The 57,159-nt window shown below is 60.6% G+C and carries 48 protein-coding genes and 1 pseudogene (1 of these 49 only partly in view); 22 read left to right on the top strand and 27 right to left on the bottom strand.

Annotated elements, in window-relative coordinates; translation table 11 throughout:
• From ccoG to AC3WKX_RS11110, 3 genes are all read right to left on the bottom strand, one after another.
• Nucleotides 1-1,001, bottom strand: partial view of a cytochrome c oxidase accessory protein CcoG gene (ccoG, locus tag AC3WKX_RS11120; RefSeq protein WP_003219028.1) — the 5' portion only. It extends 415 nt beyond the left edge of the window; the window shows 1,001 of its 1,416 coding nt (coding positions 1-1,001); the start codon lies at nt 999-1,001; the stop codon falls past the left edge of the window.
• A 207-nt stretch (nt 1,002-1,208) separates the two neighbouring features.
• A complete protein-coding gene (locus AC3WKX_RS11115; protein ID WP_087694843.1) occupies nt 1,209-1,619 on the bottom strand; it encodes a type II toxin-antitoxin system VapC family toxin in 411 nt (136 codons plus the stop codon).
• Complete coding sequence (locus tag AC3WKX_RS11110) at nt 1,619-1,873, bottom strand: type II toxin-antitoxin system Phd/YefM family antitoxin (protein WP_003219024.1); 255 nt, start codon at nt 1,871-1,873, stop codon at nt 1,619-1,621. The genes AC3WKX_RS11115 and AC3WKX_RS11110 overlap by 1 nt, the downstream gene beginning before the upstream one ends.
• A gap of 633 nt (nt 1,874-2,506) precedes the next feature.
• Here AC3WKX_RS11110 and AC3WKX_RS11105 point away from each other — a divergent pair.
• Nucleotides 2,507-3,187: a hypothetical protein gene (locus AC3WKX_RS11105; RefSeq protein WP_023659084.1), complete on the top strand. Its 681-nt coding sequence runs from the start codon at nt 2,507-2,509 to the stop codon at nt 3,185-3,187.
• A 93-nt stretch (nt 3,188-3,280) separates the two neighbouring features.
• On the opposite strand, the gene ccoP (AC3WKX_RS11100) is transcribed toward AC3WKX_RS11105, so the two are convergent.
• From ccoP (AC3WKX_RS11100) to ccoN (AC3WKX_RS11065), 8 genes are all read right to left on the bottom strand, one after another.
• Nucleotides 3,281-4,258 carry a cytochrome-c oxidase, cbb3-type subunit III gene (gene ccoP / locus AC3WKX_RS11100; protein WP_003219020.1) on the bottom strand — a complete coding sequence of 326 codons (978 nt, stop codon included), beginning with the start codon at nt 4,256-4,258 and terminating at the stop codon, nt 3,281-3,283.
• Nucleotides 4,255-4,440, bottom strand: a complete 186-nt coding sequence (locus tag AC3WKX_RS11095; protein ID WP_008437575.1) for a CcoQ/FixQ family Cbb3-type cytochrome c oxidase assembly chaperone — start codon at nt 4,438-4,440, stop codon at nt 4,255-4,257. Before AC3WKX_RS11095 ends, ccoP (AC3WKX_RS11100) begins: the two co-directional genes overlap by 4 nt.
• A gap of 5 nt (nt 4,441-4,445) precedes the next feature.
• On the bottom strand, nt 4,446-5,054 hold the full coding sequence (ccoO, locus tag AC3WKX_RS11090) for a cytochrome-c oxidase, cbb3-type subunit II (RefSeq protein ID WP_003193167.1): 609 nt from the start codon (nt 5,052-5,054) through the stop codon (nt 4,446-4,448).
• A complete protein-coding gene (gene ccoN, locus AC3WKX_RS11085) occupies nt 5,054-6,496 on the bottom strand; it encodes a cytochrome-c oxidase, cbb3-type subunit I (protein WP_003219015.1) in 1,443 nt (480 codons plus the stop codon). Before ccoN (AC3WKX_RS11085) ends, ccoO (AC3WKX_RS11090) begins: the two co-directional genes overlap by 1 nt.
• A 472-nt stretch (nt 6,497-6,968) precedes the next feature.
• A complete protein-coding gene (gene ccoP / locus AC3WKX_RS11080; RefSeq protein WP_003219014.1) occupies nt 6,969-7,916 on the bottom strand; it encodes a cytochrome-c oxidase, cbb3-type subunit III in 948 nt (315 codons plus the stop codon).
• Nucleotides 7,913-8,119: a cbb3-type cytochrome oxidase subunit 3 gene (locus tag AC3WKX_RS11075; RefSeq protein WP_003219012.1), complete on the bottom strand. Its 207-nt coding sequence runs from the start codon at nt 8,117-8,119 to the stop codon at nt 7,913-7,915. The genes ccoP (AC3WKX_RS11080) and AC3WKX_RS11075 overlap by 4 nt, the downstream gene beginning before the upstream one ends.
• Nucleotides 8,120-8,122: 3 nt before the next feature.
• Nucleotides 8,123-8,731, bottom strand: coding sequence for a cytochrome-c oxidase, cbb3-type subunit II (gene ccoO / locus AC3WKX_RS11070; protein ID WP_003219010.1), 609 nt, complete (start codon nt 8,729-8,731; stop codon nt 8,123-8,125).
• A gap of 10 nt (nt 8,732-8,741) precedes the next feature.
• Nucleotides 8,742-10,166: a cytochrome-c oxidase, cbb3-type subunit I gene (gene ccoN / locus AC3WKX_RS11065; RefSeq protein WP_003219009.1), complete on the bottom strand. Its 1,425-nt coding sequence runs from the start codon at nt 10,164-10,166 to the stop codon at nt 8,742-8,744.
• A gap of 79 nt (nt 10,167-10,245) precedes the next feature.
• Between ccoN (AC3WKX_RS11065) and AC3WKX_RS11060 the strand changes: the two genes are divergently transcribed.
• The gene (locus tag AC3WKX_RS11060) at nt 10,246-10,935 is read left to right on the top strand and encodes an alpha/beta family hydrolase (RefSeq protein ID WP_102605039.1); all 690 of its coding nucleotides are present in this window, start codon (nt 10,246-10,248) and stop codon (nt 10,933-10,935) included.
• 81 nt (nt 10,936-11,016) lie between these two features.
• Here AC3WKX_RS11060 and AC3WKX_RS11055 read toward each other — a convergent pair whose 3' ends face one another.
• The 3 genes from AC3WKX_RS11055 to acnA form a co-directional block, all read right to left on the bottom strand.
• A complete protein-coding gene (locus AC3WKX_RS11055; protein WP_003219005.1) occupies nt 11,017-12,582 on the bottom strand; it encodes a methyl-accepting chemotaxis protein in 1,566 nt (521 codons plus the stop codon).
• Between the two features lie 85 nt (nt 12,583-12,667).
• Nucleotides 12,668-13,459 carry a CPBP family intramembrane glutamic endopeptidase gene (locus AC3WKX_RS11050; protein WP_003219003.1) on the bottom strand — a complete coding sequence of 264 codons (792 nt, stop codon included), beginning with the start codon at nt 13,457-13,459 and terminating at the stop codon, nt 12,668-12,670.
• Nucleotides 13,460-13,570: 111 nt separating this feature from the next.
• Nucleotides 13,571-16,312, bottom strand: coding sequence for an aconitate hydratase AcnA (gene acnA / locus AC3WKX_RS11045; RefSeq protein ID WP_102605714.1), 2,742 nt, complete (start codon nt 16,310-16,312; stop codon nt 13,571-13,573).
• Between the two features lie 191 nt (nt 16,313-16,503).
• On the opposite strand from acnA, the gene rlmM reads away from it, so the two are divergent.
• Complete coding sequence (rlmM, locus tag AC3WKX_RS11040) at nt 16,504-17,577, top strand: 23S rRNA (cytidine(2498)-2'-O)-methyltransferase RlmM (protein ID WP_003219000.1); 1,074 nt, start codon at nt 16,504-16,506, stop codon at nt 17,575-17,577.
• 108 nt (nt 17,578-17,685) lie between these two features.
• Nucleotides 17,686-17,937 (top strand): sulfurtransferase TusA, encoded by a 252-nt coding sequence (gene tusA, locus AC3WKX_RS11035; protein ID WP_003218998.1) that lies wholly within the window; start codon nt 17,686-17,688, stop codon nt 17,935-17,937.
• Here the strand turns inward: tusA and AC3WKX_RS11030 are convergent.
• The gene (locus tag AC3WKX_RS11030; RefSeq protein ID WP_032899660.1) at nt 17,934-19,322 is read right to left on the bottom strand and encodes an MATE family efflux transporter; all 1,389 of its coding nucleotides are present in this window, start codon (nt 19,320-19,322) and stop codon (nt 17,934-17,936) included. The two genes, tusA and AC3WKX_RS11030, sit on opposite strands and share 4 nt — an antisense overlap.
• A 309-nt stretch (nt 19,323-19,631) precedes the next feature.
• Here AC3WKX_RS11030 and pdxB point away from each other — a divergent pair, with 309 nt between their 5' ends.
• On the top strand, nt 19,632-20,774 hold the full coding sequence (pdxB, locus tag AC3WKX_RS11025; protein WP_102605712.1) for a 4-phosphoerythronate dehydrogenase PdxB: 1,143 nt from the start codon (nt 19,632-19,634) through the stop codon (nt 20,772-20,774).
• A 51-nt stretch (nt 20,775-20,825) separates the two neighbouring features.
• Here pdxB and AC3WKX_RS11020 read toward each other — a convergent pair whose 3' ends face one another.
• Nucleotides 20,826-20,999, bottom strand: coding sequence for a PA1571 family protein (locus tag AC3WKX_RS11020; protein ID WP_003218992.1), 174 nt, complete (start codon nt 20,997-20,999; stop codon nt 20,826-20,828).
• A gap of 216 nt (nt 21,000-21,215) precedes the next feature.
• On the opposite strand from AC3WKX_RS11020, the gene AC3WKX_RS11015 reads away from it, so the two are divergent.
• A complete protein-coding gene (locus AC3WKX_RS11015; RefSeq protein WP_173883013.1) occupies nt 21,216-23,024 on the top strand; it encodes an ABC transporter transmembrane domain-containing protein in 1,809 nt (602 codons plus the stop codon).
• A 63-nt stretch (nt 23,025-23,087) separates the two neighbouring features.
• Here the strand turns inward: AC3WKX_RS11015 and AC3WKX_RS11010 are convergent, their stop codons facing one another.
• Complete coding sequence (locus AC3WKX_RS11010) at nt 23,088-25,016, bottom strand: transglycosylase SLT domain-containing protein (RefSeq protein ID WP_008437594.1); 1,929 nt, start codon at nt 25,014-25,016, stop codon at nt 23,088-23,090.
• A gap of 212 nt (nt 25,017-25,228) precedes the next feature.
• On the opposite strand from AC3WKX_RS11010, the gene AC3WKX_RS11005 reads away from it, so the two are divergent.
• Entirely contained in the window at nt 25,229-27,148 is a 1,920-nt protein-coding gene (locus tag AC3WKX_RS11005; RefSeq protein ID WP_003218986.1) for an ATP-binding cassette domain-containing protein, read from the top strand.
• Between the two features lie 198 nt (nt 27,149-27,346).
• Here AC3WKX_RS11005 and AC3WKX_RS11000 read toward each other — a convergent pair whose 3' ends face one another.
• Nucleotides 27,347-27,784: a universal stress protein gene (locus tag AC3WKX_RS11000; RefSeq protein ID WP_003218985.1), complete on the bottom strand. Its 438-nt coding sequence runs from the start codon at nt 27,782-27,784 to the stop codon at nt 27,347-27,349.
• 104 nt (nt 27,785-27,888) lie between these two features.
• Here AC3WKX_RS11000 and AC3WKX_RS10995 point away from each other — a divergent pair, with 104 nt between their 5' ends.
• The 8 genes and pseudogenes from AC3WKX_RS10995 to AC3WKX_RS10960 all read left to right on the top strand — a co-directional run bounded on the left by AC3WKX_RS10995 (nt 27,889) and on the right by AC3WKX_RS10960 (nt 36,310).
• Complete coding sequence (locus tag AC3WKX_RS10995) at nt 27,889-28,326, top strand: hypothetical protein (RefSeq protein WP_003218981.1); 438 nt, start codon at nt 27,889-27,891, stop codon at nt 28,324-28,326.
• Nucleotides 28,327-28,778: 452 nt separating this feature from the next.
• Entirely contained in the window at nt 28,779-30,926 is a 2,148-nt protein-coding gene (gene fadB, locus AC3WKX_RS10990) for a fatty acid oxidation complex subunit alpha FadB (protein ID WP_003218979.1), read from the top strand.
• Nucleotides 30,927-30,955: 29 nt separating this feature from the next.
• Nucleotides 30,956-32,131, top strand: a complete 1,176-nt coding sequence (gene fadA / locus AC3WKX_RS10985; protein WP_102605710.1) for an acetyl-CoA C-acyltransferase FadA — start codon at nt 30,956-30,958, stop codon at nt 32,129-32,131.
• A 97-nt stretch (nt 32,132-32,228) separates the two neighbouring features.
• A complete protein-coding gene (locus AC3WKX_RS10980; RefSeq protein ID WP_008437597.1) occupies nt 32,229-32,465 on the top strand; it encodes a DUF1653 domain-containing protein in 237 nt (78 codons plus the stop codon).
• Nucleotides 32,466-32,579: 114 nt separating this feature from the next.
• Nucleotides 32,580-35,201, top strand: a complete 2,622-nt coding sequence (topA, locus tag AC3WKX_RS10975) for a type I DNA topoisomerase (RefSeq protein WP_003218973.1) — start codon at nt 32,580-32,582, stop codon at nt 35,199-35,201.
• Nucleotides 35,202-35,248: 47 nt separating this feature from the next.
• Nucleotides 35,249-35,326 (top strand): annotated as a pseudogene (locus AC3WKX_RS10970) (outer membrane lipoprotein carrier protein LolA); the annotation flags it as partial.
• Nucleotides 35,327-35,366: 40 nt separating this feature from the next.
• A complete protein-coding gene (locus AC3WKX_RS10965) occupies nt 35,367-35,888 on the top strand; it encodes a DUF6586 family protein (RefSeq protein WP_003218971.1) in 522 nt (173 codons plus the stop codon).
• 188 nt (nt 35,889-36,076) lie between these two features.
• Nucleotides 36,077-36,310, top strand: coding sequence for a hypothetical protein (locus AC3WKX_RS10960; protein WP_003218969.1), 234 nt, complete (start codon nt 36,077-36,079; stop codon nt 36,308-36,310).
• A gap of 112 nt (nt 36,311-36,422) precedes the next feature.
• Here the strand turns inward: AC3WKX_RS10960 and sulA are convergent, their stop codons facing one another.
• Nucleotides 36,423-36,896 carry an SOS-induced cell division inhibitor SulA gene (gene sulA, locus AC3WKX_RS10955; RefSeq protein ID WP_003218967.1) on the bottom strand — a complete coding sequence of 158 codons (474 nt, stop codon included), beginning with the start codon at nt 36,894-36,896 and terminating at the stop codon, nt 36,423-36,425.
• Between the two features lie 10 nt (nt 36,897-36,906).
• A complete protein-coding gene (lexA, locus tag AC3WKX_RS10950; protein WP_003172575.1) occupies nt 36,907-37,515 on the bottom strand; it encodes a transcriptional repressor LexA in 609 nt (202 codons plus the stop codon).
• A gap of 262 nt (nt 37,516-37,777) precedes the next feature.
• On the opposite strand from lexA, the gene psrA reads away from it, so the two are divergent.
• Together psrA and nagZ are read left to right on the top strand one after the other, a co-directional pair.
• The gene (psrA, locus tag AC3WKX_RS10945) at nt 37,778-38,485 is read left to right on the top strand and encodes a transcriptional regulator PsrA (protein ID WP_003218964.1); all 708 of its coding nucleotides are present in this window, start codon (nt 37,778-37,780) and stop codon (nt 38,483-38,485) included.
• A 170-nt stretch (nt 38,486-38,655) separates the two neighbouring features.
• Entirely contained in the window at nt 38,656-39,666 is a 1,011-nt protein-coding gene (nagZ, locus tag AC3WKX_RS10940; protein WP_102605709.1) for a beta-N-acetylhexosaminidase, read from the top strand.
• Between the two features lie 112 nt (nt 39,667-39,778).
• Here the strand turns inward: nagZ and AC3WKX_RS10935 are convergent, their stop codons facing one another.
• The 3 genes from AC3WKX_RS10935 to mfd are packed head-to-tail and all read right to left on the bottom strand — an operon-like array spanning nt 39,779 to nt 46,509.
• Nucleotides 39,779-42,469, bottom strand: coding sequence for a DEAD/DEAH box helicase (locus tag AC3WKX_RS10935; protein WP_102605708.1), 2,691 nt, complete (start codon nt 42,467-42,469; stop codon nt 39,779-39,781).
• Nucleotides 42,470-42,478: 9 nt separating this feature from the next.
• Entirely contained in the window at nt 42,479-43,048 is a 570-nt protein-coding gene (locus AC3WKX_RS10930) for a CsiV family protein (protein WP_003218957.1), read from the bottom strand.
• 11 nt (nt 43,049-43,059) lie between these two features.
• Nucleotides 43,060-46,509: a transcription-repair coupling factor gene (gene mfd, locus AC3WKX_RS10925; protein WP_003218956.1), complete on the bottom strand. Its 3,450-nt coding sequence runs from the start codon at nt 46,507-46,509 to the stop codon at nt 43,060-43,062.
• Nucleotides 46,510-46,848: 339 nt separating this feature from the next.
• Between mfd and AC3WKX_RS10920 the strand changes: the two genes are divergently transcribed.
• Entirely contained in the window at nt 46,849-48,312 is a 1,464-nt protein-coding gene (locus tag AC3WKX_RS10920) for a glyceraldehyde-3-phosphate dehydrogenase (RefSeq protein WP_023659083.1), read from the top strand.
• Nucleotides 48,313-48,475: 163 nt separating this feature from the next.
• Here the strand turns inward: AC3WKX_RS10920 and AC3WKX_RS10915 are convergent, their stop codons facing one another.
• Together AC3WKX_RS10915 and AC3WKX_RS10910 are read right to left on the bottom strand one after the other, a co-directional pair.
• On the bottom strand, nt 48,476-49,774 hold the full coding sequence (locus tag AC3WKX_RS10915; protein WP_003218952.1) for an MFS transporter: 1,299 nt from the start codon (nt 49,772-49,774) through the stop codon (nt 48,476-48,478).
• Nucleotides 49,775-50,060: 286 nt separating this feature from the next.
• Nucleotides 50,061-50,603 carry a chalcone isomerase family protein gene (locus AC3WKX_RS10910; protein WP_102605707.1) on the bottom strand — a complete coding sequence of 181 codons (543 nt, stop codon included), beginning with the start codon at nt 50,601-50,603 and terminating at the stop codon, nt 50,061-50,063.
• A gap of 236 nt (nt 50,604-50,839) precedes the next feature.
• Between AC3WKX_RS10910 and sthA the strand changes: the two genes are divergently transcribed.
• Entirely contained in the window at nt 50,840-52,234 is a 1,395-nt protein-coding gene (gene sthA / locus AC3WKX_RS10905; RefSeq protein WP_003218947.1) for a Si-specific NAD(P)(+) transhydrogenase, read from the top strand.
• 42 nt (nt 52,235-52,276) lie between these two features.
• Here sthA and AC3WKX_RS10900 read toward each other — a convergent pair whose 3' ends face one another.
• Nucleotides 52,277-52,999 (bottom strand): glycerophosphodiester phosphodiesterase, encoded by a 723-nt coding sequence (locus AC3WKX_RS10900; RefSeq protein ID WP_003218946.1) that lies wholly within the window; start codon nt 52,997-52,999, stop codon nt 52,277-52,279.
• A gap of 66 nt (nt 53,000-53,065) precedes the next feature.
• On the bottom strand, nt 53,066-53,650 hold the full coding sequence (locus AC3WKX_RS10895; protein ID WP_003218944.1) for a PilZ domain-containing protein: 585 nt from the start codon (nt 53,648-53,650) through the stop codon (nt 53,066-53,068).
• A 94-nt stretch (nt 53,651-53,744) separates the two neighbouring features.
• On the opposite strand from AC3WKX_RS10895, the gene AC3WKX_RS10890 reads away from it, so the two are divergent.
• The 3 genes from AC3WKX_RS10890 to AC3WKX_RS10880 are packed head-to-tail and all read left to right on the top strand — an operon-like array spanning nt 53,745 to nt 56,989.
• Nucleotides 53,745-54,995, top strand: coding sequence for a lipoprotein-releasing ABC transporter permease subunit (locus AC3WKX_RS10890; protein ID WP_102605706.1), 1,251 nt, complete (start codon nt 53,745-53,747; stop codon nt 54,993-54,995).
• Between the two features lie 7 nt (nt 54,996-55,002).
• The gene (lolD, locus tag AC3WKX_RS10885) at nt 55,003-55,686 is read left to right on the top strand and encodes a lipoprotein-releasing ABC transporter ATP-binding protein LolD (RefSeq protein WP_003218941.1); all 684 of its coding nucleotides are present in this window, start codon (nt 55,003-55,005) and stop codon (nt 55,684-55,686) included.
• A 58-nt stretch (nt 55,687-55,744) separates the two neighbouring features.
• Nucleotides 55,745-56,989 (top strand): lipoprotein-releasing ABC transporter permease subunit, encoded by a 1,245-nt coding sequence (locus AC3WKX_RS10880; RefSeq protein ID WP_003218940.1) that lies wholly within the window; start codon nt 55,745-55,747, stop codon nt 56,987-56,989.
• Nucleotides 56,990-57,159 lie beyond the last annotated feature (170 nt).

The following is a 57,159-nucleotide window of genomic DNA, read 5'->3' as shown; positions in this document are numbered from 1 at the left end:
AGCTTATGGGTTTTCTGCCCGGACAGGTTGTGCTCGGTGGTGTAGCTGATCAGCCCGCGCGGGTATTCCATCTTGTCCATGATGTTGTCGCAGGCGTCGATGCAGGCCGCGCAGCCGATGCATTCAATCTGCAGGCCGTCACGGATGTCGATGCCGGTAGGGCACACCTGCACGCACATCGTGCAATCGATGCAGTCCCCCAAGCCCTGGGCCTTGTAGTCGATACCTTTTTTGCGCGGCCCACGGACTTCGCCACGGCGCGGGTCGTAGGAAACGATCATCGTGTCCTTGTCGAACATCACGCTCTGGAAACGCGCATACGGGCACATGTAGATGCACACCTGCTCGCGCAGCCAGCCGGCGTTGCCGTAGGTGGCGAGGGTGAAGAAGCCGACCCAGAAATACGACCAGCCATCCGCCTGGCCGGTGAAGAAATCGAACACCAGTTCACGGATCGGCGAGAAGTAGCCGACAAAGGTCATGCCGGTGACGAAGCCGATGATCAGCCACAGGCTGTGCTTGCCGAACTTGCGCAGGAACTTGTTGGCGCTCATCGGCGCCTTGTCCAGCTTGATGCGCTGGTTGCGGTCGCCTTCGGTGACCTTTTCGCACCACATGAAGATCCAGGTCCACACGCTTTGCGGGCAGGTGTAGCCGCACCAGACGCGGCCGGCATACACGGTGATGAAGAACAGGCCAAACGCCGCCACGATCAGGATGCCCGACAGCAGGATGAAATCCTGGGGCCAGAAAGTCGCGCCAAAAATGAAGAATTTACGCTCCGGCAGGTTCCACCAGACTGCCTGGTGGCCACCCCAGTTCAGCCACACGGTGCCGAAGTAGAGCAGGAACAAACCGGCCCCCCCGAGCATCCGCAGATTGCGGAACAAGCCGGTGAAGGCACGGGTGTAGATTTTCTCCCGCGATGCGTAGAGATCGACGGTGTTATTCGAATTTTTGGCAGGCGGAGTAACGTCATGTACCGGAATCTGGTTGCTCATCATTGCATCCCACGGCAGTGGAGATTTGCCTCGGCCAGTACGTGCCAGCCGGGGTCAAAATAGGGGTGTTGCAGTGGCCTAATGATACGCCCCTGATACCCTTCGACGGGTGCGACCTTTGGTCGCGTTGGGGGAAATCAATTGATGGTGTACGTGATCTGGGTCAATTGACTTGTGAAGTATGGACGGTTTTCGCAGCCTTACCGGTCATTCGTCCCATGGATTGATCAGCGCGACGCCGCTGGATTGAAAGTCGCCAGTGTTGCGCGTGACCACTGTCAGACCATGAACCAGCGCGGTTGCAGCGATCAGCGCGTCACTTTCGTTGGCCTGGTCTGGCACATGCAAGCTGGCACAGCGCAGGGCAACTGCTGCATCAATCGGCAGGATTCTGGCATCAAACGCCGGCATGACATGGCGCTTGAGCCATGTGCGCAAAACCTTCCCCTGGGCGGGATCACGCCGCTCCATTCGCAGGACTCCTGTTTCCAGTTCCTTCAAGGTAATGGCTGAAATATACATCCGTGGCGCGATGACACTTTTGGCCCAGGCGACGACCTTGGCATCGGCCTGGGGTTTGCGCAGTTCAGAGATGACGTTGGTGTCGAGTAGATACATCAAGTGAAGTCCACGGGTCGATGAGTGATCACGGCGCGTTCGGTTTCGAACTCGATATCTGCCGCTTCTGGCATCACCAACAGGTCAACGATGTCGGCATTGAGGCCTGTCAGTTTTTGGTAGTCCTCAATACTTAGCAGTACATGGGCAGGCTTGCCCCGGTCAGTGATAAAAACCGGGCCTTGGCGGGCGGCTTTTTTGGCACCGCTTGTGTCTTGATTGAATTCACGGCTGGAAATGGTGGTGATGGTCATGGGGGCTAACCTCCGTATGGAGTACGAATGTAGTCACGTTACTACCTGCGGTTTTCTTGATCAATCTCAAATGTAGATGCGTTGCTGGCGGTGACGACTTTTTCGACTTGAAAACAAAACGGCCCCGCCAATCTCCACTGGCGGGGCCGTTTTTTTCATCGCTTTTCCTCACACGGCGTCTGGCGGCTTGTTCCCATGGGACAGTCCGAAACATACGCCGCCAGCAAGTGCACCTTGCCGTTTCCCTTGCGACTTCCTGGTGGTGAGTAAGTAAATCAGGAGAGGTCTACGGGCCGGTGTGGTGGCGTTTTTATAACTGCTTTTTGCGCTGTTAAATAACCTACAACGATTGGTTAGGAAGCTGACGCTTCTGCGATAACAGTTCTTAGGCCCAAACGAGCCTTTGTTTACACAGAATGAAACGTTTGTTGTAGGAACGCTGATCGCGTTATTGCCACGCAGGAAATGCCGACGTTGAGATCAAGTCTGGATCAGTGTTCGGCAATGTTTTGTAGCAGCGCGCAGCGTTACCACGATGAAACCTTTGATGAGCAATTGTTGAACGTTATGCCTAGGTCTCTTGCGCAACGATAAATTTATTTTGTTTTGACGTTATTCAAATCGAGGAAACCAATGACCATTCAACGTGCTAATGACACGCATAATGTTGGAGCCGTTCCACCATCGGCTTCGACGCTGCCAGTATCCTCTGGCATCAGCGTAGAGCAATTCAGTAGTTGGAATGATTATCGGGTGGCCGACCGTCTACTCAGAAACTTTGATAAGTATGCCGACCCTGCGCAACCAGACTACATCACCCGCGACTCTCTACGACAGGTTGCGTATGCCTCTGCGCAGAGTGGCTACAGCAGTGACGACATGAATTTTGCCCGTTCGCTGCTGGAAAATCCTGTACTCATGGAGAAACTCGATGGGTACGGAAAGCATAAGCACGATGGCAAAATCGATCGTGAAAGTATCATAACCGTGGGTCAGAATATGGGGTTTCCCCTGGCCACGATGAGTGATAAAGAACTGGCGCAAAAGCTCCTGAATGAATATGACACCTATTACCCGGAGCGCGGTTGGGGTGGGATTGATCGCAGGGAGGGTGTGACTTACGCTTCACTGAAGAACATCGCGGATGGGACGCGTCATGATCGCGGCCCAGATGAAGCGATGGTCGCGCGGGAAATCTTGAGTCGTCCTGAGTTAGTGGCACAGTTAGGACTGACGGATTGGTCTAAATCGGCTGATCGGGGGGCGATCAACGCTGCTATTAAAAGAATGGACCAAGTGCATGAAGAACGGTAACGCCTCGTCCTCGGGGTAAGTTGAGTTCCACCAATGCCCCATTACCAAAGCCCCGCGCAGCATTGGCTGCGCGGGGCTTTTTGGTTTTAATGCTTACTGCTCCTCAGCTGCCTTGTCTCCATGGGACAGGCTGTAAACATAGGCCGCCAGCAAGTGCACCTTGTCATTGCCCTGCAACTGCTCCTGCGCAGGCATCTGGCCTTGACGGCCATAACGGATGGTCTGCTGCAGTTGCGCGAAGCTCGAACCGTAGATGAACGCGCCAGGGTGGGTCAGGTCAGGCGCGCCCATGGCGGGTGTACCTTTACCGGCGGGACCGTGGCACGCCACGCAGTTGGCGGCGAAGAGTTTCTCGCCGTTGGCCACGTCTGCCTTCGCGCCTTCCGGCAATTTGCGGCCATCGAGGTTGGTCACCACAAAGCCGGCCACATCGGCCACGCCTTGCTCGCCAATGACTTCGGCCCACGCCGGCATCACCGCGTGGCGGCCCTTCATGATGGTTTCCTTGATGGTGGCCGGGTCGCCGCCCCAGCGCCAGTCGGCGTCGGTCAGGTTGGGGAAGCCGTAGGCACCCTTGGCGTCGGAACCGTGGCACACCGAGCAGTTGGAGGCGAACAGGCGGCCACCCATCTTCAAGGCTTGCGGGTCCTTGGCCACTTCTTCGATCGGCATGGCGGCGAACTTGGCGAAGATCGGCCCGAACCGGGCGTCCGACTTGGCCATTTCCTTTTCCCATTCGTGCACGCCGGTCCAGCCGGTCTGGCCATTGGCAAACGGGGTTTGCTTGTCGTTGTCGAGGTAGTTGTAGCCCGGCAGCAGGCCTTTCCAGTTGCCCAGGCCAGGGTACAGCGCCAGGTAACCGAGGGCGAAGATGATGGTGCCGACGAACAGCATGAACCACCATTTGGGCAGCGGGTTGTCGTACTCCTCGATGCCGTCGAACGAGTGGCCGACGGTTTCATCGGTTTGCTCGGCGCGCTGGCCCTTGCGGGTCGACAGCAGCAGCCAGGTCAGGGCGAAAATGGTACCCAGACTGAGGACTGTGACGTACAGACTCCAGAACGTAGTCATTCTTTGTTACTCCTAGACGCTTCCACGACGTGCTTGATGGCTTCGGGATCATCCGCGAAGGGCAGCAACGTCGCGTCTTCAAACTCCGACTTGCGCTTGGGGCTGAACACCCACAAGGCCAGGCCGATAAAGGCCACCATCACGACAACGGTGCCCAGGCCTCGAATCATCCCGATATCCATCCAGATCACCGTTTGCTTTTGATGATGGTGCCAAGGCCTTGCAAGTAGGCCACCAGTGCGTCCATTTCGGTCTTGCCCTTCACGGCCGCTGCCGCGCCGGCGATGTCTTCGTCGGTGTAGGGCACGCCCAGGGTGCGCAAGACTTCCATCTTCTTGGCGGTGTCCTTGCCGTCGAGTTTGTTTTCGACCAGGAACGGGTACGCCGGCATTTTCGATTCGGGCACCACGTTGCGCGGGTTGTACAAGTGCGCACGCTGCCAGTCATCGGAGTAACGACCGCCGACCCGGGCCAGGTCCGGGCCGGTACGCTTGGAACCCCACAGGAATGGGTGGTCCCACACGCTTTCACCGGCGACCGAGTAGTGGCCGTAGCGTTCGGTTTCGGCGCGGAACGGGCGGATCATCTGCGAGTGGCAGCCGACACAACCGTTGGCGATGTAGACGTCGCGGCCTTCCAGTTCAAGGGCGGTGCGCGGCTTCATGCCTTCCACCGGCTTGTTGGTCACGTCCTGGAAAAACAGCGGAACGATCTGGGTCAGGCCGCCGATACTCACGGCGATGACCATGAAGAAGGCCAGCAGGCCGATATTCTTCTCGACTACTTCATGCTTCATCAGTGAGCTCCCACAACGGCGATCTTGGTAGCGGCTTCGGCTTCTACAGGGTCGGAGGCACGCACGGTGCGCCACACGTTGTAGGCCATGAACAGCATGCCGCTGGCAAAGATCGCACCGCCCAGGGCGCGCACGATGTAACCCGGATGGCTGGCTTGCAGCCCTTCGACGAAGGAGTAGGTGAGGGTGCCGTCATCGTTGATTGCACGCCACATCAGGCCCTGGGTGATGCCGTTGACCCACATCGAGGCGATGTAGAGCACGGTACCGATGGTGGCCAGCCAGAAGTGGGTGTTGATCAGGCTGACGCTGTGCATCTGCGCACGGCCGAACAGTTTCGGGATCATGTGGTACAGCGCGCCGATGGAAATCATCGCTACCCAACCGAGGGCGCCGGCGTGTACGTGGCCGATGGTCCAGTCGGTGTAGTGGGACAGCGAGTTGACCGTCTTGATGGCCATCATCGGGCCTTCGAAGGTCGACATGCCGTAGAACGCCAGGGAGACCACGAGGAACCGCAGGATCGGGTCGGTGCGCAATTTATGCCAGGCGCCCGACAGGGTCATCATGCCGTTGATCATGCCGCCCCAGCTTGGCGCGAGCAGGATGATCGACATCGCCATGCCCAGGGACTGGGCCCAGTCCGGCAATGCGGTGTAGTGCAGGTGGTGCGGACCGGCCCAGATGTACAGGGTGATCAGGGCCCAGAAGTGCACGATGGACAGGCGATAGGAGTAGATCGGACGCTCGGCCTGTTTCGGCACGAAGTAGTACATCATCCCCAGGAAGCCGGTGGTGAGGAAGAAACCTACGGCGTTGTGGCCGTACCACCACTGGATCATTGCGTCCGTCGCACCGGCGTAGGCCGAGTAGGACTTGAAGAAGCTGACCGGCAAGGACGCATGGTTGACGATATGCAGCATCGCCGTCACCAGGATAAATGCCCCGTAGAACCAGTTGCCGACATAGATGTGCTTGGTCTTGCGCTTGACGATGGTGCCGAAGAACACCACTGCGTAGGTCACCCAGACAATCGCCAGCAAAATGGCGATCGGCCATTCCAGCTCGGCGTATTCCTTGGTGGTGGTGTAGCCCAGCGGCAGGGTGACGATCGCGCCCACGATGACCGCTTGCCAACCCCAGAAGGTAAAGGCCGCCAGTGCATCGGAAATCAGTCGCGTTTGGCAGGTTCGCTGCACGACGTAGTAAGAAGTGGCAAACAGTGCACATCCACCGAAGGCGAAAATCACCAGGTTGGTGTGCAACGGGCGCAGGCGTCCAAATGTCGTCCATGGCAGGCCAAAATTCAACTCTGGCCAAACCAGTTGCGAGGCAATGAAAACGCCGAGCCCCATGCCAAGGATCCCCCAGACCACCGTCATGATGGCGAACTGGCGGACTACCTTATAGTTATAAGCAGTCGGACTGATTGCTGTGCTCATTCTAAGGTTCCACGGTTTAGTTTTTTTATAGGGTAAAAATCGGTCGCAAGTATGGAGAAAGCAAGATTCCATTGCAACGCAAGGTGACCTGCATCAATGCGTTCCAAACCAGATTCTGCGCCCTTTCCATGTTTGGCGTAAGGACAAAATTCAGGGTTAAAAGCTGACGACTTGGACAGGATTTTAAACGGGTCGAAGGTACTTGTAACTGAGTGTGTGTAAACAAGCAGCTCGGGTGACGAATGGCCAGTGGCACGACAGCCGGTAGGTACCAGCCTTTGCGCCTGTCATCGAGCAGAAATGTTTCAACCCATCGAGTGCAAGTCGGCCGTCGACCGGCCAATGCCAGTCCACTGTGCAAACAAGCGTAGACCCGAATGGCAGGAGGGGAAAGTCAGCGATCGGAAGGGTGCGACAATGGGTCGCAAAAAAGCCGCGCCTGAATCAGGCGCGGCTTTTGGGTGGTGCAGGATTACTCGGGTTGGCTGTCAGGCGTTGCGCCATCAGCATTGTGGGACAGGCTGTAAACATAGGCGGCCAGCAGGTGCACCTTGTCATTGCCTTGCAGTACTTCCTGCGCAGGCATCTGGCCTTGGCGGCCGTGGCGAATGGTCTGCTGCAACTGCGCCAGGCTGGTGCCGTAGATAAAGCCGCCTGGCTGCGTCAGGTTCGGCGCGCCCATGGCTTCCACGCCATGGCCTTCCGGCCCGTGGCAGGCGACACAGGTGGTGCTGAATGCCACTTGGCCCGCGGCGACATCCGCAGTGCTGTCCGCCGGCAGCGGCAGCCCCGCCAATTCATGGCGCACGTAGGCTGCGACGTTCTTCACACCGTCCTCACCCAGCACTTCACCCCAGGCCGGCATCGCGGCATGACGGCCATTCATGATGGTCATCTTGATTGCATCCGCCGAACCGCCCCAGCGCCAGATGTTGTCTGCCAGGTTCGGGAAGCCGTAGGCGCCCTTGGCGTCCGAGCCATGGCACACCGCGCAGTTGGAGGCGAACAGGCGGCCGCCCATTTTCAGCGCCTGCGGGTCCTTGGCGACTTCTTCCACCGGCATGGCCGCGAATTTGGCGAAGATCGGCCCGAATTTGGCGTCGGCCTTGGCCATCTCCTTGTCCCATTCCTTGGTCTGGGTCCAGCCATCTTCATAGCCCGGCAATACGCCTTTCCAGTTGCCCAGGCCCGGGTAGAGGATCAGGTAGCCGACGGCAAACACCAGGGTGCCGGCGAACAGCATGAACCACCATTGCGGCAGCGGGTTGTCGTACTCCTCGATCCCGTCGAAGGCGTGGCCCATGGTCTGGTCCACGCTGCCCTTGGTCTCGCCCTTGCGGGTGCCGATCAACAGCCAGGTCAGGCCGATCAGGCTGCCGAGGGTCAGTACACAGATCCATGTACTCCAGAAGGTAGTCATGGCCGGTTGCTCCTTGTTGCAGGCTCTTCTTGAGCGTCGGGGGTTGGCGGTAGCGGTTCATCGGCAAACGGCAGCAGGCACGCCTCGGCGAACTCTGCGTTGCGCCGGGAGTTGAACACCCACAGCGACAGGCCGATGAAGGCGATGGCCACGACCAGCGTGCCAAGCCCGCGGATGGTTCCAGCATCGAATTCAAATCCCATGGCTCACCTCTTGCTCTTGATGGCAGTGCCGAGCACTTGCAGGTACGAAACCAGCGCGTCCATCTCGGTCTTGCCCTTGAGGGAGGCCACGGCCCCGGCGATGTCGTCGTCGGTGTACGGCACGCCGAGGGTGCGCATCACCTTGAGCTTGGTCTCGGTGTGGCTGCTGTCGACCGGGGCGGTGACCAGCCATGGGTACGCCGGCATCTTTGATTCCGGTACCACGTTGCGCGGGTTGTACAAGTGCGCGCGGTGCCAGTCGTCCGAGTAGCGCGCGCCGACGCGGGCCAGGTCCGGCCCGGTGCGCTTGGAGCCCCACAGGAACGGGTGATCCCACACGCTTTCACCGGCCACCGAGTAGTGGCCATAACGCTCGGTTTCGGCGCGGAACGGGCGGATCATCTGCGAATGGCACTGTACGCAGCCTTCGCGGATATAGATGTCGCGACCTTCCAGTTGCAGCGCGGTGTAGGGCTTCATGCCTTCCACCGGCTTGTTGGTCACATCCTGGAAGAACAGCGGCACGATCTGGGTCAGGCCGCCGATGCTCACGGCGAGCACCATCAGCAGCATCAGCAGGCCGACGTTCTTTTCAATGGTTTCGTGTTTCATCATCGACTCCTCAGGCCATCTGCGCCGCAGCGGCGACTTCGGCGGGTTGTGCCGAACGCACGGTGCGCCAAGTGTTGTAAGCCATCAGGAACATGCCGCTGAGGAAGATCGCCCCGCCCACCAGTCGCACGATGAAGCCTGGGTGGCTGGCCACCAGGGTTTCGACGAAGGAGTAGGTCAAGGTGCCGTCTTCGTTGACTGCACGCCACATCAGGCCCTGGGCGATGCCGTTGACCCACATCGAGGCGATGTAGAGCACGGTGCCGATGGTGGCCAGCCAGAAGTGCGCGTTGATCAGGCCGAGGCTGTACATCTGCTCGCGACCGAAGATTTTCGGGATCATGTGATACAGCGCGCCGATGGAGATCATCGCTACCCAACCCAGCGCCCCGGCGTGTACGTGGCCGATGGTCCAGTCGGTGTAGTGGGAGAGGGCGTTGACCGTCTTGATCGCCATCATCGGCCCTTCAAAGGTCGACATGCCGTAGAACGCGAGAGACACGACAAGGAAGCGCAGGATCGGGTCGCTGCGCAACTTATGCCAGGCGCCCGACAGGGTCATCATCCCGTTGATCATCCCGCCCCAGCTCGGTGCCAGCAGTACCAGCGACATCACCATGCCCAGGGACTGTGCCCAGTCCGGCAGCGCGGTGTAGTGCAAGTGGTGCGGGCCGGCCCAGATGTACAGGGTGATCAGTGCCCAGAAGTGCACGATGGACAGGCGATAGGAATACACCGGGCGTTCGGCCTGTTTCGGCACGAAGTAGTACATCATCCCCAGGAAGCCGGCGGTGAGGAAAAAGCCTACCGCGTTATGCCCATACCACCACTGCACCATGGCATCCGTCGCACCGCCGTACAGCGAGTAGGACTTGGTCAGGCTGACCGGAATTTCCAGGTTGTTGACGATATGCAGGATGGCCACGGTGATGATGAACGCACCGAAGAACCAGTTACCGACGTAGATGTGCTTGGTGTTGCGCTTCATCACCGTGCCGAAGAACACGATGGCATAGGCCACCCAGACGATGGTGATCAGGATGTCGATCGGCCATTCCAGCTCGGCGTATTCCTTGGAGCTGGTGTAGCCCAGCGGCAAGGTGATCGCGGCCAGCACAATGACCAGCTGCCAGCCCCAGAAGCAGAACTGCGCGATCTTTGGCGCGAACAATTGGGTCTGGCAGGTGCGTTGCACCGAGTAGAAGGAGCTGGCAAACAGCGCGCAACCGCCAAAGGCAAAGATCACCGCGTTGGTGTGCAGCGGGCGCAAGCGGCCGAAACTGGTCCAGGGCAAATTGAAGTTGAGTTCGGGCCATACCAACTGGGCAGCGAGAAAAACCCCGAGCCCCATGCCGACGATGCCCCACACCACCGTCATAATGGCGAATTGGCGGACCACCTTGTAGTTATAGGCGGTACTTAAAGTAGTGTTCATGGTTCCCCATCCACGGTTCAACCCAAGCAAATGCGGCACTTGGGCTGGAGTTATAGGCAGACTAAAAAGCGAGGCAAGCATGGGCAAAGAGCACAAGGCCAGTATTGACGGGGATCAATGGGCGCAGTGTGTGCGGGAACGCGGCTGGTTGTGGAATGCCGCGACAGGGTCTATCGCGCGTACGCCCGCGACGCTGATCCTGGCCCACGGCGCGGGCGCGCCGATGGACTCGGGCTTCATGAGCGACATGGCTGCACGCCTTGCGGGGCATGGCGTGAACGTATTGCGCTTCGAGTTTCCGTACATGGCCCAGCGCCGTGTGGATGGCGGTAAACGTCCGCCGAACCCGGCGCCGAAGCTGCTGGAATGCTGGCGTGAGGTGTATGCCGAGGTGCGACGTCATGTCGCTGGGAAACTGGCGGTGGGCGGCAAGTCGATGGGCGGGCGGATGGCCAGTCTATTGGCGGATGAATTGGGCGCGGACGCGCTGGTGTGCCTGGGTTATCCGTTCTATGCGGTGGGCAAACCGGAGAAACCCCGGACCGAGCATCTGGCCGGGCTGAAGACGTCGACGTTGATTGTGCAGGGTGAGCGGGATGCACTGGGCAATCGGGCGGCGGTGGAGGGGTATGTGTTGTCGCCGAGCATCGAGGTGATGTGGCTGGTGGCGGGGGATCATGATTTGAAGCCGTTGAAGGCTTCGGGGTTCAGTCATGAGCAGCATCTGGAGGCTGCGGCGGTGAAGGTGGCCGGGTTTCTCGGCGCCTGATAGGGCCCTTTCGCGAGCAAGCCCGCTCCCACATTTGAAATGCATTCCAAATGTGGGAGCGGGCTTGCTCGCGAAAGCGGTTTACCGGTTAAAGCGTTCTACCAACGAGTACTGGGTATTGGCGGTATGCGTCAGCTCTTCACTCAACTGCGCCGAATTCAACGCCTGTTCCGACGTCTGGTCCGCCAGCAACGCAATGGTGCTGATGTTACGGCTGATCTCTTCCGCCACCGAGCTCTGCTCTTCGGTCGCCGCCGCAATCTGCGCCGTCATATCGGTGATGTGCGCCACCGCCTCGCTGATCCCGATCAGCGCCTGATCCGCTTCCATCACCCGTGCCACACCTTCTTCCGCCTGGCGATGCCCGGCGTCCATGGTTTGTACGGCCGCGCTGGCGGTCTGTTGCAGCTTGGCGATCAGCGCATGAATCTGCCCGGTGGACTCGCTGGTGCGCTGGGCCAGTTGCCGCACTTCGTCGGCCACCACCGCAAAGCCGCGACCCATCTCCCCGGCACGGGCCGCTTCGATGGCCGCGTTCAGCGCCAGCAGGTTGGTCTGGTCGGCGATGCCCTTGATCACATCCACCACGCCACCGATTTCGTCACTGTCCTTGGCCAGTTGGGTCACGGTCACGCCGGTCTCGCCCACGGCCACCGACAGGCGCTGAATCGCTTCGCGGGTTTCGCCGGCGATATCACGGCCACGTCCGGTCAGGCGATTGGCTTCCTGGGTGGCATCGGCGGTGCGTTGCACATGGCTGGCGACTTCCTGAGTCGTCGCGGCCATCTGGTTGACCGCGGTGGCCACCTGTTCGGTTTCCACGCGCTGGCGTTCAAGACCGCTGGAGCTGTTATGCGCCAGGGTATTGGACTGCGCCGCCTGGGAGTTGAGGTGTTCAGCCGTGTCCTGCAAACGGGTAAGACACGTCTTCAGGCGCGCCTCCTGGCTGAGGATCGACATTTCCAGGCGCGCCTGGGCGCCGCGGCTGTCGGTGTACATCTGCGCGATCAGCGGGTCTGAGGTGGTCTGTTCGGCCAGGCGCAGCAAGCGCTTGAGCCCGCGTTGTTGCCAGCTCAGGCCCAACAGGCCCAGCGGTACCGACAGCGCCGCTGCCAGGGCAAAGCCCCAGTGGGAATTGAGCCACACGCCAATCAGGAAGCTCAACTGGCTGACCAGGATAAACGGCAGCCAGTCCTGCAACACCGGCAGCCACTTGTCGCGGCGCGGGATGGCCGGCTTGCCCTGGTTGATGCGCTGGTAAAGCGCTTCGGCACGGCGGATCTGCTCGGCGGTGGGCTTGACCCGCACCGACTCGTAGCCGATCACCTGGTTGCCGTCGAAGACCGGTGTCACATAGGCGTTGACCCAATAGTGATCACCGCTCTTGCAGCGGTTCTTGACGATGCCCATCCATGGCAAGCCTTGTTTGAGCGTGGACCACATGTGTGCGAACACTGCCGCCGGCACATCCGGATGACGAACCAGGTTGTGCGGGGCACGCAGCAGTTCGTCATGGGAAAACCCACTGATCTCGACGAAGGCGTCGTTGCAGTAGGTGATCACGCCTTTGGCATCCGTGGTGGAGATCAACCGTTGCTGAGCGGGGAAGGTACGTTCGCGCTGGGTAACGGGTTGGTTATTACGCATGATTGTTCAATCCGCAAGGCTTTGACAGGTTGTCGACCGTCGCGGGGTTTTATTTAACTTATTTTTTGCAACAATCGGCGCAGCCTCAGCCCGCCAGCATCGGATAGGTAAACAACCCGAAATGCAGCAGGTTCAGCCCGAAGTGCGTAACGATCGCCGCGCCCAATCCGCCAAAGCGATACGCCAGGCCGTAGCCCAGGCCTGCGATGGTCGCCAGCAGGGTCCACTGCCAGCCTGCGCCCAGGTGTACCAGGCCGAACAGCAGGGCGGCCAACAGCAGGGCGAGGTTTTCACCATAGGGCAATTGCTTGAACCGTCGGCTCAGGCCGCCCTGGATATAACCGCGGAACAGCGCTTCCTCCACCAGGGTCACCAGCAGCAGGTTATTCAACACCCACAGCCAGGCCTGCTCCGGCCACTTCGGGGCCCAACTGATGACGCCCAGCAACGCAGCGCCGCCCAGGGCGGCAATCGCCGTCAGTGTCAACGCCAGGGCGGTGGCATAGATCGACAGGCGCAGGGACCGGCGCGCAACAATCCACGGGCAGGCCAGCAGCAGCCAGAAGCCAATCAGCGGCTTGTCCTGGTTCAGGTACATCGAGAAAGGCACGGCGTCGTCCGTAAAGCGCTGCGGCGCGATCCCGCGACCGTTGTAGAACCCGGGCAGCCAATGCATCGCCAGCCCCAGCGCCAGCACGATAAACAGCCCGTGGCCCAGATAGCGTACCCACGGGTTTCGCTGTTGCCGCACGGCAAACCCGGCCAACAGCAGCATGGCGACGGAAAGCGCCGCCATTAACCCCAATTGCCCGTAGCTCAAGGCAAGTACATAGCCGATGGAAAGAAGCGCCAGGTACAGCCATGGCAATGCAAGCATGGGGAATCCTTGTGACAGTCAAAATCTGAGGGCGGCAGTATACCGAGCGTCACCGACGGTAAAAATGAAAACACCGCCAGGGAAGGCGGTGTTTTGGGTAGCGCGTGTCAGTTACGAGGCAATCAACTGCCGCAACACGTAGTGCAGGATCCCGCCGGCCTTGAAGTACTCGACCTCATTGAGGGTGTCGATGCGGCACAGCACTTCGACCTTCTCGCTGCTGCCATCCTCACGGGTGATCACCAGCGTCAGGTTCATGCGTGGCTCGATCTCGGTGTTGGTCAGCCCGAGGATGTCGATCTTCTCCTTGCCTGTCAGCTTGAGTGCCTTGCGGTTCTGGTCCAGCTTGAACTGCAGGGGCAGCACGCCCATGCCCACCAGGTTGGAACGGTGAATCCGCTCGAAACTCTCGGCAATCACCGCCTTGACCCCCAGCAGGTTGGTGCCCTTTGCCGCCCAGTCACGGCTTGAGCCGGTGCCGTATTCCTGGCCGGCGATCACCACCAGCGGGGTGCCCGAGGCCTGGTATTTCATGGCGGCGTCATAGATCGGCATTTTCTCGCCGGTAGGGATGTAGATCGTATTGCCGCCTTCCTCGCCGCCGAGCATTTCGTTGCGGATGCGGATGTTGGCGAAGGTGCCGCGCATCATCACTTCATGGTTGCCGCGACGCGAGCCGTAGGAGTTGAAGTCCCGCGGTTCGACGCCTTGCTCGCGCAGGTATTTGCCGGCCGGGCTGTCGGTCTTGATGTTACCGGCGGGAGAGATGTGGTCGGTGGTCACCGAATCCCCCAACAGAGCCAGCACGTTGGCGCCCTTGACGTCTTCGATCACCGGCAGCGGGCCGCCAATGTCGTCGAAGAAGGGTGGATGCTGGATGTAGGTGGAATCTTTCTGCCACACGTAGGTCGCGGCCTGCGGCACTTCAATGGCTTGCCACTGTTCGTCGCCGGCAAACACTTCGGCGTATTCCTTGTGGAACATCCCGGTGCTGACTTGGGCGACGGCGTCGGCGATTTCCTTGCTGCTGGGCCAGATGTCTCTCAGGTACACCGGCTTTCCATCGGAGCCGGTGCCCAGTGGTTCGCTGCTGATGTCCATGCGCACGGTGCCGGCCAGGGCATAGGCCACCACGAGGGGCGGGGAGGCCAGCCAGTTGGTTTTCACCAGTGGGTGCACCCGGCCTTCGAAGTTACGGTTGCCCGAGAGCACCGAGGCCACGGCCAGGTCGGCTTTCTGGATGGCTTTTTCGATCGGCTCGGGCAGCGGCCCGGAGTTGCCGATACAGGTGGTGCAGCCATAACCCACCAGGTCGAAGCCCAGCTTGTCGAGGTAGTGGGTCAAGCCTGCCGCTTTGTAGTAATCAGTCACGACTTTGGAGCCAGGCGCCAGGGAGGTTTTCACCCAGGGCTTGCTCTTCAGACCTTTCTCCACGGCCTTTTTCGCCACCAGGCCCGCCGCCATCATCACGCTCGGGTTGGAGGTGTTGGTGCAGGAGGTAATGGCCGCGATCACCACCGCGCCGTTTTTCAGGCGATAGGTCTGGCCTTCGAAGTCGTAGTCGGCTTCACCGATCAGGTCGGCGTTGCCCACCGCAACACCGCCGCCGCCTTCGCTTTCCAGGCGGCCTTCTTCCTTGTTGGTGGGCTTGAATTGCAGGTCGAGGAAATCGCTGAAGGCCTGGCCGACGTTAGGCAGTGAGACACGGTCTTGCGGACGTTTAGGCCCGGCCAGGCTGGCTTCGACGCTGGCCATGTCCAGCGCCAGGCTGTCGGTAAAGATCGGCTCCTGACCTGCATTGCGCCACAGGCCCTGGGCCTTGGTGTAGGCCTCCACCAGTTTGACGGTTTCTGCAGGACGGCCCGACAGGCGCAGGTAGTCCAGGGTTACGTCATCCACCGGGAAGAAGCCACAGGTGGCGCCGTATTCCGGGGCCATGTTGGCGATGGTGGCGCGGTCGGCCAGTGGCAGATCTGCCAGGCCGTCGCCATAGAATTCGACAAATTTGCCGACCACGCCCTTTTTACGCAGCATCTGGGTGACGGTCAGCACCAGGTCAGTGGCGGTGATGCCTTCTTTCAGCTTGCCAGTGAGCTTGAAGCCGATCACTTCCGGGATCAGCATCGAAACGGGCTGCCCGAGCATCGCGGCTTCCGCTTCAATCCCGCCCACACCCCAGCCCAATACGCCGAGGCCGTTGATCATGGTGGTGTGGGAGTCGGTGCCGACCAGGGTGTCGGGGAAGGCATAGGTGCGGCCGTCTTCATCCTTGGTCCACACGGTGCGGCCGAGGTATTCCAGGTTGACCTGGTGGCAGATGCCGGTGCCCGGTGGCACTACGCTGAAGTTGTCGAAGGCGCTCTGGCCCCAGCGCAGGAAGGCGTAGCGTTCGCCGTTGCGCTGCATTTCGATGTCGACGTTTTCCTGGAAGGCGCCGGTGGTGGCGAACTTGTCGACCATCACCGAGTGGTCGATCACCAGGTCCACCGGTGACAGCGGGTTGATGCGTTGCGGGTCACCGCCGGCCTTGGCCACGGCGGCGCGCATGGCGGCCAGGTCGACCACGGCGGGCACGCCGGTAAAGTCTTGCATCAGCACGCGGGCGGGGCGGTATTGGATCTCGCGGTCGGAGCGGCGCTCCTTGAGCCAGGCGGCAATGGCCTTGAGGTCGGCGCCGGTGACGGTCTTTTCGTCTTCCCAGCGCAGCAGGTTTTCCAGCAGCACCTTGAGGGACATCGGCAGCTTGTCCAGATCACCCAGGCTCTTGGCGGCTTCGGGCAGGCTGAAGTAGTGATAGGTCTTGTCGTCGATCTGTAAGGTTTTAAGGGTTCTCAGACTATCAAGGGATGACATTACATGACTCCTTATGGTCCGCACGGCTACGGACCTGACGGGACGAACAGAGCTTACAAATTAGCCCTGTTTTAAGTAGCTGGCTAATTACTGGACTCTATCAATAAGTCCAAGGTTCCGAACTCGGCTATCATGCGCGCGTTTTCATGACAGGCATTGCGCTATAGCAAGCCCGTGATCCAGGAGAGTTGATGAACACCCTTTTTATGCACTGCCGCCCGGGTTTTGAAGGCGAAGTCTGTTCCGAGATCGCGGAGCACGCCGCACGCCTGAACGTTTCGGGCTATGCCAAGGCCAAGACCGGCAGCGCCTGCGCCGAATTTGTCTGCACCGAAGAAGACGGCGCCCAGCGCCTGATGCGCGGCCAACGCTTTGCCGAGCTGATCTTCCCGCGGCAGTGGGCGCGCGGGGTGTTCATCGACTTGCCGGAAACCGACCGTATCAGCGTGATCCTCGCGCACCTGCGGGATTTCCCGGTGTGCGGCAGCCTGTGGCTGGAAATGGTCGACACCAATGACGGCAAGGAGCTGTCGAACTTCTGCAAGAAATTCGAAGTTCACTTGCGCAAGGCGCTGATGGCCGCCGGCAAACTGGTGGAAGACGCCAGCAAGCCGCGCCTGCTGTTGACCTTCAAGAGCGGCCGCGAAGTGTTCATGGGCCTGGCCGAGTCAAACAACTCGGCCATGTGGCCGATGGGCATCCCGCGCCTCAAATTCCCGCGGGACGCGCCAAGCCGCTCGACCTTGAAGCTGGAAGAGGCCTGGCACCACTTTATCCCCCGAGACCAGTGGGACGAGCGCCTGCACAGCGACATGACCGGCGTCGACCTCGGCGCAGCGCCTGGCGGCTGGACCTGGCAACTGGTCAACCGCGGCATGCTGGTGACCGCCATCGACAACGGCCCGATGGCCGAAAGCCTGATGGACACCGGGCTGGTGCAGCACTTGATGGCCGACGGCTTTATCTACACCCCCAAGCAGCCGGTGGACTGGATGGTCTGCGACATCGTCGAAAAACCGGCGCGCAATGCGGCCCTGTTGGAAACCTGGATTGGCGAGGGACACTGCCGCGAAGCGGTGGTCAACCTGAAGTTGCCGATGAAGCAGCGTTATGCCGAAGTGAAGCGCCTGCTTGAACGCATCGCGGAAGGCTTCAAGGAACGTGGCATCCGGGTGGAGATCGGCTGCAAGCAGCTGTACCACGACCGTGAAGAAGTGACCTGCCATTTGCGCCGGTTGGATGTGAAGAAGCCAAAGGCCCGGTAAACGCTGCTCAATGTAGGAGCGAGCTTGCTCGCGAAAAAACCGAGGGCGCCGCTGGCTACCTGGCGCCCCGCGTTACCGTTAAAATGCCGGCCTGTTTAGGAGTAAACCATGAGCCTGACCCCTGATTTACCCGTCGATGCCGTCCTCGACGCCACCGGCCTCAACTGCCCGGAACCGGTGATGATGCTGCACCAGCACATCCGCGACCTGGCGCCCGGAGGCTTGCTCAAGGTGATCGCGACCGATCCGTCGACCCGTCGCGACATCCCCAAGTTCTGCGTGTTTCTCGACCATGAACTGGTGGACCAGCAGGAGCAGGCCGGTACCTACCTATACTGGATCCGCAAGAAATCGGCTTAAGCCCGGCGAATCCGCTTGCGTGCGCTGCGCACCAGGCGGATCACCAACATCGCCGCGGCACAGCTCAGGCCCACGATCAGCCCCTGCCACAAGCCGCTCGGGCCGCGGGCGTCGCCCAGCCACTCGGTCAGCCCCAGCGCGTAGCCCACCGGCAAGCCCACGCCCCAATACGCAAACAACGTCAGCACCATGGTCACCCGAGTGTCCTGGTAACCACGTAGTGCGCCGGCGGCCGTGACCTGGATCGCGTCCGAGAACTGAAACAGCGCCGCAAACACAATCAGCATCGCCGCCACCTGGATCACCAGCGGGTCCTGAGTGTAGATGGTGGCGATCTGTTCGCGAAACAGCAGCATCAGGCTGCAAGACAGGCAGGCATACACCAGCGCGGTGCCCATTCCGACACCTGCGGCAAAGCGCGCCTCACGGGGTTCTCCTCGGCCCAGGGCCTGGCCCACGCGCACGGTGACCGCCATGCTCAGGGAATAGGGGATCATGAACACCAGCGAACTGAAGTTCAGCGCGATCTGGTGCCCGGCCACCACCGTGGCGCCGAGGCTGCCGATCAGCAGCGCGATCACCGCAAAAATGCTCGACTCGGCGAACACCGCGATCCCGATGGGCAAGCCAATGCTCAACACACGCTTGATCACCGACCATTGCGGCCAGTCAAAGCGCTTGAACAGCTCGCTGCTCTGATACACCGGCGCCCAGCGGGTCCAGGCGGCCAGGCCGAGCATCATCACCCACATCACGATCGCCGTGGCCCAGCCGCAACCGATGCCGCCCATGGCCGGCACGCCGAAGTGGCCGTAGATAAACACATAGTTCAGCGGAATATTCAGCGCCAGCCCGCACAGGCCCATGACCATGCTCGGCCGCGTTCGGCCCAGCCCGTCGCTGAAGCAGCGCAGCACGTAATACAACGCAATGGCCGGCATGCCCGAAGCGATGCCGTGCAGGTAGCCCATGCAGGGCTTGATCAGCTCGGGATCGACCTTCATCAGGTGCAGGATCGGTTCGGCGCTGATCAGCAACAGCAGCGCGGTAATTCCCACCACCAGTGCCAGCCACATCGACTGGCGCACCAGCGGGCCGATTTCACCGTGGGTGCCGGCACCAAAGCGCTGGGCGACTTTCGGCGTGGTGGCCAACAGGGTGCCGGTCATCAGCAGGTACACCGGGATCCAGATGGAGTTGCCCAGGGCGACCGCCGCCAGGTCTCGGGAGCTGACACGCCCGGCCATCACGGCATCGACGAACCCCATGGCGGTGGTCGCCAGTTGCCCGATCATGATCGGCAGCGCCAGGGCCAGCAGGTTGCGCACTTCAAGGCTGACGCGGGCGGGGCGAGAAAGGGCGGTGGTGGTTGTGGCAGTGTTCACGTACAGATGTCCGATAGGGGGAGCGCAGGACGGCGCATTCTACGCCTTGACGTGTTGGTCAGGAAAAAACCTGTGTTGTGGATTTGTAAACACATCCCCGCGCAGATGCAGCGTTTTGTGGCGAGGGCGCTTGCTGTGGCGAGGGAGCTTGCTCCCGCGGGGCTGCTCAGCAGCCCCAGAACGGGCAACCGATGTGTACCTGAAAAAACACGGTGCTGCATTTGGGAGCGCTGCGCACTCCAGCGGGAGCAAGCTCCCTCGCCACAAGTAAAACCGCTGTACACTGCTGATCCGCGAAAGGAGCCTGCCATGCTGATTGTTGCCGACGAAAATATCCCGCTGCTCGATGCATTCTTTGAAGGATTCGGCGAGATTCGCCGGGTTCCGGGCCGGTCCATCGACCGCGCGACGATCGAACAGGCCGATGTGCTGCTGGTGCGTTCAGTGACCAACGTCAACCGGGCCTTGCTCGAAGGCACGCCGGTGCGGTTTGTCGGCACCTGCACCATCGGCACTGATCACCTCGACCTCGATTACTTCCAGCGCGCCGGCATCCAGTGGTCCAGCGCCCCCGGCTGCAATGCCCGTGGCGTGGTCGACTATGTGCTGGGCAGCCTGCTGACCCTGGCCGAGATCGAAGGCGCCGACCTGGCCCAGCGCACCTACGGTGTGGTGGGGGCCGGTGAAGTCGGCGGGCGTCTGGTCAAGGTGCTCAAGGCGTTGGGCTGGAACGTGCTGGTGTGCGACCCGCCCCGGCAGATCGCCGAGAACGGTGATTACGTCAGCCTGGAGCAGATCGTCGAGCAGTGCGATGTGATCAGCCTGCACACGCCGCTGAACAAATCCGGCAACGGCTCCACCTGGCACTTGTTCGACCGCGAGCGCCTCAACCAGCTCAAGCCCGGTGCCTGGCTGATCAACGCCAGCCGCGGCCCGGTGGTGGACAACGCCGCCCTCAAGGAGGTGCTGCTGGCGCGCGAAGACCTGCAGGCCGTGCTGGATGTGTGGGAAGGCGAGCCGCAGGTGGACGTCGACCTGGCCGACCTGTGTGTGCTGGCCACCCCGCATATCGCCGGCTACAGCCTGGACGGCAAGCAGCGCGGCACGGCGCAGATCTATCAGGCGTTTTGCCGGCATCTTGGTCAGGACCCGACGATTCAATTGAGCGACTTGCTGCCGGAGCCGTGGCTGGCCGAAGTCAACCTCAATGCCAATACCGATCCGGCCTGGGCCCTGGCGACGCTGTGCCGCAGCATGTACGACCCGCGCCGTGATGACGCGGATTTCCGCCGCAGCCTGGTAGGCACAGTGGATGAGCAGCGCAAGGCCTTCGACCTATTGCGCAAGCACTACCCCGAGCGGCGTGAGATTGACGGCTTGAAAGTGCGGATCAACGGCGAGTCTGCCGCCTTGTCGAGCATCGTGGCAGCATTGGGCGCACAGGCAATCTGAAGGCATAAAAAACCCGGCCATCAAGGCCGGGTTTAAGAGAGCGTGGGCGAATCAGCCTCGCTTGGCAGGCTTGACCAATTTCTGTTCCAGTTCGGCGCACGCGCTCTGGATCATTTCTTCGGTGATTTGCACTTCGCGGCCCTGAGCGTCGATATACGAGCAAGGCAATTGCTGCGGTTGGCGGATCACTTGAATTTTGGCGTTGCTGCTGTTTTGCAAGGACATGGCCCGTCTCCTCATCAGGTTGTGTACCTACTTTAAAACCCCCGCGTGACCGCGTTGTTACAACTCCTTGCGCGGCCCGCAGATCGAATGCCCAGTCCAGCAGAAACCGATACAAATTTCCAGCCGGTCCTTAGACCGATAGCCTCTAGGGCCTAGGTTCGGTGAGCATAATTAACCTGACTCATTGTGATTCGCTCAAGTTCCCCCCATGTAGCTATGCAGGTTCCCGTCTCCAACCTTCAGGTGAAACCCTCCATGCTCTCAGCCCGTCAACGCCGCGCGATTCGCCTGGCCAGTCGCTTCGTCGCTCCCTACCGCTGGCAGGCCCTGGGCGCCTTGTTGGCGCTGATCGTCACCGCCGGCATTACCTTGTCCATGGGCCAGGGTATTCGCCTGCTGGTGGACCAGGGGTTCATGACCCAGTCGCCGCACCTGCTCAACCAGTCCATCGGTCTGTTCATGATCCTGGTGCTGGGCCTGGCGGTGGGCACCTTTGCGCGGTTTTACCTGGTGTCGTGGATCGGCGAGCGGGTGGTGGCGGACATCCGGCGGCAAGTGTTCAACCACTTGATCTACCTGCATCCGGGCTTCTACGAAAACAACCGCAGCTCGGAAATCCAGTCCCGGCTGACCACCGACACCACCTTGCTGCAATCGGTGATCGGCTCCTCGCTGTCGCTGTTCCTGCGCAACGCCTTGATGGTGATCGGCGGGATCGTGCTGCTGTTTGTCACCAACCCCAAGCTCACCAGCATCGTCGTGATAGCGCTGCCACTGGTGCTGGCGCCGATCCTGATCTTCGGCCGTCGGGTACGCAGCCTGTCGCGCCAGAGCCAGGACCGCATCGCCGATGTCGGCAGCTATGTGTCCGAGACCCTCGGCCAGATCAAGACCGTGCAGGCCTACAACCACCAGGTCCAGGACGAACAGCGCTTCGCGCTGACGGTGGAAGAGGCCTTCACCACCGCCCGCAAACGCATCGTGCAGCGCGCCTGGCTGATTACCCTGGTGATCATGCTGGTGCTGGGCGCCGTGGGCGTGATGCTCTGGGTCGGCGGCATGGACGTGATCGGCGGGCGCATTTCCGGTGGTGAGCTGGCGGCGTTCGTGTTCTACAGCCTGATCGTCGGCAGTGCCGTCGGTACCTTGAGTGAAGTGTTGGGCGAGTTGCAGCGCGCCGCCGGTGCGGCGGAGCGGATTGGCGAATTGCTGCAGTCGAGCAATGAGATCAAGGCGCCCGAAGCCAACGTGATCAAGCTGCCGGAGCGGGTCAGCGGCCGCCTGGAAATCCAGGATTTGCGTTTCTCCTATCCGTCGCGCCCGGATCGTTTTGCCATCGACGGCTTGAGCCTGAGCATCAATGCAGGCGAAACCCTGGCCCTGGTCGGTCCGTCCGGTGCGGGTAAATCGACGATGTTCGATCTGTTGCTGCGTTTCTACGATCCCCAGCAAGGCCGCATCCTGCTTGAAGGCCACCCGCTGACCGAGCTGGATCCGCTGGACCTGCGCCGCTGTTTCGCCCTGGTGTCCCAGAGCCCGGCGCTGTTCTTTGGCACTGTCGAAGAGAACATCCGCTACGGCAATCCGACGGCCACCTTTGCCCAGGTCGAGGAGGCGGCGCGCATCGCCCACGCCCACGACTTCATTTTGCAAATGCCCGACGGCTACCAGACCCACCTGGGCGACGGCGGCATGGGCCTCTCCGGCGGCCAGCGCCAACGCCTGGCCATCGCCCGGGCCTTGTTGGTGGATGCACCGATCCTGCTGCTGGACGAAGCTACCAGCGCGCTGGACGCCCAGAGCGAACACCTGATCCAGCAGGCGCTGCCGCAGTTGATGGAAGGGCGCACCACCCTGGTCATTGCCCACCGGCTGGCCACGGTGAAGAATGCCGACCGGATTGCCGTGATGGACCAGGGCAAGCTGGTGGCGGTGGGGACGCATCAGCAGCTGATCGCCGGCAATCCGCTGTATGCACGGCTGGCGGCGTTGCAGTTCAGTGATGGTGAGTCGACCACCCACTGATTCACCGCCCACAAAAAATGCCCGCATCTCTCAATGCGGGCATTTTTTATGGGACAGCGTTACTTACTGATCATCAAAATACCGCTCATGCCAATCCACCAGCGGCTGCGGTGCATTGAGCTTCTGCCCGTAGATCACCGAATAGGACAGCACGTTCTGCACATACTGGCGGGTTTCGTCGAACGGGATGCTTTCCACCCACACATCGAAACTCAGGTGATCGGCGCCGCGCAGCCATTGGCGTACACGGCCCGGGCCGGCGTTGTAGGCAGCGGTGGCGAGCACGCGGTTGCCGTTGAACTGGGCGTGGACCTGGCTCAGGTAGGCGGCGCCGAGCTGGATGTTCTTGTCCGGGTCGAGCACCTGCTGCTGCGAAGCCAGCGGGATGCTGAACTTTCGCGCAGTCTCCTTGGCGGTGCCGGGCATCAGTTGCATCAGGCCGGTGGCACCGACGCCGGAACGCGCGTCGTCCATGAAGGCGCTTTCCTGGCGGGTGATTGCAAATACCCAGCTGGAATGCACGCCGCGGACCTTGGCTTCTCGCACGAGGGTGTCGCGGTGGGCCATCGGGAAGCGGATGTCCAGGTCGTCCCAGTACTGCGCCTGGCTGATGGTGCGGATCGCCGGGAAGTACCACTTCATGTCATAGGCCAACTTGGCCTGGGCGACCATTTCGTCGCGGTTGAAGTGCCGGCTGACGTGGTACCACTCGCGGCGGCCATCAACGATCTGGCCACGGGCGTAGAACTCCAGGGCGCGGCGCACGCCCGGTGTGTTGCGTACCTTGTTCATCAGCGCCTGGCTCATCACCAGTGGCTTGTTGTTCAGTTGGTACGGGGACTGGGAGCGATCCGCCGCCAGGAAACCGTAAAAGTCTCGTTCCTTGGCCAGGCCCTTGTACATCACCAGGGCTTGCGGGTTCTTCGGCTCTGCCAGTTCCAGGCTGCGGGCCTGCCAGTAGCGCCAGCGGTTGGTGGTGGCCAAATCCTGGGGCAGCTTGCGGGTCAACTGGTAGGCGTCTTCCCAGCGGGCCAGGCGCAACAGCAGGCGCAGGCGCCATTCGGAAACGGTGTTGTCCCGCAGTTCCGGATCGTATTTGGTCATCACGTCAAGGGCGCGCGGGTCGTAGCGACGCGCCAGGGTCAGGCCTATTTCCCGGGCGATCGACACTTTTTCGTCACGAGAGAAGTGCATGCTGCTGGCATAACCGTCGAGCAGGGCCATGGCCTTGTCCGGGTCCTGGCGTGCCAGGCGGCGCAGGCCAAGGCCTACGGCATCGGACATGGCTTCGTTGGCCGGCAGGAAGCGCGATGGGTCGCCGAGCATGTCGGGCTTCTGTGCCACGTCCACCATCAGGCGGCCCTGGGCGCCGAGGGTCGGCAGGGTCTTCACCAGGCTATTGGCCAACGGATAGTTGCGGGCTTCGGCGGCCAGCTTGGCGCGGTCCCAGATCTTCTGTTCGGTCAGTTGGCCGTCGGCGGCCCACTGGCCAAAGGTGGCATCACAGGCAGCAGGCTGGGATTTACCGGTCAGCCACAGCTTCTCGGTGGTTTTATAACCTTCGGCTTTTTGGTTGTGGGTCAGCTGGAATTGGCCATGGAGGCAGTCCAGTTCGACGAAATTGAGTTTGGCGTCGTAGTACTTTTCAAAGGTTTGCCAGTCGCCACGGTCGGCCAGCCAGCGCAACCAGCGCAGTTTCATCCAGTTGGCCTGGGGCAGGTCGCCGTTTTTGGCGAGGAATTGTTCGATCTCCTCGTTGCTGGCGGTTTTCAGTCGTGCGGTGAGCTCGTCGTAGGCGAGGTACGGCGTCAACGGGTAGTCGGCCAGGGCCTGGCTGTATTGGAAATACGGGCCGCTGTCGCCTTTGGCGAGGGCTCGTTTGGCTTCATCGTAATATTGACGTTGGGTGGTGAGGTCCACGGCCTGGGCGGATTGAACGGCGGTGGCAGAAAGAAGCAGACAAGATAAAAAGCTGAAAAGGCGACTGCGCATGAGACGTCCGTGCAGAGGAATCTGGACTAGTGCCGACGTCGCCGACACTGATTGCCCCTAGCTTAGCCTTTTGCCCGCGACCGGTGAAAGCTTTGCCGGTCGCTTCGTTCAAGTTCATCTGAAATGTCCAACAGAACGTGTCAACGGCGAAAATGCCGGCCGCCTCGAGCCCTAAGTCAGGTAGAATGCGCGCCCAGTTTTTGGAGAAGCGTATGACCCTGCTCAAATTCAGCGATGTGTCCCTTGCTTTCGGCGCTATGCCGTTGTTGGACAAGGTGTCCTGGCAGATCGCCCGTGGTGAGCGGGTGTGCATCATCGGCCGCAACGGCACCGGCAAGTCCAGCATGATGAAGCTGGTAAAAGGCGACCAGAAGCCCGATGACGGCTCTGTCTGGCGCGCCCCGGGCCTCAAGATTGGCGAATTGCCGCAAGAATTGCCGGTGGCCGACGGACGGACAGTGTTCGACGTGGTTGCCGAAGGCCTCGACGGCGTGGGCGCACTGCTCGCCGAATACCATCACCTGGCGCAGAACTGCGTCACCGAAGCCGACCTGGACAAGCTGATGCACGTCCAGCAAGACCTCGAAGCCCGCGACGGCTGGCGCTTGCAGCAATTGGTCGACAGCACCCTGAGCCGCCTGCAACTGCCCGCCGACAAGACCCTCGCCGAATTGTCCGGCGGCTGGCGTCGCCGCGTCCTGCTGGCCCAGGCCCTGGTTTCCGAACCGGATCTGTTGCTGCTCGACGAACCGACCAACCACCTGGACATCGGCGCAATCGCCTGGCTTGAAGAAGCCCTCAAGGATTTCCAGGGCGCCGTGCTGTTCATCACGCACGACCGTTCCTTCCTGCAGAACCTGGCAACCCGCATCCTCGAACTGGACCGTGGTGGCCTGATCGACTGGAACGGCGACTACGCCAGTTTCCTGGTGCACAAAGAAGCCGCGCTGTCTGCGGAAGAAACCGCCAATGCCCTGTTCGATAAGAAGCTGGCCCAGGAAGAAGTCTGGATCCGCCAGGGCATCAAGGCCCGCCGCACCCGTAACGAAGGCCGCGTACGTGCCCTGAAAGCCCTGCGTGTCGAGCGCAGCGAGCGCCGTGAACGCACCGGCAAGGCCAATATCCAGCTGGACACCGCCGACAAGTCGGGCAAGCAAGTGATGGTGCTGGAAAACGTCAGCTTCCATCACCCGGACGGCCCGTTCCTGATCAAGGACTTCTCCATGGTCCTGCAGCGCGGCGACCGTATCGGCCTGCTCGGCGCCAACGGTACCGGCAAGACCACCTTGCTCAAGCTGATGCTCAACGGCCTGCAACCCACCAGCGGTACCGTGGAAGAGGGCACGCGCATCGACGTGGCCTACTTCGACCAGTTGCGCCACCAGTTGGACCTGGAAAAAACCGTGATCGACAACGTCGCCGAAGGTCGCGACTTTATCGACATCGACGGCCAGAGCCGCCACGTGCTGAGCTACCTGGGCGACTTCCTGTTCAGCCCGCAGCGTGCACGTACGCCGGTCAAGGCCTTGTCCGGTGGTGAGCGTGCGCGCCTGCTGCTGGCCAAGTTGTTCAGCAAGCCAGCCAACCTGCTGGTACTCGACGAACCGACCAACGACCTCGACGTGGAAACCCTGGAACTGCTGGAAGAGGTCCTGCTGACCTTCAACGGCACCGTGCTGATGGTCAGTCACGACCGGGCATTCCTCGATAACGTGGTCACCAGCACCCTGGTCTTCGAAGGTGAAGGCAAGGTGCGTGAATACGTCGGTGGTTACCAGGACTGGCTGCGCCAGGGCGGCTCGCCGCGCCTGCTGGGCGTGACCGAGAGCAAGTCCGGCAAGGCTGACTTGACCTCGGCCGTGGTTGCTCCAGTGGCTGCTGCTCCGGCACCAGCCCAGGAAGCACCTGCTGCGAAGAAGAAGCTCAGCTACAAGCTGCAACGTGAGCTGGAAGCACTGCCGGGTGATATCGACGCCAAGGAACAGCAGATTGCTGCCGTTGAAGCTGAAATGGCTGACGCGGGTTTCTACCTGCGTCCGGCTGCAGAAACCGCCAAGGTGATTGCATCCCTCGAGCAGCTTAACAGCGAGCTTGAAGCCCTGGTTGAACGCTGGGCCGAGCTGGATGCCTGAGTGATTCAAGCGCAATAAAAAACCCGGCGCTCATTTGTATGAGCGCCGGGTTTTTTGTATGAAACGCGGTTCAGATGTGGGAGCGGGCTTGCTCGCGAATGCGGTGTGTCAGTCCATATATTTGTCGACTGATCCACCGCTTTCGCGAGCAAGCCCGCTCCCACACAAGCCCGCTCCCACATTGGATTGCCGTTGGTCTTACGAGCTCTTGACCAGTTTCACGGCCAGCACATCGCAAGGTGCGCCGTGCAGCACGTCATTGGCGGTGGAGCCCAGCAGCAAGGCCAGGCCGTGACGGCCGTGGCTGCCGACCACGATCAGGTCGCAACCTTGCTCCTTGGCCAGGTGGTGGATTTCCTGGCGCGGCTGGCCGTAGGTCAGGTGGCTCTGGTCTTTTTTCAGGGCAGGGTACTTGTTGATCAGCCGGTCAAGGCGTTCCTTGGCCTGGTCGAACTGCTGCTGTTGCAGTTGGGAAAGGTCCATCGGCACATCGCCGCCAAAGGCCATGGCCATCGGTTCGACGATATGCACCAGGGACAGCTTCACCGAGTCGCCTGCAAGGCCTACGGCCCGCTTGATCACGGGGTCGCATTCTTCGGTCAGGTCCACGGCGACCAGAATATGTTCGTAGGGCATGAGGAGTCCTCCAAGGGAAAGCGATAAGTTCAGTATGGCTGGTTTCAAGCGGATGGGGTTGCGTCAGGTCAAATCCGCTCATCAAGAAATTCGGGAGTACACATATGACGGTCTGGATAGTGGTGTCAATCCTTGCGCTGGTTTTAAGCCCCCTGGCGTGGCTGCGTCCTTCGCGCCATTCGAGCGGGCGCATGGCTTTGCGCATGGAGGCGCGGCGCATTGGCCTGGCCATGCAACTGACGCCCCAGGAATGGCCACACTGGCTCAAGCACGAGCCGCCAAGCCCGTGTGCCCAGTATCACCGGCCACGGCGTGGCACCACGCGGGTGACCTGGAGTTACTGGCAGTTGGAGCCGGGGGTTTGGGTCAATCAGTGGCAGGAAACCTGCGTCGATGAAAAGTTGTTGCCACATTTTGCGACGCTGCCGGCGAACGTCTACAAAGTCGAAGCCGACAAGCAAATGATCACCCTGTACTGGGGCGAGAAGGGCGAGTTGAGCGTGTTGCAGGACATTGACGCAGTACTCAAGGCGCTGGCCTGAGATTCCTGCGGGCATTAAAAAGCCCGAAAGCATCATCGGGCTGGAGTTGGCCAGGCAGGCCGGTAATTCGTTTTACGTGCCGCTAGCCTAGCCGCATATTCGGTTCTGTACAGCCCTTTAAATCAAAATTCACATTATTGATTTCGCGAATGATTAAACATTGGCGGGGCGATGCCGGCTGCCCCGGGTTCTGAAATGACTGAAAAGTCGCGTTTTTGCGGCCCTTTCGAGCGATTGACAATTCGTCGGATTTGGCTGAAGGTGACGTACCCAAATCAAACGGGCGTATGAATTGAGCGTTTGTCTTTCAGACCGTTCGTACAGAATCCCGACTATCGCGTTGGCGGGTGTGCCTGGCAACTTGGCGTTAGCATCGACGGTAACGTCAGTGCCTACGCTGAATCCTGCGTCCGACGTGTACTGTTCAGCTTCCATATCGTGGAGATCAGTTGATGATTTACGAAGGTAAAGCCATCACGGTTAAGGCTCTTGAAAGTGGCATCGTCGAATTGAAATTCGACCTCAAGGGTGAGTCCGTCAACAAGTTCAACCGTCTAACCCTGAATGAATTGCGTCAGGCCGTAGACACCATCAAAGCAGATGCTTCGGTCAAGGGCGTGATCGTCTCCAGCGGCAAGGACGTGTTCATCGTCGGCGCTGACATCACCGAATTCGTCGACAACTTCAAGCTGCCCGATGCCGAGCTTGTGGCTGGCAACCTCGAAGCCAACAAGATTTTCAGCGATTTCGAAGACCTCAACGTGCCGACCGTTGCCGCGATCAATGGCATCGCCCTGGGCGGCGGTCTGGAAATGTGCCTGGCCGCCGACTTCCGCGTGATGTCTGCCACCGCGAAAATCGGCCTGCCGGAAGTCAAGCTGGGCATCTACCCAGGCTTCGGCGGTACCGTGCGCCTGCCGCGAATCATCGGTGCCGACAATGCCATCGAGTGGATTGCCGCCGGCAAGGAAAACCGTGCTGAAGACGCGCTGAAAGTCGGCGCCGTGGATGCTGTGGTGGCTCCCGACAAGCTGGCAGAAGCCGCGCTGAACCTGATCAAGGGCGCCATCAGCGGCGAATTTGACTACAAGGCCAAGCGTCAGCCAAAGCTGGAAAAACTCAAGCTCAACGCCATCGAACAGATGATGTCGTTCGAAACCGCCAAGGGTTTCGTGGCTGGCCAGGCCGGCCCGAACTACCCGGCGCCGGTTGAAGCGATCAAGACCATCCAGAAGGCCGCGAACTTCGGTCGCGACAAAGCCCTGGAAGTCGAAGCTGCCGGCTTCGTCAAACTGGCCAAGACCTCTGCCGCGCAGAGCTTGATCGGTCTGTTCCTGAACGATCAGGAACTGAAGAAAAAGGCCAAGGCCTACGACGAAATCGCTCGCGACGTGAAACAGGCTGCCGTACTCGGCGCCGGTATCATGGGCGGCGGTATCGCCTATCAGTCGGCGTCCAAAGGCACGCCGATCCTGATGAAAGACATCAACGAGCACGGCATCGAGCAGGGTCTGGCAGAAGCCGCGAAGCTGCTGGTAGGCCGCGTTGATAAAGGCCGCATGACTGCAGCGAAAATGGCTGAAGTGCTTAACGGCATTCGTCCGACCCTGTCCTACGGTGATTTCGGCCACGTCGACCTGGTGGTCGAAGCGGTTGTCGAGAACCCGAAGGTCAAGCAGGCGGTACTGGCTGAAGTTGAAGCCCAGGTGAAAGAAGACACGATCCTGGCGTCCAACACCTCGACCATTTCCATCACCTTGCTGGCCAAGGCCCTCAAGCGTCCGGAAAACTTCGTCGGCATGCACTTCTTCAACCCGGTGCACATGATGCCGCTGGTGGAAGTGATCCGTGGCGAGAAGTCCAGCGAGCTGGCCGTTGCCACCACCGTTGCCTACGCCAAGAAAATGGGCAAGAACCCGATCGTCGTCAATGACTGCCCGGGCTTCCTGGTCAACCGCGTACTGTTCCCGTACTTCGGCGGTTTCGCCAAGCTGGTCAGCGCCGGTGTGGACTTCGTGCGCATCGACAAGGTCATGGAAAAATTCGGCTGGCCAATGGGCCCGGCGTACCTGATGGACGTGGTCGGCATCGACACCGGCCACCACGGTCGCGACGTAATGGCTGAAGGCTTCCCGGACCGCATGAAAGACGACCGCCGCTCGGCGATCGACGCGCTCTACGAAGCCAAGCGCCTGGGCCAGAAGAATGGCAAGGGCTTCTACGCCTACGAGACCGACAAGAAGGGCAAGCAGAAGAAAGTGGCCGACCCATCGGTTCACGAAGTACTCGCGCCGGTCATCTACGAACAGCGTGAAGTGTCCGACGAGGACATCGTCAACTGGATGATGATCGCCCTGTGCCTGGAAACCGTGCGCTGCCTGGAAGACGGCATCGTTGAAACCGCAGCCGAGGCCGACATGGGCCTGGTCTACGGTATTGGTTTCCCTCCATTCCGTGGTGGTGCGCTGCGTTACATCGATTCCATCGGTGTGGCCGAGTTCGTTGCCCTGGCTGATCAATACGCTGATCTGGGCCCGCTGTACCACCCGACTGCGAAGCTGCGCGAGATGGCCAAGAACGGCCAGAGCTTCTTCGGTTAAGTGCCCAGACGACTAGAGCGAGAATATTTATGAGCTTGAATCCAAGAGACGTCGTGATTGTCGACTTCGGTCGTACTCCGATGGGCCGCTCCAAGGGCGGCATGCACCGCAACACCCGTGCCGAAGACATGTCGGCGCACCTGATCAGCAAATTGCTGGAACGCAACGTCAAGGTCGACCCGAACGAAGTCGAAGACGTGATCTGGGGTTGCGTCAACCAGACCCTGGAGCAGGGCTGGAACATCGCCCGCATGGCTTCCCTGATGACGCAGATCCCGCACACCGCTGCCGGCCAGACCGTCAGCCGCCTGTGTGGCTCGTCCATGAGCGCGCTGCACACCGCTGCCCAAGCGATCATGACCGGTAACGGTGATGTGTTCGTGGTTGGCGGCGTGGAGCACATGGGCCACGTCAGCATGATGCACGGTGTGGATCCGAACCCGCACATGTCCCTGTACGCGGCGAAAGCCTCGGGCATGATGGGCCTCACCGCTGAAATGCTCGGCAAAATGCACGGCATTACCCGCGAAGCCCAGGATGCATTCGGCCTGCGTTCCCACCAGTTGGCCCACAGGGCAACCGTGGAAGGCAAGTTCAAGGATGAAATCATCCCGATGAACGGCTACGACGAGAACGGTTTCCTGAAACTGTTCGACTACGACGAAACCATTCGTCCGGACACCACCCTGGAAAGCCTGGCGGCCCTGAAGCCGGCCTTCAATCCAAAGGGCGGCACCGTGACAGCCGGTACTTCGTCGCAGATCACTGACGGTGCTTCGTGCATGATCGTGATGTCTGCCCAGCGTGCCCAGGACCTGGGTATCCAGCCGATGGCCGTGATTCGTTCGATGGCAGTCGCAGGTGTGGACCCGGCAATCATGGGCTATGGTCCAGTACCGGCCACACAAAAAGCATTGAAGCGCGCAGGCCTGACTATCTCCGACATCGACTTCTTCGAGCTCAACGAAGCTTTCGCCGCACAGGCCCTGCCAGTGCTGAAAGATTTGAAAGTGCTCGACAAGATGAACGAGAAGGTTAACCTGCACGGCGGCGCGATTGCCTTGGGTCACCCGTTTGGGTGTTCCGGCGCTCGTATCTCCGGCACGTTGCTTAACGTGATGAAGCAAAATGGCGGCAACCTTGGGGTTGCAACCATGTGCATTGGCCTCGGCCAAGGCATCTCCACCGTCTTCGAACGTATCTAAACGTTTCGTTGACGGAAGCCGGGGCCCAGTGCCCCGGTTTTTGTTTTTTGGAATTTTTTATATTTTTTTTTAACAAATTTTGTAAGAGGGCCAGAGCATGAAAGTCGAACCAGGGCTCTACCAGCATTATAAAGGTCCGCAGTACCGCGTTTTTAATGTGGCGCGGCATTCCGAGACCGAAGAGGAAGTGGTGTTCTACCAAGCACTGTATGGCGATTACGGCTTTTGGGTGCGTCCCTTGAGCATGTTCCTGGAGACCGTCGAAGTTGACGGCGAACAGGTCCCGCGCTTTGCTTTGATGCAGGCCGAACCCAGCCTTTTTTCCGTGCAATAAAGGCAGGCCGCGCAGAATGCTGCGCTTGACCTCACCTTGTTGCCACTATATATAGCGTTGCCGCGTCAGGCGCCAACCGCCTTTCACTTCTCGAATTCAGGAATTTTCCGATCCATGGGCAAATCGCTGGTCATTGTGGAATCCCCGGCTAAGGCCAAGACCATCAACAAGTACTTGGGTAACGAGTACGTGGTGAAGTCGAGTATCGGCCATATCCGAGACCTGCCCACCAGCGGTTCGGCTAGCGCCAGCAAGGAGCCTGCCGCCAAGCGCGGCAAGGCGGCTGCGGGCGAAGGTCCGGTGCTCACGCCTAAAGAGAAAGCGCGCAAGCAGCTGGTCTCGCGCATGGGTGTCGATCCCGATCATGGCTGGAAAGCCAAGTACGAGATCCTCCCGGGCAAGGAAAAGGTCATCGAAGAGCTGCGCCGGCTCGCCAAGGATGCTGACACCATCTATCTCGCAACCGACTTGGACCGCGAAGGGGAGGCTATTGCCTGGCACCTGCGGGAAGCCATCGGGGGTGACGACAGCCGCTACAAGCGCGTGGTGTTCAACGAAATTACCAAGAAGGCGATCCAGGAAGCCTTCTCCAAGCCGGGCGAACTGGACATTGACCGCGTCAATGCCCAGCAGGCCCGTCGCTTCCTCGACCGCGTCGTGGGTTACATGGTCTCGCCGCTGCTGTGGGCGAAAATCGCTCGTGGCCTGTCCGCCGGCCGTGTGCAATCGGTTGCGGTAAAGCTGGTGGTGGAGCGTGAGCGCGAGATTCGTGCGTTCAACCCTGAAGAATATTGGGAAGTGCACGCTGACCTGGGCACTGCCAAGGGCAACAACGTACGCTTTGAAGTGGCCCGCGAGAAAGGCGAGGCCTTCAAGCCGCTCAACGAAGCCCAGGCCATGGCCGCGCTGGAGAAGCTCAAGGCTTCCAGCTACAGCATCGTCAAGCGTGAAGACAAGCCCACCAGCAGCAAGCCGTCGGCGCCGTTCATCACCTCCACCCTGCAACAGGCCGCGAGCAACCGCCTGGGCTTCGGGGTGAAGAAGACCATGATGATGGCCCAGCGCCTGTATGAAGCGGGCTACATCACGTATATGCGTACCGACTCCACCAACCTGTCGCAAGACGCGGTGGCGATGGCGCGTACTTATATTGAAAGCGAATTCGGCAAGAAGTACCTGCCGGAGAAGCCGAACGTCTATAGCAGCAAGGAAGGCGCACAAGAGGCTCACGAAGCGATTCGTCCCTCCGACGCCAACACCGAGCCAAGCAAGCTGAGCGGCATGGAGCGCGACGCTGAGCGCCTCTATGAGCTGATCTGGCGCCAGTTCCTGGCGTGCCAGATGCTGCCGGCGCAATACCTGTCGACGACTGTCAGCGTGGGTGCTGGTGACTTCGAGCTGCGTGCCAAGGGCCGTATCCTCAAGTTCGACGGTTACACCCGCGTGATGCCGCAAATCGCCAAGCCGGGCGACGACGATGTACTGCCGGACATGGCTCAGGGCGATGTGTTGAAGCTGATCAAGCTCGACCCGTCCCAGCACTTCACCAAGCCGCCGGCGCGTTATTCGGAAGCGAGCCTGGTCAAGGAGATGGAAAAACGCGGTATCGGTCGTCCTTCGACCTATGCGGCGATCATCTCCACCATCCAGGACCGCGGCTACGTGGCCTTGCACAACCGTCGTTTCTACTCGGAAAAGATGGGCGACATCGTCACCGAGCGCCTGTCCGAGAGTTTCTCCAACCTGATGGACTACGGCTTCACCGCCGGCATGGAAGAGAACCTCGATGACGTGGCCCAGGGCGAACGCGACTGGAAAAACGTGCTCGACGAGTTCTACGGCGACTTCAAGAAGAAACTTGAAGTGGCTGAAAGCGCCGAGAACGGCATGCGGGCCAACCAGCCGGTGATGACGGACATTCCGTGCCTCACTTGCGGTCGCCCGATGCAGATTCGTACCGCCTCCACCGGTGTGTTCCTCGGTTGCTCGGGTTACAGCCTGCCGCCGAAAGAGCGCTGCAAGGCCACCGTCAACCTGGTGCCGGGCGATGAAATCGCGGCCGATGACGAGGGTGAATCCGAGTCACTGGTATTGCGTGGCAAGCACCGTTGCCCGATCTGCAGCACGGCAATGGATGCCTACCTGCTGGACGAGAAGCACAAGCTGCACATCTGCGGTAACAACCCGGATTGCAACGGCTACGAGATCGAAGAAGGCACTTACCGCATCAAGGGCTACGAAGGCCCGAGCCTGGAATGCGACAAGTGCGGCAGCGAGATGCAGCTCAAGACCGGCCGTTTCGGCAAGTTCTTCGGTTGCACCAACCCGACGTGCAAGAACACCCGCAAACTGCTGAAAAGCGGTGACGCAGCGCCGCCGAAGATGGACCCGGTGAAGATGCCTGAGCTCAAGTGCGAGAAGGTCAACGACACCTACATCCTGCGTGATGGTGCTTCGGGGCTGTTCCTGGCTGCCAGCCAGTTCCCGAAAAACCGTGAGACCCGTGCACCGCTGGTGATGGAGATCGTGCCCCACAAGGACGAGATCGATCCGAAGTACCACTTCCTCTGTGAAGCGCCGAAGAAGGACCCGGACGGTCGCCCGTCCGTAATCCGCTACAGCCGCAAGACCAAGGAGCAGTACGTGCAGACCGAGGTTGAAGGCAAGCCTACCGGCTGGAAAGCGTTCTACGACGGTGGCAAGTGGAAGGTCGAGGACAAGCGCCAGGGCGCTTGATTCGCCTGTGAAGGCTATGGCTCTATGTAGGAGCGAGCTCGCTCGCGATGGTCGTTAACGATAACGCGGGAAACCTGACACCCCACGGTGCTCTCAGGTTTTTCGCGAGCAAGCTCGCTCCTACACAGCCAGCATCACGCCTTATTCGTTGTGGAGACTGCCTTCATGGCCAACGAACTCTATACCCGTACCAACCAGAAAATTTACTTCGCGGGTTTGTCCCTGGAAGCCCTTGGCCGTGCCGAGGAAGGAAAGGAGATGAACGCTATCGCGCTGGTACAGGCCGGGCGTGAAGCCGCGCTGTTCCACCTCTATGGCGCCTTGCTTGGCTTATGCCATGAGATCGCCGGGTTCTACCGTCTGCCGCAGGCCGGCTCGCCGCGTGCGGAAATGATCATCCACCGGGATGTGCTGGAGTCCATGGCCATCCCGGAGTTGGCCGAACTGGTGGAGATGGCGCAAAGCCCGGACAGTTGGCTGGCGCGCTTGCTGGTAGCCCACGCGGAGATGTTCCAACCGCCACGGGTGAAGCACACGCCCAAAGGCGATGTGACCCAGCCGCTGATCGTGGCCGTAAGCCTGGACGAAGAAGGACCCGAGCCGTTGAGCCGGGAAGAGCTGGAAAGCTGGCGGCAGGAGCTGAAGAAGCTGGCCATTCGGTTTCGGGATGGATTGAACGAGTGCTGAAGGCTTCTCGCTGACAACTACCGCTCTTGTGGCGAGGGAGCTTGCTCCCGCTGGGTTGCGAAGCAGCCCCAAGGCTTTTCAGGCCTGGCAGTGTCAGTTGTCGGAGGGTCGCGGCTCAGCCCAATGCGGGCAAGCCCGCTCGCCACAAGACTGATATAATGCCGGCCTTTCGTGGAGAACAGACTTTTATGCCAACGTCCTTTCTGGAAATTGTTGAGTTGCCCGACGGCCGAATCGAGCTGCGCCGGGCTGAGGACGAGGGTTCTCTGGTGATCTTGGATTTTTCCGAGGACGCAAAAGCGTTCCTGCAGGGCCAGCACGTGGAAGTGGCAAAAGCCATGTTGAGCGTAGGTGTGCAGATGGCGGGGCGCCTGGCTGAAGGCGAACCGGAAAAGGAAGACGGCCCGCGGATTCTTCACTGAGTCCGTCTGTCGACTTTTTTACAGGCTTCAATTGTGCAGATCGGCTTCTCAATTCTGAAGAAGCCTCGCGTCATGGCGGATCCTGACAGCTGTCAGTTACCCGCGTATCGTTTTATCCCAACCGAATGTTCAAGCTTTGCGCATCACCTGTGCGGGCGGCGCTGATCAGTTGCTGCCTGGCCGCTGTGGTCAGCGGGTTCAGCCAACTGACCACCGTATGGCTACGGCCCAGGCGCAAGGCTTCGCAGGTCAACTGCTGGGCGCTTTGAGCACCACGGGGTTGCAGCAACAGGATGCGTTCGCGGTTCAGGCCCGCATCCCGCAACCAGGCCTGGGTCAGGCTGGATGGCGGGGCGATCAGCGTCAACCAGCGGGCGTCCTGTTCCTCGCTCAGTTCGCGAAGGATCGGCGCCAACAGGCTCAGGCAGTTCCCGGCAGCACCGCGCAACGACAGTTCACTGAACGCCTCGGGTTCGGCGCTCCAGGGCGCTTCGACCACTTCCTTGAGGATGGGCGCAAGGGGCTGGGCCATAAAGGCCTCAAACAGCGACAGTTGAGTGTGTTGTGGGGTCTGTAGGAACTGCATGATGCCTCCGTTAGCGGCGAATAACGCCGACGCTCAAGCCTTCAATCACCAGGTCCTGATCCTTCAGGTTCACTTCAATCGGCGCGAACTCGGGGTTCTCGGCCAGGAGCCAGACCTTGCTGCCTTCGCGCTTGAAGCGTTTGACCGTCACTTCATCGCCGATACGGGCGACGACGATCTGGCCATTGCGGGCTTCACGTGTGGTGTGGACGGCCAGCAGGTCGCCGTCGAAAATGCCCACGTCCTTCATGCTCATGCCATGGACCCGCAACAGGTAGTCGGCACGGGGATGGAAGAAGGTCGGGTTGATGTTGCAGGATTCCTCGACGTGCTGTTGCGCCAGGATCGGCGCACCGGCTGCGACGCGGCCGATGATCGGCAGTGTCGACTCGTCGGCCTTGGCTTCGAAGCCAGGGATACGAATACCGCGTGAAGCACCCGGGGTCATCTCGATCGCGCCTTTGCGGGCGAGGGCCTTGAGGTGTTCTTCAGCGGCGTTGGGTGACTTGAATCCCAGTTCCAGCGCAATTTCCGCCCGGGTCGGCGGGTAGCCGTTGTCATCGAGGCAGCGCTTGATAAAAGCCAGAATCTCAGCTTGGCGTGGCGTCAGTTTTAGCATGTTGATCGCTCTGTCTTTTTATACAGTGACTGGGATTATATACAGTGGACTGCGCTTGGCAATCACCGTTTTCAGTCACTCCGCTGGACGGTCATTTATCACCTGTCCTACACACTGGAGACAGCGCTGCCTACAGACCTTGGCGAATGTGATTAAATGGCCATGAAATAGCTGACCGGCCAGCCGCAAACCGACCTGCAGGCTTGACAAGACATAGCTTGAAACGTATGTTTCAAACAAGTGTTTGTCAGGCGGAGTAGCCATGGCCCAGTCGGAAACCGTTGAACGCATTCTCGATGCTGCCGAGCAGTTGTTCGCGGAAAAAGGATTTGCTGAAACTTCATTGCGGCTGATTACCAGCAAGGCCGGGGTCAACCTGGCGGCAGTGAACTACCATTTCGGCTCCAAGAAGGCGCTGATCCAGGCCGTGTTCTCACGTTTCCTGGGGCCTTTCTGCATCAGCCTCGACCGTGAGCTGGAGCGTCGCCAGGCCAAGCCTGAAAACAAGCCAAGCCTGGAAGACCTGCTGGAGATCCTCGTCGAACAAGCCCTGGTGGTTCAGCCACGCAGCGGCAACGACCTGTCGATCTTCATGCGCCTGTTGGGCCTGGCGTTCAGCCAGAGCCAGGGCCACCTGCGCCGCTACCTTGAAGACATGTACGGCAAGGTGTTCCGCCGCTATATGTTGCTGGTCAACGAAGCCGCCCCGCGTATCCCGCCAATCGAACTGTTCTGGCGCGTGCACTTCATGCTCGGTGCCGCGGCATTCAGCATGTCCGGGATCAAGGCACTGCGTGCGATTGCCGAGACCGACTTCGGCGTCAACACCTCCATCGAGCAGGTCATGCGCCTGATGGTGCCGTTTCTCGCCGCCGGCATGCGTGCCGAAACCGGCGTCACCGACCAGGCCATGGCCGCCGCCCAATTGCGCCCGCGCAGCAAGTCAGTACCGGTCCCGGCCAAGGTTTAACCCCTCCCGGGTGTGCGCGGCCGCTTGCATCCGCTAAGCTAGCCGCCCATGCCGATTTCAGCTATTTATCCACAGCCCGTTGCGCTCGCTGAGCGTCCGTCTCCAGATTCAATCCTGGCGATGCGATCTCGCGGGGGCTTCGGGCTGCGTGCGTTATTTAAGGAAGCTATATGACCCAAGCCCTGCAAGGCTCTTTGATGGTGGACGTTGCCGGCACCTGGCTGACGGCTGAGGATCGCCACTTGTTGCGTCAGCCCGAGGTGGGCGGCCTGATCATTTTTGCACGCAATATCGAGCATCCTCGGCAGGTGCGTGAATTGAGCGCGGCGATTCGCGCCGTGCGCCCGGACCTGTTGCTGGCGGTCGATCAGGAAGGCGGCCGAGTGCAACGCTTGCGTCAGGGGTTTGTGCGTCTGCCGGCGATGCGTGCCTTGGCCGACAACCCGAATGCGGAGCAACTGGCCGAGCAGTGCGGTTGGATCATGGCAACCGAAGTGCTGGCGGTTGGCCTGGACCTGAGCTTCGCCCCGGTGCTGGACCTCGATTACCAACGCAGCGCCGTCGTGGGCACTCGCGCCTTCGAAGGCGACCCCGAGCGTGCCGCCGTGCTCGCGGGCGCCTTCATCCGTGGCATGAACAGCGCCGGTATGGCGGCCACCGGCAAGCACTTCCCCGGCCACGGCTGGGCCGAAGCCGATTCCCACGTCGCCATTCCCAACGACGAGCGCAGCCTGGAACAGATTCGCGCCAATGACCTGGTGCCTTTCGCGCGCCTGAGCAGGCAACTGGCAGCCGTCATGCCGGCCCATGTGATTTATCCACAAGTGGACGCGCAACCGGCCGGCTTCTCCCGGCGCTGGTTGCAGGACATCCTGCGTGGCGAGTTGCAGTTCGACGGGGTGATCTTCAGTGACGACCTGTCGATGGCGGGGGCTCATGTGGTCGGTGATGCTGCCAGTCGTATTGAGGCGGCGTTGACTGCCGGTTGCGACATGGGCCTGGTGTGCAACGACCGCGCCGCCGCCGAGTTGGCCCTGAGTGCTGCCCAGCGCATGAAGGTCACTCCGTCGGCGCGTATCGCTCGGATGCGTGGTCAGGCGGTGGCGTCGACCGAGTACAAGCAGGATCCGCGTTGGTTGGCGGCGTTGGGTGCGCTGCGGGATGCTCAGTTGATCGACTGACAACTGCGGTGCGCCCTTCGCGAGCAAGCCCGCTCCCACATCCGACCGCATTCCTCCAGGGTATATGCGGTCAAATGTGGGAGCGGGCTTGCTCGCGAAGGCGATCTAACAGTCAGCGCTTTTCCTGCTTATGAGGCAACGGCGCAAACAACGCCTCGATATCCTCATTCCCCAACTTCCAATCCCCCGTCGTCCGCCCATCCAGAACGCCCGCCGCCAGATCAGACTTTTCCTTCTGCAAATGCTGGATTTTCTCTTCCACGGTGCCCCGGGCAATCATCTTGTAGACGAATACCGGCTTCTCCTGGCCGATGCGGTACGCACGGTCGGTGGCCTGGTTTTCCGTGGCCGGGTTCCACCACGGGTCGTAGTGAATCACCGTGTCGGCTTCCGTCAGGTTAAGTCCGACGCCGCCTGCCTTCAGGCTGATCAGGAAGATCTGCAGCTTGCCGCTCTGGAAGTCTTTCACCGGCGTGCGCCGATCCCGCGTCTGACCGGTAAGCAGCGCATAAGGCACGCCACGCTTCTTCAACTCGGCCTCGATCAGGCTCAGCATCGAGGTGAACTGGGAAAACAGCAGAATCCTGCGGCCTTCGGCAAACAGCTCTTCGAGCATCTCCATCAAGCTGTCGAGTTTGCCCGAGCTACTGCCCTTTGCCGGCAGGGTTGCATCATTGACCAGGCGTAAATCACAGCACACCTGGCGCAACTTGAGCAGCGCCTCCAGGATGATGATCTGGCTGCGCGCCACACCCTTGCGGGTAATCTCGTCGCGGACTTTCTTGTCCATCGCCAGGCGCATGGTTTCGTACACGTCGCGTTGGGCTTCGTTGAGGTCGACCCAGTGGATGATCTCGGTCTTGGGCGGCAGCTCGGTCGCCACCTGCTCCTTGGTGCGACGCAGCAGGAACGGCTTGATCCGACCATTAAGGTGCTGCAATCGCACATCGCTGCCGCGCTTTTCGATCGGTACGCGGTAATCGCGGTTGAAGCTCTTCACGTCCCCCAGCCAACCCGGCAGCAGGAAGTGGAACAGCGACCACAGCTCGCCCAAGTGGTTTTCCAGCGGTGTACCGCTGAGGCACAGGCGCTGGCGGGCGTTCAGCTCGCGGGCCGCCTGGGCCGCCTTGCTGTTGGGGTTCTTGATGTACTGCGCTTCGTCAAGGATCAGCACGTGCAAGGGCTGGGCGGCCAGTTGCTCGATGTCCTTGGGCAGCAGGGCGTAGGTGGTCAGCAGCAGGTCGTAGTCCTGCAACTGAGGGAAATGTTTCTTGCGCCCCGCGCCGTACAACGCCATGACTTTGAGCTGCGGCGTGAAGTGCGCCGCTTCGTCGAGCCAGTTCGGGATCAGGCTGGTGGGCATCACCACCATGCACGGGCGGTCCAGGCGTCCGGCGATTTTCTCGCTGAGAATATGCGCCAGGGTTTGCAGGGTTTTGCCCAGGCCCATGTCATCCGCGAGAATCCCGCCGACGTCGAGTTGGCGCAGCGACTGCATCCAGCTCAGGCCTTCCAGTTGATAAGGGCGCAACGTTGCGTTCAAGCCTTCCGGCGCTTCGCAGCTGAAATCCTTGATGTCCCGCAGGCGCTGGGCGAAGTTGCGGATCTTTTCGCCGCCTTCCCATTGCAGCGGCAGGTCTTCCAGCGGGTTCAGGCGAATCGCGTCGGCCTTGGCCAGGCGCAGCGCGGTGGTGCCGGGCTCTTGCAGGTAGAACTCGCCCAGGGTTGCCAGCACCGGTTTCAGCCGGCCATAAGGCAGCGCCACTTGCAGCGGGCCGTGGCCGTTGGGCAGGCCGGGAATGTTCACCAGGATCAGTTCGTCATCACGGCGCCGGGCGAGTTTTTCCGGGTTGAGGATCTCGGTGTGAGAGCGCATCAGGTTCAACAGGATCGGCAGAAGACTCAGGCGTTCGCCGTTGACGATGATCCCCAGCTCCAAGTCGAACCAGTCGCGCTCCGGCATCTCGTCGACGCTGGCGTACCAGTCGTCGACGGCGCTCAGGTCAAAACCGAAATCTTCGTCGATCTGTAGTTCCCAACCCTGGGCGCGCAGGTTCGGCGAGGCATTCAGGGTGAAGTTCAGCCACGCGCTGTCATTGACCATCTCGAACAGCTCGCCGGCGCTTTCCGGCAGGGCCTTGCTCTGGCGGGTGGCGATCTTGAAGCCCAGCAGGCGCAGCTGTTCGCGAAACTGCTGCTCCACCTCGGGGTGGCGCTTGATCCGCAGGCTCTGTTGTTCCTGGCGCACGATAATGTCGGCGTTCTTCTGGCCGCTGACGTAGTTGCCCAAATAGTTGAAGGACAACGCCGCGCGATGCTGGATATAACGCTGCATCTTGCCGTTGCGCGGTTCGAAGGCACTGAACTCGATACTCGCCAGCCACAGGCGCGGCACCGGTTGCACGTCTTCCATCACCACTTGCGGCAACACCACGCGGTTATCCAGCACCGCCTGGAGCTTCTCCAGCAACTCGGCATCCTGGGCCGCCGCCGGGTAGGCCAGGGTTTCCTGGACCTTGAGCAGCACGGCGGCGATGTGTTTGCAGTTGGTGTGCACGGGGCACGTGCAGCGGCTGTCCACCAGGATCAACGTGCCCTTGGCGGATTCGCGCAGCGAAATGGTCTGGCGGTAGACATTGCCACCCGAGCCTTCGCAGCTGGCAATGATGGTGCTGTCGCCGGACTCGACGATACGCACGCGGTTTTCCAGGGCGTAGCGTCGGCCACGCTCGAGGCTTTGCTCTTTAAAGCGATTGGCCCACGAAGGGGCCAGGGGTTTGGTCAACGACGACGTCAGGGGCATGGTGCTGGATCAGTCCTGGACATCGGGCGGTGGAGCGCTGGGCGGCTTGGCGGTCAGCGAAGTGATCTTGATCAGCAGGGCGAGGTGGCCGCCGTCCAGGTAGTTGAGCTGGTTGTTCTTGGTGCGCACGTCTTGCTGGCTGAGGTGTTCGCTGGCGATGACGCTGCCGTTGGCGTCGAACTGGTTAACCCAGAAGTCCGCGTCGATATCGGTAAAGCGCCCAAGCTGCAGGTTCAGGGTGCCTTCGATGGGGAACTGGCCGAACTGTTCCTGGCCATCGCTGATGGCCAGCTTCACCGGTTGCTCACCGAGATTCTGTTCCCAGGACTTGTGCAGCAATACGGTGTAGTCGCTGCTGGCTTGCAGCTTCTCGACAATATTGCCCAGTCGTGGCGGGCTCATTTTGTCAGTCCCCAGGCGTGGTGCACCGGCGTCCCAGTTTTCCGGCGCCGCACGGCTGTTGATCACCGGCTCGGCGTTCTGGCGCACCAGGATCATCTCCACCAGGTACGGGCTGTCGGCGAACGCCGAAGGCGCAACGACCACCAACAACAAGCTCAAAATGCGGAACAGGCGCATTGGGGCGTCCTTCAAGCAGATTTCGGGATGAGGCGCTCAAACAGCGCCTCCAGTGTATTAAAGCGTTCTTCGGCGCGTTCCATCGGCACCATGAATTTGAACAGCGTAGCCCCTTCGAACTTGTAGCGATTGGGCTGGCCCTGAATCAGCTTGATCAGCACCAGTGGGTCCACCGGCGTCTGCGCTTCGAATTCGATACGCCCACCTTGCGGCCCGGCGTCGACCTTCTTGATGCCCAGTTGCTCGGCCTGCAGTTTGAGCAGGGTCAGGCGCACCAGGTTCTTGGTCGGCTCCGGCAACAGGCCGAAGCGATCGATCATCTCCACTTGAAGGTCCTTGAGACCTTCTTCGTCGGTGGCCGAGGCGATGCGCTTGTACAGGATCAGTCGCGCGTGCACATCCGGCAGGTAGTCTTCGGGGATCAGCGCCGGCAGGCGCAGGTTGATCTCCGGGCCGCCACCCAGCGGTTGGTCGAGGTTCGGTTGTTCGCCCTTGCGGATGGACTTCACCGCGCGCTCGAGCATTTCCATATACAGGGTGAAGCCGACGGCCTGGATCTGCCCGCTCTGGCCGTCGCCCAGCAGTTCGCCGGCGCCGCGGATTTCCAGGTCGTTGGTGGCCAGCACAAAGCCGGCGCCAAGGTCCTGGGTGTTGGCGATCGCTTCCAGGCGCTTCTCGGCGTCGGAAGTGATCTGCTGGCGCGGCGGCGTCAGCAGATAGGCATACGCCTGGTGGTGGCTGCGCCCGACCCGGCCGCGCAACTGATGCAGCTGCGCCAGGCCGAACTTGTCGGCGCGCTCGATGATGATGGTGTTGGCGCTCGGCACGTCGATGCCGGTCTCGATGATGGTCGAGGCGATCAGCACGTTGAAGCGCTTGTGATAGAAGTCGCTCATCACCTGTTCGAGTTCGCGCTCGCGCATCTGCCCATGGCCGATGGCGATCCGTGCTTCCGGCACCAGTTCGGCGAGGTCAGCGGCGCATTTCTCGATGGTTTTTACATCGTTGTGCAGGTAGTACACCTGGCCGCCGCGCAGCAACTCACGCAGCAGGGCTTCCTTGACCGTGCTTTTGTTCTGCTCCATGACGAAGGTGCGCACCGACAACCGGCGCGCCGGCGGCGTGGCGATGATCGACAGGTCGCGCATGCCCGACACCGCCATGTTCAGCGTGCGCGGAATCGGCGTGGCGGTGAGCGTCAGGATGTCGACTTCACTGCGCAGGGCCTTGAGCTGTTCTTTCTGGCGAACCCCGAAGCGGTGCTCTTCGTCGATGATCACCAGCCCGAGGTTCTTGATCTTCACGTCATCCGACAGCAGCTTGTGAGTGCCGATGACAATGTCGATCTTGCCTTCCGCCAGGTCGGCGATGGCCGCATTCACTTCCTTGGCCGATTTGAAGCGGCTCATCACCTCCACAGTCACCGGCCAGTCGGCAAAGCGGTCGCGGAAGCTGTTGTAGTGCTGCTGGGCGAGCAGGGTGGTGGGGACGAGGATCGCCACTTGGCGGCCACCGTGCACCGCAATAAACGCTGCGCGCATTGCCACTTCGGTCTTGCCGAAGCCCACGTCGCCGCACACCAGGCGGTCCATCGGCTTGGGCGCCAGCATGTCGGCGCGCACGGCGTCGATGGTGGTTTGCTGGTCCGGGGTTTCTTCGAAGGCGAAGCCGGCGCTGAAGGTGGCGTAGTCGGCTTTTGGGTCGGCAAACGCATAACCTTCGCGGGCGGCGCGGCGGGCATAGATGTCGAGTAACTCGGCGGCCACATCGCGTACCTGTTCGGCGGCCTTGCGCTTGGCTTTCTGCCAGGTCTCGGAGCCCAGGCGGTGCAACGGCGCGAGGGCGTCGTCGCTGCCGGTGTAGCGGGCGATCAGGTGCAGGTTGGCCACGGGCACGTAGAGCTTGGCGCCCTCGGCGTATTCCATGGTGAGGAATTCGGCCACCTGGTTGTCGATCTCCAGGGTCTGCAGGCCCAGGTAACGGCCCACGCCGTGGTCGATATGCACCACCGGCGCGCCTTCGCGCAGCTCGGTGAGGTTCTTGATCACCGCATCGTTGTTGGCATCGGCGCGCTTTTCCCGGCGGCGGCGCTGCATCACCCGCTGACCGAACAGCGGGCTCTCGGCAATCAGTGCCAGGGCCGGGTCGTCCAGCAGCAGCCCTTCGTCCAGCGGTGCGATGGTGATCGCCAGGCGATCCTTGCTCGCGACAAAGTCCGGCCAGCTGTCGACGGTTTTCGGCCGCAGCTTCAGGCGTTCCAACAGCTCCAGCAGCACCTCGCGGCGCCCGGCGGACTCGGCGGTAAACAGCACGCGGCCGGGGAAGTCACCGAGGAAATTCGACAGCGCTTCCAGCGGCTGGTTAGCCTTGGCTTCAATCGCCAGGTTCGGCAGCGCTTGCGCCGGAAAGCGCTCGCGGCCGGCGCCTGCATCCACGTCCTGCTGGCTGGCGACTACCCGCGGCCAGTTTTTCAGGCGGGCGAAGCAGTCTTCCACCGGCAGGAACAGCTCGGCCGGTGGCAATAAAGGACGGGACGGGTCGACGCGGCGTTCTTCATAACGGTTGCGCACGTCATTCCAGAAATTCTCCGCTGCCTGTTCGATGCCTGGCAGCGAGAACACCTGGGTGTCCTGAGGCAGGTAATCGAAGAGCGTGGAGGTTTCGTCGAAGAACAGCGGCAGGTAATACTCGATACCGGCGGGGGTAATCCCGCTGCTCAAGTCCTGGAAGATCGGGCAGCGACGGAAATCCACGTCGAAGCGCTCGCGGAAACGTGCCTTGAAGCGCGTGACCGCGTCTTTTTGCAGCGGGAACTCCCGGGCCGGCAGCAGCTTGATCGATTGCACCTTGTCGATGGAGCGCTGGTTTTCCGGATCGAAGGTGCGCAGGGTTTCGATTTCGTCGTCGAACAGGTCGATCCGGTAGGGCAGTTTGCTGCCCATCGGGAACAGGTCGATCAACGCGCCACGCACGGCGAACTCACCGTGCTCGTACACCGTGTCGACGCAGCGATAACCGCTGGCCTCAAGCCGGGTGCGCATTTGCTCCACATCGAGCTTCTGGCCGATATCCAGCACCAGGCTGCTGCCCAGCAGGAACTTGGTCGGTGCCAGGCGGTGCAGGGCCGTGGTGATCGGCACCACCAGCACGCCGTGGGCCAGTTCCGGCAAGCGGTACAGGCTGGCGATGCGCTGGGAAATGATGTCCTGGTGCGGCGAGAACAGATCGTAGGGCAGGGTTTCCCAGTCCGGGAAATGCAGTACCGGCAAATCGGGGGCGAAGAAACTCAGCTCCTGTTCCAGCCGCTCGGCACTTTGGCTGTCGGCGGTGAGCAGCAGGGTAAAGCGCTTGGCAGCGCTGGCAGCCTCGGCGATGGCCAGGCTCAGGGCGGCACCGGGCAGATTGCCCCAGTGCTGTTTACCTGCCGCGGCAGGGAGAAGCGGTAGACGCAGAACGGGCACGGAAGGTTGAGCTCCAAGCGTTGCGACAAAGTCGGTAATTGTAACGGCCCGGAGTGCCGCCTGTCAGTTGCTGACTGAGCCTATTACGGTTTGTAGGAAATGTAGTGGCTAAGACAAACAAAGGTGCCTTTTGACTCATTATGTAGTGCCGAAATCGGTGTATGTTTCGGAGGGTTACGGACACTTTGTCACATTGGTCCAACAGGGGGTGCGCTGGAAGCCGCGTATTTACTGGGCTGCAGAGGGGCGATATTTTTTTGCAAGGGGTTTTGTTGCGGGCCGCGCATTGCTCCGAGGGCGGTCGGGCGGCATAATGTAGCCCCTTTTTTCTGCCCCTACATGTGGAAGGTTCCCGTGACTCAGAAGCCCGACCAGTGTCTTGGTGAATGGATCGACCGTGAAGCACTCGCTGAAGCGATGATTCCGCTTATCGGTCAGCTATACCGCAATAACAACGTGGTGAGCTCGATCTATGGCCGCAGCCTGATCAACCAATCAGTCATCGCGATTCTCAAGGCTCATCGCTTTGCTCGCCATCGTTCTGCCGACGATAGCGAACTCTCCGTCCACGAAACATTCCCTCTGCTTAAAGCCATGAGCGAGCTCAAGCTCGGCGCGGCTTCGGTAGACCTGGGCAAGCTGGCCTATAAATTCCGCAAGGAAGGCGCTGGCCGCACCGCCGAGCAGTTCGTACGTGAAGAAATGGCCGACGTGGTTGGCCAGCAAAACGCCGCAGCCCGCAAAGGCACCGACGTTGTGCTGTACGGTTTCGGTCGTATCGGCCGCCTGCTGGCGCGCATCCTGATCGAAAAAACCGGTGGCGGCGACGGCCTGCGCCTGCGTGCCATCGTGGTGCGTAAAGGTGCTGAAAACGACCTGACCAAGCGCGCGAGCCTGCTGCGTCGTGACTCGGTCCACGGTCCGTTCAACGGCACCATCGTCATCGACGAAGAAAACAACACCATCACCGCCAACGGTAACCTGATCCAGGTGATCTACGCGAAGAACCCGTCTGAGGTGGATTACACCCAGTACGGCATCAAGGACGCACTGCTGGTGGACAACACCGGTGTGTGGCGTGACGCCGAGGGCCTGGGCCAGCACCTGGCGTGCCCGGGTATCGACCGCGTTGTCCTGACTGCGCCTGGCAAGGGCAAGCTGAAGAACATCGTGCACGGCATCAACCACGGTGAAATCACCGCTGACGACAAGATCGTGTCCGCCGCTTCCTGCACCACCAACGCCATCGTGCCGGTGCTGAAGGCTGTGAATGACAAGTTCGGCATCGTTAACGGTCACGTTGAAACGGTTCACTCGTACACCAACGACCAGAACCTGATCGACAACTTCCACAAGGGCGATCGCCGTGGCCGTAGCGCCGCGCTGAACATGGTGATCACCGAGACCGGTGCTGCCACCGCTGCTGCCAAGGCCCTGCCTGAGCTGGCCGGCAAGCTGACCGGTAACGCGATCCGTGTTCCGACGCCGAACGTGTCGATGGCCATTCTCAACCTGAACCTTGAGAAAGCCGCCACCCGTGAAGAGATGAACGAGTACCTGCGCTACATGGCGCTGCACTCCGATCTGCACAAGCAAATCGACTTCGTCAATTCGCAGGAAGTGGTTTCCACCGACTTCGTGGGCTCGCGCCACGCCGGTGTGGTGGACGCTGAAGCGACCATCACTCAAGACAACCGCGTTGTTCTGTACGTTTGGTACGACAACGAATTCGGTTACAGCTGCCAGGTGGTTCGCGTGATGGAAGACATGGCCGGGGTTAACCCGCCAGCATTCCCGCGCTAAGCATCAGCGGTAAATGAAAAAGCCCCGACTGGTTCGGGGCTTTTTTATGTCTGTTGTTTTTGTGTTGCTTGTACCGGCCTCATCGCAGGCAAGCCAGCTCCCACATTTTGATTTGTGAATACATTTCAAATGTGGGAGCGGGCTTGCTCGCGAAAGCGGCCTATCAAGCGCCGCCGACTATCGAAGCCTGCGCGGTACGCAGTTCATGCCGGTTGCCCTTGAACAGAATCAATGTGGCGATCAAGCCCAGCACCGCCGCGCCGCTGAGCCAGATGCCCGGTGCGGCCTTGTTGTCCAGCACATGGATCAGGTAGGTACACGCCGCCGGAGTAAAGCCACCAAAGGTTGCCGTCGCCAGGCTGTAGGCCAGGGAGAAACCGGTGGTGCGCACTTCTACCGGCATGATCTCGGTCAGCGCTACAACCATCGCGCCGTTGTACGAGCCATACAGGAACGACAGCCAGAGCAGCACGATCAGCAGATGGCTGAAGCTCGGGTTGGCCACCAGCCAGGACAGCGCTGGATAAGCGGTGAGGATCGCCAGAATAGTCGCCCCCAGCAGCAGGGGCTTACGCCCGATCTTGTCGGACACCGCGCCCATCACCGGCAGCCAGATGAAGTTCGAGATGCCGACGCACACGGTGACCAGCAGCGCGTCGAAGTCCGAAAGGTGCAGTTCGGCCTTGCCGAAGGTCGGGGTGTAGGCGGTGATCAGGTAGAACGACACGGTGGTCATCACCACCAGCGCCATGCCGGCGATGACGATGCCGAAGTTCTGGCCGATCGAGCGGACGATTTCCTGCAGGGTAGGGCGGTGTTTACGCGCCTGGAATTCCGGGGTTTCTTCCAGGGAGCGACGAATCACGAAGATCACCGGCACGATCAGGCAGCCGATCAGGAACGGCACGCGCCAGCCCCAGTCACCCATTTCTTCCGGGCTGAGCCAGTGGTTCAGGCCTACACCCAGCAGGCCGGCGAATACCACGGCGGCTTGCTGGCTGGCGGACTGCCAGCTGACGAAGAAGCCTTTGCGGCCTGGAGTGGCGATTTCCGCCAGGTACACCGACACGCCACCCAGCTCGACACCGGCGGAGAAACCTTGCAGCAGGCGGCCGAACAACACGATCAGCGGCGCCGCGACACCCAGGGTGGCATACCCGGGAACGCAGGCGATCAGCACGGTACCGGCGGCCATCATCGCCAGGGTGATCACCAGGCCCTTTTTACGGCCGTGACGGTCGATATAGGCACCGAGGAAAATCGCGCCCAGCGGACGCATCAGGAACCCGGCACCAAAGGTCGCCAGGGACAGCATCAGGGACGCGAACGCGCTGTCGGTGGGGAAAAATGTCTTGGCAATGGCCGTGGCGTAGAAGCCGTAGACCATGAAGTCGAACATCTCAAGGAAGTTACCGCTGACAACGCGAAAGATCGCCTTGCCCTTGCCCGTTGTAGTGGACATGTCATGCACTCATTTTGGCTATCTTATTAGTAATCCCTGGTCGCAACCGTCCTTGCTGTTGAAGCTCTGGCACGAGGCTGGCGCTGAACAGTTTTGTAACGATATGTGTATAAGCCACCACAGGCAACAAAAAACCGATAGCAAGCTGGCAAATTGCCGCAGGCCTCCCGGTGATGAAAATCCAATGCGGGAGCGGGCTTGTTCGCGAATGCGGTGTGTCAGTCAGCTTATGAGCCACTGACACACCGCATTCGCGAGCAAGCCCGCTCCCACAGGGTTTTTGCGATCAGTTGAGGAGGGTGTTACGCAGGCTGTCGGACAAGCCTTTTGGTGCCAGCCAGATGCCGAGATAAGCCTTGGCCAGTTCGTCATTGCGACTGCTGAACACCACCGTGCCGTTGATTTCCAGGTTCAGGCCGCGCTGAGGCTGGAAGTCCAGCGCATAACGGTCGCCGCTGCGGATGTTGCGGAAGCTTTTGTGCAATTGATCCAGTTCAGGCTTCAGGCGGGCGAGGGTGGCGGGTGTTTGCTGACGTTCGAGGGTGGCAGTGGCGGCCTTGATCACATCGTTGCGGTCGATATCGCGAAAGTAATACAGCTCCAGGCGCAGGTCTTTTTGCTGATCCAGGGCTTGTTTGGCGCTCAGGTCAGCCGGGGCGAACAATGCCGCCGCATAGACGTCTGCCCACAGGTAGGTCAGGACGGCCTGGTTTTTCAGCACCAGTTGATGAGATTGCGGCGGAAAATCGGCTTGTTTGAGGCGATCAGCCTCATTCGCCAGAACCGGGACCGAAAACATCAGCAATAAACAAATGACGACATGCTTCATAATGGCCAGTCCTGAAAAGGTGCTTGCCTACAGGTTAATTCAATAACGAGCGCCGTGTAGTAAAGGCAAAACTGGCCTACGACGCGACCAAGGGTTAATGTGCGCGACGTTGAGCGTTCTATAGACTGTGCCCCGGCTCACACACTTGAGCCACATTGATCCTTCATGACCGCTGGCCGCGGCATGATTTAGCCAGGCGTCCAACCGTGCGCCCTGGCCTGTTCTGAGGAGTACGCATGGCTGTCTACAACTACGACGTGGTGGTACTGGGTTCCGGCCCAGCTGGAGAAGGTGCGGCGATGAACGCCGCCAAAGCAGGGCGCAAGGTGGCGATGGTCGATAGCCGTCGCCAGGTCGGCGGTAACTGCACCCACCTGGGTACCATCCCGTCCAAGGCCTTGCGTCACTCGGTGCGCCAGATCATGCAGTTCAACACCAACCCGATGTTCCGGGCCATTGGTGAGCCGCGCTGGTTTTCGTTCCCGGACGTGCTCAAGAGCGCTGAAAAAGTCATTTCCAAACAGGTTGCCTCGCGTACCGGCTTCTATGCCCGTAACCGCGTCGACCTGTTCTTCGGCACCGGCAGCTTCGCCGACGAGCAAACCGTCGAAGTGGTCTGCGCCAACGGCGTGGTCGAGAAGCTGGTAGCCAAGCACATCATCATCGCCACCGGCTCGCGTCCGTATCGCCCGGCGGATATCGATTTCCACCACCCGCGTATCTACGATAGCGACACCATTCTCAGCCTGGGCCACACCCCGCGTAAACTGATCATCTATGGCGCCGGCGTGATCGGCTGTGAATACGCCTCGATCTTCAGCGGCCTGGGTGTATTGGTCGAGCTGGTGGATAACCGCGACCAGTTGCTGAGCTTCCTCGACTCGGAAATTTCCCAGGCGTTGAGTTACCACTTCAGCAACAACAACATCACCGTGCGCCACAACGAAGAGTACGAGCGGGTCGAAGGCCTGGACAACGGTGTGATCCTGCACCTGAAATCCGGCAAGAAGATCAAGGCCGACGCCTTGCTGTGGTGCAACGGCCGTACCGGCAACACCGACAAGCTGGGCATGGAAAACATCGGGGTCAAGGTCAACAGCCGTGGCCAGATCGAAGTCGACGAGAACTACCGCACCTGCGTGCCGAACATCTACGGTGCCGGTGACGTGATCGGCTGGCCAAGCCTGGCCAGTGCCGCCCATGACCAGGGCCGCTCGGCCGCTGGCAGCATTGTCGACAACGGCAGCTGGCGCTACGTCAACGACGTGCCGACCGGGATCTACACGATTCCCGAGATCAGCTCGATTGGCAAGAACGAGCACGAACTGACCAAGGCCAAGGTGCCTTATGAAGTCGGCAAGGCGTTCTTCAAGAGCATGGCGCGTGCGCAGATCGCCGGTGAGCCCCAGGGCATGCTGAAGATCCTGTTCCACCGCGAGACTCTGGAAGTGCTGGGCGTGCATTGCTTCGGCTATCAGGCGTCGGAGATCGTGCACATCGGCCAGGCGATCATGAACCAGCCGGGTGAGCTGAATACCCTCAAGTATTTCGTCAACACCACGTTCAACTACCCGACCATGGCTGAAGCCTATCGGGTAGCGGCCTACGACGGCCTCAACCGGCTTTTTTGAGCGGCTCCGGCCGGTGGCCTGAGCCGGCCGGGGAGACCGATTTCAGTAATTCCCGAGGGTGGCAGTGGCCAAACCGGGAAAGTCTGTAATCAGGCTATCTACGCCGAAGTCGGCGAGCCTGCGCATCAGCGCGGGTTCGTTGACGGTCCATACGGACACGTGCAAACCCTGGCGCTGGGCTTTTTCCAGGCGCTCAGGGGTGCACAACGTCCAGTTCAACGCCAGAATCTCACAGCCATAGTTGGCCGCGACCTTCAACGGGTCGAGCCAGGCGTATTCGGCTACCAGTCCGCGGGACAGGTCCGGGGTGAGGTCCAGCGCCGCTTTCAACACTTCCCGCGAGCTTGAGGTCACGGTGACCTTGTCCATCAGCCCGAAACGCTGAGCCATTTCACGGATCGCCAGCACGGTGGTTGCCGCGCGGGTGCGCGATGCGCTTTTGACTTCCAGTTGCCAGTGGTCGAAGTCGCACTGTTCGAACAGCTCTTCCAGGCGCGGGATCGGGCAAGGGTTGACCCAGCCCGGGCCGCCTTTGCGCGCGTCCATCTTGACCAGGTCGGCGGCTGAATACTCGACGACCTTGCCGCGCCGGTCGGTGGTGCGCTTGAGCGTCGGGTCGTGGATGACCATCAGCTCGCCGTCCATGGACAGGTGCAAATCCAGTTCGCAGCGGCGTACGCCGTGCTTGAGGCATTCCTGGAAGCTGGTCAGGGTGTTTTCCGGTGCTTCGCCTTTGGCACCGCGGTGGCCATAAATCAGGGTCACAGTTGCTCCTTTACGCCAGGGTTCCTGGCTGGATGGATGACGCGACGCGCCATTCAATGATCGTATTCAGGTGTCGGATTCGTCGCTTTTTTCCCGCGCCAGGCGCCGTTCCTGGGCCTGTTTCTGCAGGATGTAGCGCGCCAGCAACTGGCGTTGGGCATCGGTCATGGCTTCGAATTCCGTGCCGATTTCAAAGCCACCGGTCTTGGCATCGCAATGGGTAACCTTGGCTCGCAGCAACAGCCCGAGGGCTTGCGGCATCAGCACCAGCTTGACCGCCAGGTGGCTGTCGGGCTGGATCGCGGTGGGGTTCAGAAATTCGATGCCGCCTTCGGAAATGACCACGGGCTGCGGCGTACCGATTTCGCCCAGCAGGCTTTGCGCCATGATCTGGCTGAGCAAATCCATGCGTTTGTTCTGCACTTTGAGGAAGGCGGCCAGGGTGCGGTCCCGCTCGCCGATCTGGCGCAGCAAGTGCTGGGATTCAAATTCACTCAGGTGCAACTCGCTGAGCAGATTGAACAGCGGCGAATCATCCAGCAACACTTCCTTGCTCAGCGCTTCCGGGCCCGACAGTGGGGTAATTTCCAGTGCGATCATGTCCTCGATACGGTAGTATTCGCGGCGATCTTCTTCATCTAATGTCGACATGGCGAACCCAAGGCAGCGGTGATGGTCTGAGTGTAAAGCTGCTTACCTGACCCCGCCACAAGGACGTCTTCTTTTCCTCCGAACAAGCCCCGACATGTTCAGACCTCTCTTCGTATTTATTGGCACGCGTTATACCCGTGCAAAACGTCGCAATCATTTTGTGTCGTTCATTTCCTTGACCTCGATGATCGGGCTCGCCCTTGGCGTTGTCGTGATGATTGTGGTGCTGTCGGTGATGAACGGCTTCGATCATGAGATGCGCACCCGCGTGCTGGGCATGGTGCCCCACGCGACCATCGAGTCGGGTGAGCCCATCAGCGACTGGCAAAGCCTGGCCGCGAAGGTCAAGCAGAACCCCAAAGTGCTGGCGGTTGCGCCCTTCACCCAGATGCAGGGCCTGTTGACCAACGACGGCAAGGTGCAGAAAGTCCTGCTCAATGCCATCGACCCGGCGCAGGAACGCAATGTCTCGATCATCGATAACTTCATGCAGCAGGGCAAACTGGACGACTTGTCGCCCGGCAGCTTTGGCATCGCTATCGGCGACAAGGCGGCGGCCAAGCTCGGCGTGGGCATCGGCGACAAGCTGACCTTCGTCGCGCCGGAAGTCACCGTGACTCCGGCGGGCATGTTCCCGCGCATGAAGCGCTTTACCGTGGTCGGCATCTTCCATGTCGGCGCCGGTGAGATCGACGGCTACCTGGGCCTGACCAACCTGACCGACCTGGCCCGCCTGCATCGCTGGAAGCCGGACCAGGTCCAGGGCTTGCGCCTGAAATTCAACGACCTGTTCGACGCGCCGCGTACCTCGTGGGAAATCGCCCAGCACCTGGGTGAAAACCAGTACTACGCCCGCGACTGGACCCGTACCCACGGCAACCTGTACCAGGCCATCCGCATGGAAAAAGCCATGATCGGCCTGCTGTTGCTGCTGATCGTCGCCGTCGCCGCCTTCAACATCATCTCCACGCTGGTGATGGTGGTGAACGACAAGAAGGGCGACATCGCGATCCTGCGCACCCTTGGCGCCACGCCGGGGCAGATCATGGCGATCTTCATGGTCCAGGGTACGGTGATCGGTGTCGTCGGCACCTTGATCGGCACCGTGGTGGGGATTCTCGCCGCGCTGAACGTCAGCGCGGCTATCGCCGGGCTGGAAGTGTTGATCGGCCACAAATTCTTGAACTCCGACGTCTACTTCATCGACTACTTGCCGTCCCAGGTGCAGAGCCCGGACGTATTGATGGTCGGCGGCGCCGCGTTGGTCCTGAGTTTCCTTGCCACCCTGTATCCAGCCTGGCGCGCGGCACGTACCCAGCCGGCGCAGGCTTTACGTTATGAGTGAATCGGGCATGAGTGAAAAAGCAATCCTGAGCTGCCGCAACCTGGGCAAATCCTACGAGGAAGGCCCGGAGTCCGTGGTGGTGCTGTCCAACCTGCAGCTGGAACTGCACCCGGGCGAACGCGTGGCGATCGTCGGCAGTTCCGGTTCCGGTAAAAGTACCTTGCTCAACCTGTTGGGCGGCCTTGATACGCCGTCCCAGGGCAGCGTCTGGCTGGCCGGCGAAGAGTTGTCGGCCCTGGGCGAGAAGGCCCGTGGCCAGTTGCGCAACCGTTCGCTGGGTTTTGTGTACCAGTTCCACCACTTGCTGCCCGAGTTCACCGCCCTGGAAAACGTCTGCATGCCGCTGTTGATCGGCAAGACCGCGATCCCGGAAGCACGCCAGCGTGCCCAGGCGTTGCTGGAGCGCGTCGGCCTGGGCCATCGCCTGGAGCACAAGCCGGCTGAGTTGTCCGGCGGCGAGCGCCAGCGTGTGGCAATTGCCCGTGCCCTGGTCAACAACCCGGGCCTGGTGATGCTCGACGAGCCGACCGGCAACCTCGACTCCCACACCGCCCAGGGCATCAAGGACTTGATGCTGGAGTTGAGCACCCAGATGCGCACTGCGTTCCTGGTGGTGACCCATGACATGAGCATGGCCCGCCAGATGGACCGTGTGTTGCACCTGCAGGAAGGTCATCTGGTCGCCATCTGACCTGTTTCAAGCCCGGCGCCCGGCGCCGGGTTTTCTATTTTTTCAACGGTGCCCGCGAATGTTCAGACCGTTATCGATTTTCATCGGCACGCGCTATACCCGCGCCAAGCGCCGCAACCGTTTTGTTTCGTTTATCTCGATGACCTCGATGATCGGCCTCGCCCTCGGCGTGCTGGCGATGATCGTGGTGTTGTCGGTAATGAACGGTTTCCAGCGGGAGATGAGCTCACGCATCCTCGGCATGGTGCCCCACGCGACCATCGTTGGCGTGAAGCCTATCAGCGACTGGCAGCCGGTGGCAGATGCCGCGATGAAGAATCCGGAAGTCACTGCTGCCGTACCGTTCACACAGATGGACGGCATGCTCTCCTACAAGGGCGCGATGCAGCCGATCGAGATCAGCGGCGTTGATCCGGCCCAGGAAGGCAAGGTGTCGATTGTGGCCCAGCATATCGTCCAGGGTCATCTTGAAGACCTTAAACCGGGCGAGTTCGGTGTGGTGATCGGCGAAATCACCGCCCGGCGTTTTCGCCTGAATGTCGGTGACAAGCTGACCCTGATCGTGCCGGAAATCAGCAGTGCGCCCGGTGGCATCACCCCGCGTATGCAGCGTTTGAACGTGGTGGGTGTGTTCAAGGTGGGCGCGGAGCTGGATGGCTCCATGGCCCTGATCCACATGGCCGACGCCGCCGAGATACAGCATTGGGAGCCGAACCAGGTGCAAAGCGTGCGCCTGGCGGTGAAAGACTTGTATGCCGCACCCAAGGTATCGGCGGATATCGCCGCCAGCCTCGGTGCCGACTACAAGGCCGACGACTGGACCCACACCCAGGGCAGCCTGTTCAGCGCGATGAAGATGGAAAAAACCATGATCGGCCTGCTGTTGCTGATGATCGTCGCGGTGGCGGCGTTCAACATCATCGCGACCTTGATCATGGTGGTGAACGACAAGGGCGCCGACATTGCGATACTGCGAACCATTGGCGCCACGCCACGGCAGATCATGGCGATCTTCATGGTGCAGGGGACGGTGATCGGGATCGTCGGTACCTTGATCGGTGGCATCCTCGGCGTGATTGCGGCGCTGAACGTCAGTGAACTGGTGGGTTGGCTGGAACGGGTGACCGGGCAGCATATCTTCAGTTCGGACGTGTATTTCGTCAGCAACCTGCCTTCGCAGTTGCAAGGTGGGGATGTGTTGTTGATTTGCTCGGCGGGGTTTGTGTTGAGCTTTTTGGCGACCATCTATCCGGCATATCGCGCGGCGAAGATTGAGCCGGCGCATGCCCTCAGGTATTCGTAATTCTTAAGACCGCTATCGCAGGCAAGCCAGCTCCCACATTTGACCGCGTTCTTCCTGAATGCACTCGGTCAAAATGTGGGAGCGGGCTTGCTCGCGAAAGGGCCGCTACAGCTTGCATCAATACCCCTGCGGCAACGCCATCACAAACCTCGCCCATCCCGCCCCCGACT

It is taken from the genome of Pseudomonas sp. GP01-A4 (genome assembly GCF_058780865.1).
Note: the sequence above shows the minus strand (reverse complement) of the source record. Positions and strands in the feature narration are given on the sequence as shown.

Coding starts and splice junctions, on each gene's coding strand:
- AC3WKX_RS11020 (WP_003218992.1), bottom strand. CDS start 20,999: ATGTCCTTGCAAAACAGCAGCAACGCCAAAATTCAAGTGATCCGCCAA.
- AC3WKX_RS11115 (WP_087694843.1), bottom strand. CDS start 1,619: ATGTATCTACTCGACACCAACGTCATCTCTGAACTGCGCAAACCCCAG.
- AC3WKX_RS10895 (WP_003218944.1), bottom strand. CDS start 53,650: ATGTCGACATTAGATGAAGAAGATCGCCGCGAATACTACCGTATCGAG.
- AC3WKX_RS10960 (WP_003218969.1), top strand. CDS start 36,077: ATGCCAACGTCCTTTCTGGAAATTGTTGAGTTGCCCGACGGCCGAATC.
- ccoP (WP_003219020.1), bottom strand. CDS start 4,258: ATGACTACGTTCTGGAGTCTGTACGTCACAGTCCTCAGTCTGGGTACC.
- topA (WP_003218973.1), top strand. CDS start 32,580: ATGGGCAAATCGCTGGTCATTGTGGAATCCCCGGCTAAGGCCAAGACC.
- AC3WKX_RS11010 (WP_008437594.1), bottom strand. CDS start 25,016: ATGCGCAGTCGCCTTTTCAGCTTTTTATCTTGTCTGCTTCTTTCTGCC.
- AC3WKX_RS10915 (WP_003218952.1), bottom strand. CDS start 49,774: ATGTCCACTACAACGGGCAAGGGCAAGGCGATCTTTCGCGTTGTCAGC.
- sulA (WP_003218967.1), bottom strand. CDS start 36,896: ATGCAGTTCCTACAGACCCCACAACACACTCAACTGTCGCTGTTTGAG.
- ccoO (WP_003193167.1), bottom strand. CDS start 5,054: ATGAAGCATGAAGTAGTCGAGAAGAATATCGGCCTGCTGGCCTTCTTC.
- AC3WKX_RS10980 (WP_008437597.1), top strand. CDS start 32,229: ATGAAAGTCGAACCAGGGCTCTACCAGCATTATAAAGGTCCGCAGTAC.
- AC3WKX_RS11005 (WP_003218986.1), top strand. CDS start 25,229: ATGACCCTGCTCAAATTCAGCGATGTGTCCCTTGCTTTCGGCGCTATG.
- AC3WKX_RS10930 (WP_003218957.1), bottom strand. CDS start 43,048: ATGCGCCTGTTCCGCATTTTGAGCTTGTTGTTGGTGGTCGTTGCGCCT.
- ccoN (WP_003219009.1), bottom strand. CDS start 10,166: ATGAACACTACTTTAAGTACCGCCTATAACTACAAGGTGGTCCGCCAA.
- nagZ (WP_102605709.1), top strand. CDS start 38,656: ATGACCCAAGCCCTGCAAGGCTCTTTGATGGTGGACGTTGCCGGCACC.
- AC3WKX_RS11015 (WP_173883013.1), top strand. CDS start 21,216: ATGCAGGTTCCCGTCTCCAACCTTCAGGTGAAACCCTCCATGCTCTCA.
- AC3WKX_RS10890 (WP_102605706.1), top strand. CDS start 53,745: ATGTTCAGACCTCTCTTCGTATTTATTGGCACGCGTTATACCCGTGCA.
- AC3WKX_RS11110 (WP_003219024.1), bottom strand. CDS start 1,873: ATGACCATCACCACCATTTCCAGCCGTGAATTCAATCAAGACACAAGC.
- lexA (WP_003172575.1), bottom strand. CDS start 37,515: ATGCTAAAACTGACGCCACGCCAAGCTGAGATTCTGGCTTTTATCAAG.
- acnA (WP_102605714.1), bottom strand. CDS start 16,312: ATGTCATCCCTTGATAGTCTGAGAACCCTTAAAACCTTACAGATCGAC.
- AC3WKX_RS11055 (WP_003219005.1), bottom strand. CDS start 12,582: ATGCGTAATAACCAACCCGTTACCCAGCGCGAACGTACCTTCCCCGCT.
- AC3WKX_RS10965 (WP_003218971.1), top strand. CDS start 35,367: ATGGCCAACGAACTCTATACCCGTACCAACCAGAAAATTTACTTCGCG.
- AC3WKX_RS11095 (WP_008437575.1), bottom strand. CDS start 4,440: ATGGATATCGGGATGATTCGAGGCCTGGGCACCGTTGTCGTGATGGTG.
- AC3WKX_RS11105 (WP_023659084.1), top strand. CDS start 2,507: ATGACCATTCAACGTGCTAATGACACGCATAATGTTGGAGCCGTTCCA.
- ccoO (WP_003219010.1), bottom strand. CDS start 8,731: ATGAAACACGAAACCATTGAAAAGAACGTCGGCCTGCTGATGCTGCTG.
- tusA (WP_003218998.1), top strand. CDS start 17,686: ATGAGCCTGACCCCTGATTTACCCGTCGATGCCGTCCTCGACGCCACC.
- rlmM (WP_003219000.1), top strand. CDS start 16,504: ATGAACACCCTTTTTATGCACTGCCGCCCGGGTTTTGAAGGCGAAGTC.
- sthA (WP_003218947.1), top strand. CDS start 50,840: ATGGCTGTCTACAACTACGACGTGGTGGTACTGGGTTCCGGCCCAGCT.
- AC3WKX_RS11050 (WP_003219003.1), bottom strand. CDS start 13,459: ATGCTTGCATTGCCATGGCTGTACCTGGCGCTTCTTTCCATCGGCTAT.
- lolD (WP_003218941.1), top strand. CDS start 55,003: ATGAGTGAAAAAGCAATCCTGAGCTGCCGCAACCTGGGCAAATCCTAC.
- AC3WKX_RS10880 (WP_003218940.1), top strand. CDS start 55,745: ATGTTCAGACCGTTATCGATTTTCATCGGCACGCGCTATACCCGCGCC.
- AC3WKX_RS10920 (WP_023659083.1), top strand. CDS start 46,849: ATGTGGAAGGTTCCCGTGACTCAGAAGCCCGACCAGTGTCTTGGTGAA.
- AC3WKX_RS11000 (WP_003218985.1), bottom strand. CDS start 27,784: ATGCCCTACGAACATATTCTGGTCGCCGTGGACCTGACCGAAGAATGC.
- AC3WKX_RS10935 (WP_102605708.1), bottom strand. CDS start 42,469: ATGCCCCTGACGTCGTCGTTGACCAAACCCCTGGCCCCTTCGTGGGCC.
- AC3WKX_RS10910 (WP_102605707.1), bottom strand. CDS start 50,603: ATGAAGCATGTCGTCATTTGTTTATTGCTGATGTTTTCGGTCCCGGTT.
- ccoN (WP_003219015.1), bottom strand. CDS start 6,496: ATGAGCACAGCAATCAGTCCGACTGCTTATAACTATAAGGTAGTCCGC.
- AC3WKX_RS11075 (WP_003219012.1), bottom strand. CDS start 8,119: ATGGGATTTGAATTCGATGCTGGAACCATCCGCGGGCTTGGCACGCTG.
- fadB (WP_003218979.1), top strand. CDS start 28,779: ATGATTTACGAAGGTAAAGCCATCACGGTTAAGGCTCTTGAAAGTGGC.
- AC3WKX_RS11060 (WP_102605039.1), top strand. CDS start 10,246: ATGGGCAAAGAGCACAAGGCCAGTATTGACGGGGATCAATGGGCGCAG.
- fadA (WP_102605710.1), top strand. CDS start 30,956: ATGAGCTTGAATCCAAGAGACGTCGTGATTGTCGACTTCGGTCGTACT.
- psrA (WP_003218964.1), top strand. CDS start 37,778: ATGGCCCAGTCGGAAACCGTTGAACGCATTCTCGATGCTGCCGAGCAG.
- pdxB (WP_102605712.1), top strand. CDS start 19,632: ATGCTGATTGTTGCCGACGAAAATATCCCGCTGCTCGATGCATTCTTT.
- AC3WKX_RS10995 (WP_003218981.1), top strand. CDS start 27,889: ATGACGGTCTGGATAGTGGTGTCAATCCTTGCGCTGGTTTTAAGCCCC.
- ccoP (WP_003219014.1), bottom strand. CDS start 7,916: ATGACTACCTTCTGGAGTACATGGATCTGTGTACTGACCCTCGGCAGC.